A 57,671-nucleotide genomic window follows, 5' to 3' on the forward strand; every position below is an offset into this window, starting at 1 on the left:
AAAGAACGTTCTTCTTGGGCCACAGGGAAATCGGCATGTGCGGCATCCAAGCCTGAACTTTTTTGACCCAAGCCGGTGGCCGTGTCACCTGCCAATGCCACACCTCATGACGCCAACGGGCCACCAGCTTATAGATTCGGCCCGAAGAAGTCTGAGCCGTGTGTTGCCCGTTGGGAGGATTTTGTGGGCGCTTCCAGCCAAGCGAAAAGCCTGTGGTCCACAAGCGTCTGATCGCCAGCAGGGCTAGCTCCTACAAGGTGCAAGATTGAAGTCACCCTTCAGACTTCAAAGGGTCGGATCAATAAGGCCAGAAATGCCTTGTCGGCCCTCGTCTGAGGTGCCATACAGAATGGCCAGATCGGCCAGCTCAATGGCGTCCTGCACATGCTGCAAGGTCTGCCGATAACGCGTCAAAATATGCTCAGACAGGACATCGTGCCCGCCTCCCCCAAAGCTGACAGGGATCGTGGACACGCACGACCATCAACACCACCGAAAAGCCACCGCTCGCGCATCCCGGCATCAAGGCCAGTTTGGTCGGGGGCAAAAACACCGCCTCAGTCACAAACGACATGCCCTGCGCCAGACAAACCGTGCTACGCACACCAAGCCCTTGCTTGAGCCGATCGCGCATCGAGGTCAGTCATGTGCTGCAGGTCACTGGCTTCGTCCAGCTGCGCATTCACAAACAGTGCGCCAGGGCCCTTGCATATTGGGTTGGCGGGTATTGTCTCGACAACAATCGGGGTCTGACCCCAATGAATCTAGGGAAAATTTTCAGGGCACAGAAACGACAAAAGAGCCAATAGGCTCTTTTGTCATCAAAGAAAAATTGGGATCTGACCCCAATTGTTCTAATTATTCCTCGACACTTTTTTGCAACTCATTCATGTATTCAGTCACCCGTTCACTCCCCTCATCGGGAGCCCAATCGGCCAGATTTTTAGGCTGGGCGGGATCAAAAGGCCCCGCCTTCACTTCCAGCAACACCGAACCAGGAACTAATGCCACCACGGTATGCCAAGTCTGAGGTGCGAGCTCCACACCAACGGCCAGGTCCGGGCCGTACTTCTCCGAACCAAAGCGAACCACTTGCTGGACTTTCCCCTCGTCATCAAAGGTCACCAGGGCCATCAATCCACGGATTGCCACCAGCAATTCATCGCGCGGCACCGATGCGTGCCGATGTGGCCGAATGTAACTGCCCGGCTCGATGGCATTGAACAAACGCTGACAAGGCTCGTCAAACGCTTTATGGATATTTTGATGCTGTCGCAACCGTGCTGATACCTCGGCTTGTGTCACCAGCGCATTGAGCTGCGCAGCAGAAAAGATCTTCACTTCACAGCCTCTGCTGAAGACAGCGATGCCACTATCTGACGAACAGCCTGCTCTACAGAAAATTCCCGATCAAATAAAGCATTGCAACGTTCCGACAAACCAGTATCACTATCTACTTGCACTAAAAGGGTTTGCGCCAACTGCACAAGATCTTCGAGCCGATGACTCTCGCACACCTGCCCCACACGCTCAGACCGGATCAAACCGGCAAGATCATTACCCGCATTCACATTGGCCAGCACCGGCAAGCCACTTTGCATATAGGTCAGGAACTTGCCAGGAATGTTGTGCGACTTGTGACGTGGATCCAGTGCCACCAGACCCACACTGCACTGGGCATACAAATCCGGAATTTCGTCCGGATCGATTTCGTCAAAAAACAGCACATTTGACAAGCCACGCGTTTGTGCAGCTGCGCGCAAACGCTGCGCATCACTACCTCGGCCGACAAACAAAAAACCCACGTCATCACGAGACTGCAAGCGCGCTGCAAGGTCCAGCAAGATGTCCATGCCCTGCGCCACGCCCATATTTCCGGCATACACAAACACCTTGCGCCCGGCCAAAGATGTCTGGTCCACACGAATCGAGCAAGGCTGCTGTGCGGGCTTGTCCAGCCAGTTTTGCAGCACTTCAAGTCTGCGTTCTGGCTTGCGCAGCCATTCAGTAAAGTACGCCTTATTGCCTGGTGTTTGCACACCAATGACATCGGCCACGGCATACTGGTAACGGGCCACTGCATCAAAAAACCGATACGGCAACCCACGCCCCATCAGCCCCATGTCCACCGCCCATTCAGGAAAGATGTCCCGAATGATCAGATAGCCCTTGCACGCACTGGACTTCGTGAGCGCACTGGCCAAAGGACCATGAAAGATCGACGGCGCATACCAAACCACACCATCCCAGCGCTGCCCTGCCAGCGGACTGCGACGCAAATTGCGCTGCATGGCAAACGGCATCAGCAACTCACCCAGGGTACGACGCACATAGCCAATATCTTTGGTCCGTGGCGCCCGTAAACGCAAGACCTGCACACCGTCCAGCTCATCCAAGTGCCATGGTGTCGACAAGTCTGCTGCAGGCAACATGACGGTCAGCGCATGTCCTTGCCGCGCAAACTCTCGTGACAAATCACGCAATTGCACCGCACCAGAAGTACGCAGCGGCGGGAACGTATCCGCAATCAGAGCGATGCGCATCGTCTCAGTACCGCTTCCAAACCACGCGATTGACGTAATCGGTGTAGCTGTGAATGATGCGCACCACCTTGGCGCTCACATTCGGCATGCTGTAGTCAGCCACCAGGCGCAAATCGCGCTGTTCGCCCCGCGCCTGCGTGGCCACAATGGCCAGGCCCTGCCGCACACGGTCCACCTCCAGGCCGACCATCATCACGGCGGCCTCTTCCATGCCTTCTGGCCGCTCATGCGCCTCTCGCAGGTTCAGCGCCGGAAAGTTCAAGATTGATGACTCCTCGTTGATCGTGCCGCTGTCCGACAACACGGCTTTGGCGTTCATCTGCAAGTTGACGTAATCGTGAAAACCCAGCGGCTTCATCAGGCGCACATTGGGGTGAAACTGTGCGCCCATGGCGTCCACCCGCTTTTGGGTGCGCGGATGCGTGGACACCACTACCGGCAAACCATGCTCCTCAGCCACACTGTTGAGCACCTGCACCAGCTTGCCAAAGCTGCGCTCGGACTCGATGTTTTCTTCACGGTGCGCACTGACCACAAAATACTGTCCTGCCACCAAACCCAAACGCGCCACCGCGTCAGAGGCCTGAATCTGCGGCAGGTAATGGTGCAACACCTCAAACATCGGGCTGCCCGTCTTGATGACCTGGTCCGGTGGCAAGCCTTCGCGCAACAGATAGTCACGGGCAATCGTGCTGTACGTTAAATTGATGTCTGCCGTGTGGTCCACAATGCGGCGGTTGGTCTCTTCGGGCACCCGCATGTCAAAGCAGCGGTTGCCAGCTTCCATGTGAAAAATCGGCACCTTGCGCCGCTTGGCCGGAATCACCGACAAACAACTGTTCGTGTCGCCCAGCACCAGCAACGCCTCGGGCTGCACCTGGGCCAGCACGCCATCGACTCCAGTGATCAGGTTGCCAATGGTGTTGGCCGCGCCCGTGCTGCCCTCGGCGCTGTTCAAGAAAAAGTCCGGCTTGCGCACGCCCAGGTCGTCAAAAAACACCTGGTTCAGCTCGTAGTCGTAATTTTGTCCCGTGTGCACCAGTACATGGTCGCAATGCGCGTCGAGCGCGGCCAACACGCGAGACAGCCGAATGATCTCGGGGCGCGTGCCCACGACCGACATGATTTTGAGTTTTTTCATCGTCTTTAAACTTTCTCAGCCACCGTATCCGGGTGGGCGCGGTCAAAGACTTCGTTGGCCCACAGCATGACCACCAGCTCGTCTTGCCCGGTGTTGGTGATGTCGTGCACCCAGCCGGGAATGGTGTCCACCACCTGGGGCTTGTCGCCCGATGTGGTCAGCTCAAAGCGCTCGTCGGTCAGCAAATGCCTGAAGCGAAACAGCCCCGTGCCCTTGATGACCAAAAACTTTTCGGTCTTGGTGTGGTGGTAATGCCCACCCCGCGTGATGCCAGGATAGGCCGTGAAGTAGCTGAACTGCCCGCTGTCAGGGGTCTTGAGCATCTCGACAAACACACCGCGTGGGTCTGCGTGCTGCGGCACATCGTAGGCAAAACGGTCGGTGGGCAAATAACTCACATAGGTGGCATACAAGGCCCGCACAAAACCGGTGCCGACTGGCTCGCTCATCAGCGACGTGCGGCAGTTGCCGAAGGCCTGAATTTGTGCCGCCAATTCGCCCAACGACGGAAGGTGGCACGGCAGCACCCTGCCCCACTTCGCATCGCTGTAAACCACAGCGTTCGCAACGTCATTCATGCACGCGTCAACCCACTCGATCAAGCTTGACACCACGTCGTCCACGTACACCAACGCCAAACTCAAAGAAGGGTCATTCACCTGTATCGGCAAGCCCCGCGCAATGTTGTGGCAAAACGTGGCCACCACCGAGTTGTAATTGGGCTTGCACCACTTGCCAAACACCCCCGGCAAACGAAAGATGACCGCCGGATTGCCCGTGTCCCGGGTCAGCACCTGCACAGCCTGCTCTGCCGCCAACTTGCTCTGCCCATAAGGATTTCGCTGCTCAGCCTGGGTTGACGACGCTAACACCAAAGGCACACGCCGCCCGCCGCTGGCCACCTGGCTGGCAATGGCCTGGCAAATTGCCAGTGTCAAACCGGTGTTGACTTGTGCAAATGCGTTGGGATCAGCCGGGCGATTTTCTCCAGCCAAGTGCACCACCACATCGGCCTGCGCGATCAGTTGTGGCAATACCGCTGGATCGTCGCCACGGACAAACTCAGACACCGCAAAACGCGACAACTCGCGCAAGCGCACCCCCAGGTTTTTGCCAATGAAACCATTGGCACCTGTGATCAAAATTCTATTTATTGGATTCATTTTTCTCGTTGCTCACGGACAAGGGCTGATCGTTGCGATCTCGATGCTGGAGCCTTTTGTGCATCGGCCAACAGCCCCTCCAGGTCGGCCTGTAGATACGGCCTTTTGAAATCTGAAAGGAAGATCAGGCGCTTGGCTTGTGTTTGACGCACATCGGTATCTACAGGAGCCCCCACCCTCTGGGCGATGGGGGGGTGGTCTGCGAGGGTTGATCGCGGCGGGAGCGCCACGCCTGCAGATGAAATGCCGTGCAAACTTCATGGGGCCAGATCAATAAAGGTGGTTACGCAATGGCGCAGTTCTGCCCCCTGCACATCTTCACATCGCGTTATCACCCAGGCACCAATCGGTCAAATCACTCCTCTGCCTCCACCACCTCACCGCGCAGCGTGGCCTGCATGAACCGCACCTTCATCAGCAGTGCCTGCATGCCCGCCACATCCAGGCGGGTGGTGTTGTGAGAGTTGTAGTCCACCGCCTCAGAAATTCGAATCTCGCCCTGCTCCACAAACTTGCCGTAGTTCAAGTCTCGCAAATCGGGAGGCACGCGGTAATAGCCACCCAGATCATTGGCTGCAGCCATCTCTTCGCGGCTGAGCAGCGCCTCGTAGAGCTTTTCACCATGGCGGGTGCCGATCACGCGCACATCGTGGTTGGGCTTGCCCAACAGACCCGTCAGTGCCTGGGTCAGCACCTCGATCGTGGCCGCAGGCGCCTTTTGCACAAAAATCTCACCGGGCTGACCATGCTCAAACGCATAGAGCACCAGGTCCACCGCATCGTCCAGCGTCATCATGAAGCGGGTCATGCTCGGATCGGTGATGGTGATGGGGTGGTCGGCGCGGATCTGCTGCGCAAACAAGGGAATGACCGAACCGCGTGACGCCATGACATTGCCATAGCGCGTGACGTTGATGACCGTGTTGCCACTGCTGCGCGACTTGGCAACGGCCACTTTTTCCATCATGGCCTTGCTGGTGCCCATGGCGTTGATGGGGTAGACCGCCTTGTCGGTGCTGAGCACCACCACCCGCTTGACACCACAGTTGATGGCCGCTTCGAGCACATTCTCTGTGCCCATCACATTGGTTTTGACCGCCTCCAGCGGGTGGAACTCGCAAGACGGCACCTGCTTGAGCGCTGCCGCGTGGTAGATGAAGTCCGAATCACGCACCGCGCCCAGCACCGACTGAGAATCACGCACATCGCCAATGTAGAACTTCAGCTTGGGGCTGTTGTACTTCTTGCGCATGTCGTCTTGCTTTTTCTCGTCACGGCTGAGGATGCGAATTTCCTTCAGGTCGGAATTTAAAAAGCGGCGCAACACCGCGTTGCCAAAAGAACCGGTCCCGCCGGTGATCAAAAGCACTTTATTCTTGAACATCAAAAAATCCTCAGGAAATTAAATCTTCAAAACATCACGACACAGCTGTAACTTTTGCTCTGGCGTCGGGTAATTGATCAGCACCGCACGGTACTTACCCTTGAACACAAACAAGCTGCCTGCGGCTGCGCCCACAACACCCAACTTGGTGACCAATTGAGATACATGGTCCAGCGAACCCGCACCGCCCATGCATGTGACCGGCACACCCAGCGCCTGCCTGAACTGGCTGGCCAGCTCCAAGTCATAACCCTGCATGAAGCCATCGCGATCCACTGAATTGACCACCACCTCGCCCGCACCAGCCTCTTGCAGCTGCTTGGCCAAGATCAGTGGGTCCAGCTTGTGCGCCACAGAGGCATTGCGCGTGCACACCTCATAGCCCTTGGCAAACAGGCCCGACCTTTTGCGCACATCCAGCACCGCCACCACCGACTGACGGCCCACGGCATCGGCCATCTCGGTCAACAGCGCAGGGTTGGCAATGGCCGCGGCGCTGACGGCCACCTTCTCCACGCCCATGTCCACAATGCGCGCCGCTTGAGCAGCAGTGGTCACCCCACCGCCGTAGCACAGTGGCATTCGGCACTCAGCCGCCAGCTTGGCGATCAAGGCAAAGTCAGGCTCACGCCCCTGAACCGTGGCGTCGATGTCCAGCACGATCAACTCGTCGGCTTCCTTCTCGTTGAAAATCTTCACCGCGTTGATCGGGTCGCCCACGTACTTGGGGTCTTTGAAGCCCTGCGTTTTGACCAGGCCCCCCTTGTGCACCAACAGACAAGGGATGATTCTGGGTCTCAACATGGCTTAAAGCTCCGCAAAATTTTTCAGCAACTGCGCACCCCAGTGGTGGCTTTTTTCGGGGTGGCACTGCACCCCATGAATGTGGCCACGGCTGACCACCGCATCAAAATCCAGGCCGTAATGCGCCGTGGCGGCCACATCGCCCTTGTCCAATGCATCAAAGTAAAAAGAGTGCAAAAAGTAAAACTGCGCGGCGTCTTCAAAACCTGCCGAAAACAAACGCGCCCCCGTTGCCGGCTGCACCCCGTTCCAGCCCATGTGCGGCATGGGCAAACGGGCAGACAAAGGGTTGTTGGCAAAAGCCCTCACACGCCCCGGCACCCAATTAAGGCCGGACAAATTGCCCTCGTCTGAGCCAGCCGCCAACATCTGCATGCCCACACACACGCCCAGCACCGGCACACCCTGGCCCAAAACCATGGCCTCCAGCACGGGGCGCATGCCCGAGTCGTTGAGCCGCTGCATGGCGTGGTCAAAATGCCCAACGCCAGGCAAAATCAATCGCGTCGCGTCCACCAAGTCCGATGGCATCAGAGCCCGCTCGGCCTGGATACCCAAACGCTTGAACAAGGTCATGAAGGCCTGGATATTTCCAACACCGTAGTCCACGATGCGAATCATCTGAAAAACCTTTTTTCCAGGCCCAACTTGCGCATCAGGTTCGCGCCAAAACCAATCAGATCGCGCTTGTTTTTGTAATCGCGGTAAGTCTTCTTGGGGCTGTCAAAAATGGCTTGCAATTCGTCCACAGTCAACCCCAATTTGTGAGCCACATATTCAAACTCTTGCGTCAAAAAGTGCTCATCCATCTCAGGCTTGGCAATGCGCTCCAAGGCTTGGTCTCGCGTCATTTGCCCCGTCATGATCAAGCTGGAAAAATGGGCCCGACGCTTTTCAAAACCAAATCGACGGGGCAACCAATAATCTTCATAAAACCGCGTGAAGCGAGACTCATGATGCTTGTGCTTGAAACGTTGCCAGCCAAAGCGGTGCTCCAATTCATCCTCGGCATCTTTTTTCAAATAGGGCACCAAATTCAAGGGGTGGTGCACCTTCATGCCCAAGACCTTTTGGTACCAAACCTTGTAAACCAGAATATCCACCAATGGAAAATCGTTGGGTTTGCCATCTCCGCACTTGCGCCAAATGTCATCAAATAGGGTTTTGTCAATTCCGAGATAACCACCCCACTCTTCTGGCTCTCGGCAGCATTCCGTTGAAAAGTTAGATCCGGTAATAATATTTTTAATGCCATATTGGCGCGCAAACTTGTATAACCCTGAGAAGAAGGCCGCATCTTGCACCAAATCTTGATCTGGAATTCCAGAGCGCAAAAAAGCCACCTGCATCCGTTTGACAGCCTCCCAATTCACAACATCTGTGTACAGGTCTAAACCCAGCCCATCAACCAGTTTCTCGATATTGCCCACGGCTTGGTCAGTATTCCAGCCAGCATCCACATGGAACAACAGCGGTCGCAGGCCCATCTTCTCCTTGACAACATAAGCGACATAGGAACTGTCAAGCCCGCCAGACAGTCCCAAAATGCAATCAAAATCACGACCCCGGCCATCAGCCTTAATGGTCTCTGCCATCCTCATCAGATCACGCTGATCGTGTTCATCGGTATGCCAACTGTGGCTAATGGATTTTTCAAAGTTGTTGCAATAGTCACACCAACCCCGCTCATCGAAATGGATGTTCGGATCAGTGGTGTCCATGATGCAATGAGAGCAAATCTGGTCAGTCATAATTTTATTGGCGTTAGAGGAGTATCAGGAAATGTTGGTAGAAGGTATGTTGATTTGCGAAACCCTAAACAAAGTCATCAAAAAGCACGAAAATTTAGAAATAAAAAAAGCGAAACTAAACCACAGAACAGAAGGTGTCAGAATATTGCCTGCTGCCAAATAATAAAACCCAAAGAGTAGCAAACTGAGTGCGGCCAGCATGGCCAAATCAGACTGCTTTCGCAATGCATAAAACAAACTGTCAAAAAATTGTGATGACACATGAAAAGCTGAGCCCAAATAAATGAACGAAAGTGCAATCACATGATTGGCAAATAAATACTCGGAAAAATAACGATAAATTACTTTATTCAAAGCCAATAGATAAAATGGTCCAATAATCAAACTTCCAATCAAAAAAAAGTAAGCCTGCATGCGCGTTATGTTGGCAAGCCCTTCAGGGTCATTTTTCCTGCTAAATGCTGAAATCAAGCGAGGGATGATCACTGCGTTGTACACGCCTGCGAAAGCTGTAAATGCCAAAAAAGTGATCAATAAAAAAGAGTATTGCCCCAGCGCCAGAGCCCCCAAAAACCAAGCTACAAGCCACTTATCCAGCATCAAGGATAAATATCTAAGAAGTTGCAGTTTCAAAAATGAAAAACTATCATTTAGCAGAGCAAAAATAATAGCCGGATCAAATACAAACCCCTTCAAACGTGGGCCAGGGCCCCACACCCAGAGTGCCATGGCAATGGCTGCACCGGACGAAGCCAACTCAGCCAGCAAGATGCCCGAAAAGTCACCCCATTGGGCCAGTACATAACCCGTCGACAGAAGCATTACTGCCCGAAAAAACACCATGCCAGCAAATGCCAATGCGCGCTGAGCAGCCCGTAAACTGGCGTCCACCATGCCAAACACAACCGTCGAAACCAGCAAGGCGCACAACACCCCAAAATTAGCCCAGCCAAGACCCCACCAATTCATCAGGTATGAAACCGCAATCAAGGGAACCAATAACATCCCGGTCATCAGCAGCCCCACGCTCATAGAGTGATCACGCAGCTTGTAAATTTCGACCATCTGCCCTTGCCCATGGCTACTAGAACCACGCTGAATCAGATACTCATTCAAGCCCGCTGCGCCAACATAAGCGCCAACCGCAACTGAGGACATGACAGCTGAGTACATACCAAAATCACCGGGCAAAAGAACCTTGGAGAAGACAATCCACTTACCAAAGCTCAGCGCCATCCCGCCAAACATCAACGCTGCGTAGAGCAAGTGCTCGGCCTTCTTGTTGTAAAGAGCCACCACGGGGTCAAGCTTGCTCAATACCTGCAAAGTTCAAATAGCCTTTGATCTGAACCGCAATATTTATGGCGTATTCCATGTGCTCAGGCTTGTCGGCCGACCACGACCCGTCAATGATGTAACGCCCAGGCAACGCGCCCGACAGTACATGTGCTACCAAAGCACGGTTTCGTTCCATAGCCGCTTTATGGTCAAACGATTGAAGATATTGTTTGATCTCACTGACAGGGGTTTGAAGACTAATTTTTTTGAAGCTATTCCCATGTGCATAGTAAGGATCACAGGTGGTCAGCACAGGTTTACCCCGAATGGCGGCCTCAAACCCCACGCTGCCCGTCCAGACCAACACCGTATCGGAAGCGTCGACCAATTCCTGTGAAGCTGTGTGTGTGGGCGCAAAAATCACCGAATCAAACTGACTTAATTGCTTGTAAAGCTTGGGGTTGCGGTAACCCAGCACATTGGGATGCTCTTTAAAAAGCAAAGTGAAATCATTTTTCAGGTGCGCAACCAATCGAAGCAAGTAGGCTTCATAGTCCACAGCATCCAAATCTTCGCACCAATAGTCAACTGTGGCCTCAGGAATCATTTGCAGCGGAATAAATACAATGGGTTTATTCGCCTGTTGCACTCGAGAACGCCATTGGACCTGACCGATATTGAGCTTGGGGAAAATATGTGCCCATTGCTTTGCAACAATCAGGGTGGCCCAGTTGTGATAGTTAAATCGCTCGTTTCTATCCAACCGTATAAGCCAAAAATATGGAATTTTGGTCAAATTTCGCAGCCAACGTCCTATGGCATACAAAAAAATACGTGAGTCACTATTTTTAATGAAGTCAGGTTTGTAATTTTTTTGGAGTAATTTATCTAAAACCAATTGTGTTTCATTTGCACCCACTATTCGGGAACAAACATACTCACCCCGTGCAGATATTCTGAAATATCCTGAAATGAAAGTTGGCACCAATCCGACAAAAGGGATTTTGCGTTGTTTAGCTTGAAAGTACAAAACGTCCATCACATAAGAATCGATGGTTTCTGTCAGCACCAAATCAGGCTTGATACCATCCAAGACCTTACCCATGGCCTTCCACATGGCCCGCAAATGAAACAATGCTTGTTCACGCTCAATTGCCCGTAACAGTCTGCATCGAGAAATAATATCAAGCTCGAGTGTCGTCGCTTCCGTTGGATCCTTAGATCGACCTTCACCAATGATTCGACGGTATTGCGCAAACAAACCTGTTGTATCGCATGTTGGATGACCGCTTAAAATTGCAATATCTGCGAGCGGTTCGATTTGACTGCCAATAAAATAATACTGCTCTTTTGACCAAGGACCCACGTGACAAAGTATTGTGTTTAGATTCATACAAAAGATTTCGTCAACCATTCACTTTTGATTCGGTCAGCAGTAAATATACCCACTATTAACCACACGAAAACATCCGTGAAAAATATTGCCCCACTAAATCCAATAACAAAAAAATAAATAATCATCATCGACAGGTGATTATCAATGTTATTGAAGGCATGCCTCAATTCACGAAATAGCTTTAAATACACTATCAAGAGAAGAAAAAACCCACCCAGCAGCAAATACGAAAATGGAGTCACATGAGAATAATGCGTCAAGTGAGCCTCCTCTGAAAAACTATAATCTATAGTAAAAACAGCACCAAAACCAATTCCAAAAAACCAATTAAAGACACTATCTCCAAGTCGATCAATTACAGCAATAACGTCATAAAGCCTACCACTGGTTGCCAAATCAATGGCTTTAAGTACATCCTCATTTTCAGCCATGTATTGAAAAATAATTATATACCTATCAAGCCCCATTCCAAATAGATGGCCGCCAGACTCTTCCCCCGCCACATAGAGCAAAGCCGCAAGCATGACAACCAATGATATTATGATAATCCTGCTAATTTTGTTTGAGCTTTTATATAGAAAAATAAAAATAACTACTGTGATTGCAAGTAAAACAGAACGCTTGCCTGTGAAGATATTCGCCACATAAAAAACTGCAGCAGAAAAGTATAGTTTCTTGTTTAAGGCATAAAAAATAGGATATGCAAACAAAGCGCCAGCACCAAAATATTCAATATATCCAATTTGCACGAGAGGATAATAAATAGCAACCAGCCCAACAAGCACATACCCAGCTCTTATTGCATATTTATCAATCGTCGCAGAAAGTCTACCAGAATTCAATTCAGATCTCACACCATATGAATATGCAAAAATTGGCAGAATAAATGGCAAGAAATGAGCAAAAAATTCTTTTTCTAATTTATTGTTGTGCAATCCCACAATCAAGCATATTCCAGCCGAACAACTCAGGAAAAGCAAAAAAATATCTTTGAAAATCTTTTTTTCCTTGACAACCTCTATTAAAACAATGAATAGAGCTGGATAAAAGAATAATTTAGCATAACCAGCAAATGACTTGCTAACAAACCAGTAAAGCATGTCTCCGAGAATTGAAGTTGCAACTAAGCCGATATACAGTTTGGCAATTGTTTTTTCACCAAATATTTCCTTCACGAAATTCTCTTTACAAATCAAAAATACTGGTTGTGACTGGAGTATTGGCGCTCACGCACTTCTTTAGTTTCCTACCGATCACATCTTCATAATATCTTGGTGCCAACCCGTAACCGGGCCTAACGCTTCTAACCATGTCAGGTGTGATGATGTCCCCTGCTTGGCCTGACCGCACAAAATAAAGAGAACGCCGGAATTTGACATTGCCGGTCTCACTCGACTTTTGGCTGTAATCTACTTTCCCAATGGCTTGCCATGCGATGCGAGCCGAGGCACACAATGCTGATAATTCAGCAGGCTCCAAAGAGAAACTGTCATCAGGCCCACCTCCGTTGCGATTCAAAGTGAAGTGCTTTTCAACGATACAGGCCCCCAAGGCCACACTGGCAATAGCAGTGGTGTTGTCAATCGTATGATCAGACAACCCCGTGACCACCCCAAAGCGCTGAGTCATGTCGGAAATTGTTTTGAGGTTGTAGTCAGAAGCTGGAGCAGGATAAGCACTGACACAGTGCAAGATGGCCAGTTGGGTACAGCCGCCACTGCGGGCAGCATCAATGGCTTCTTGAATTTCGGTCTTGTCCGCCATGCCCGTGGAAATAATCATGGGCTTTTTGGTGCTTGCCACGTACTTAATGAGTGGAATATCCACCGCTTCAAATGAAGCGATTTTGTAAGCTGGCGTATTGAGATCTTCTAGCAGGTCTACGGCCGTGAAATCAAACGGCGAGCTGAAAATTGTTATTCCAAGTTTTCGGGCATGTTCAAAGAGTGGCACATGCCATTCCCAAGGCATATGGGCTTCTTGATACAGATCGTAAAGAGTCCGCCCATCCCATAATCCGCCATGGATTCGGAATGCCTCATCATCGCATTTCAGGGTAATCGTGTCTGGCGTATAGGTTTGTAGCTTGATCGCATCGGCGCCTGCTTTTTTTGCTTCTTCAATGATGCGCAGGGCTGTTTGCAAGCTGCCATTGTGGTTGGCTGAAAGTTCCGCGATGATGTAGGGGGGGTATTCATTCCCGATCGGGCGCTGATTGATATTAATTTTATACGTCATGGTGGGCCATCAAGGATCAGGTGTGTTTATGAAAAGTAGCGGGGGTTCAGGCATGCAACACAAATGCGGTCTTCAGGTTGGTCATTCACCCAGTAAAAGCCTTTCATGGTGGCTTCAATAAACCATCCGGCCTTGGTGTAAGCCTTTATTGAAGAGATATTGCTGGCGTACATGCCGCCTTGTAAACGACGAATATCGTAATGGTTAAAGGCAACCTGGTTAGCGAGCATGATCGCCTGGCTTGCCAAGCCCTTGCCAAGGTAGGTGCGATTGCCAATGAGGCACACAAGGTCGGAGGTCTTGTTGCGCAGGTCGAACGGTCCGATCTTGACGTTCCCGATTTTCTGTCCTGCTTCGTTGAGAATGCAATGGTAGTACCAACGTTGTGATTCGATGCCCTCTTTAAAGTCCTTGACCAAAAGCTCACGGCTAAAGGTGCGGCCACTGCCTGTGAAATAGTTGAGATGGCCGTCACTGTTCACGTACCAGCTGCAATATTCGTCGTCAATGTCATTCAATTGAACGGGCCTTAATGTGATTTCAGTATTCATGGGTTTATCTCAACAATTGGGCAATGATTTGCTGGGAGCCAAGGTTTTTGCATAGCTTGGCGGCGTGATCGGACAGATGTTTCAGGGTCTGGGGCTTGTGAAAGAGGTTTTGCATCAAGCCGGGCAGGCGCTGGGGGATGTCTGCGGGCAGGCCGATGCTGAGGGCGGCTTGTTGGTATTCCAAAGCTTGGCATGCGGGTTGTTGGTTGGCAGCCAAAACGACCATTAACGTGGGTAGACCCATGTGGCAGCGCTCCCATGAGGTGCTGCCCGCCGCGCCAATGGCAAGGTCGCTGTCTGCCATGAGTTGGGCCATTTTGCTGGCGTTAACTACGACACGGGTGGCATAGGGCATGTGCGCGGCAACGGCTCTAACCTTGTCCATGTGAGGGGCGCCCCCCCCCATCACAACAGTGATTTCGGTGCTGCCTGGCATTGGGGTGGCTTCCAGGGTGCGCAAGACCAAGCTGGTGGCATCATCATTGTCAATACCGCCCATGCTGATGAGGATGCTATGCAACTGTGCCGTTGCGCGCCTTGCCAAGCTGTAAGGCCGCAGCTGGGTGAATTCGCTGCGCAACAACAAAAAATCAGCACCAGCTAACACCTTGCACTCGGTGCCGACCCAGGGGGCATAGTCGCTGGCCTGGCGACCAAGGTTTTGATCGAGAAGCAGGTGACAGTGGTGGTGACGGTTGGCAAGATCGTCAATGACCATCAAAGTCAGGCGCGGGTGTTGGCGTTGTATGAATTGCTCCCAATCTCGATCAAGCGCATAGTGGTCGATGATGAGCCAGTCAAGGTGGAGCGTTTTAATCAGGTCTAAGGTTTGCTGGGCATCGGTTGTCCAGTCAGCACCCAACCATTGCGCGTAGGTGGCTGGAATTGAACCAGGAACCGGAGATGAAACTGCGGGCAAGTGATGAACAGCAAAACCGAGATCCTGAATTTTTTGGATGAGATGACCGGGGTGTTCACGACAGATGAAGTGGCATTGATGGCCTTCGGCCCGCAACGAATCGGCCAGAGTCAGGCAGCGCATGACGTGGCCTGTGCCGATGTGGAGCGACGCATCGACGCGAAACGCAAATTTCTTCATGAGCCGCCGCTGACAGATGGCGTCTGTCGCACAGTGGCGAAAGCCTGGGCCATGATGAGGTCGTCCTGGTCGTCGATGTCCACTGCAGATATGTGGTGCATCGCGTGAAACACATGCTCTGGAGCGTAAAAGGTTCCGTGTTGCTTGAGCGCGGATGTACTCGCAATCCAGATGGCGCCAGTGGGGCAATACAGTGGGGGCAGATCTTGGGAACGGGAATCCCGAATCTCTGGGAAGGCGTATGTGGGTTTGCCTTCAGGGCTTAATTGCACGGCCCACCATGGGTTCATCCAGCCAAACTTGAAGCAACTAATTTGAGCCGGTGCACCAGATTGCTCAAAGTGCAATAGGGCGTCTTGTATATCCCCATGATGTCGCAGCGGGCAGTTGGCCATAAGTTGGGTAACGCAGGTGTACGCATCCCCCCAGTGTTGCTCGGCTTGCTTCAGCGCGGCCAAGGTGGCTTCACTCGAAGTAGCCTGGTCATCAAATGCAGCTTGTCTCAAGAACGGTACTTGAGCGCCTGCTTGTAGGGAAACTTGCCTAATTTCTTCGTCGTCGGTTGATACCAATACCTTGGAAAACATTCCACTTTCCAGAGCGGCCTCAATGGTCCATGCAATCATGGGCTTGCCATTGAAGGGCATGATATTTTTCCTTGGTAGCCTTTTGGATCCACCTCGGGCAGGAATAATAGCGATTCTGTGCTGCTGCATTTTTTATTATTTGAGTCGCGGATTAAAAATTGACTACCAGAGACTCCAGCCCCCATCGGCGTGCAGTGTGTGACCGGTCATGCTCATGGTAGGGTAATTTATAAGCATGTCAATCGGATTAATAATTTCCTCCTCCTGAAGCATGCGCTTAATAGGGCTAAGAGCAGCGTAGCGCTGTTTGAAATCTTCGCTCACCCGCCCCTGCACACCACCATACGATACACAGTTGACCTGAATTTGGAGGCTGGCCAAGCGAATGGCCATTTCTTTTGTGAGATGCACCAAAGCAGCTTTGGCAACGCTGTAATGAATAGCAGATTCTATTTGAGGTTGGTCGTACAGATTGATGTTGGCGGCAACGGTACCATATTGAGATCCGATGTGAATGATTTGTTTCAGGTGCTCACTTTGATTTTCGACAAGTGACATACTAAGCTGGTAGGGTATGACCACGTCGACCACAAACTCTTGTGTGAAGTTGTATGCGCTAACAACGCCATTGGGTTCGGTTTTAAGATATTCAATGCTTCGTGCATTGTTAATTATGTGGCTGATTCTGATGTCTTTTAATTCGAGAATATCGCAAATTTTGCTTGCCCCCCCGGGCTGAGCCAAGTCAAATTCAATGCCCGTGAAATTCTTGTTAAATTGACTAGGGGCGATGCCAAGTTGACTTGGGAGGTCTGCTAATTTGGCTTGACTGCGGCTGAGTCCGATGACGTGGTGGCCTTGCATCATGAAATGTTTGGTGAGAACCTTGCCAAATTTTCCAGTTGCGCCCGTCAATAATATGTGCAATTGACTCATTGGAGCTCACCAGCCTCCAGCAAATAAATTGATCTTAGAACCTGGTCTGTACTGGTTTTGATGCTTTTTTCAGCAATGCCTGCAACAAAGTCGGCCAAAGCGTTTTTAAAGGCCATGAAGGTGTTTTGAAATTGCAACTGCACGCACCCGTTTGAACCGGCAATGTCGATAACGATGGGCACGGGGGTGTCGCCCATAACACTCAAGTGAACCTGTGCGCCAGATTCGTGCAATGCATGGAGACTTGTGATGTGTTTTGATCGGGTGATCTGTGGTGTGCTAAAGGTACCCTGGTCACCAAGTATATTGAGAACAGGATCAATGATATGAATAGCATATTTATTCCAGTCTTTGGGTACAGTCGCGTGTACATACCGAATGTCTCCCACTCTTTGACGATCAACTGGGCTGAGTTGCAGCTCGGGCGCATACCGTAGGGCGGAGCACGAAAACAACTGACCCGGGTATTGCTGCAACGACAACAATGTTTTGGCATGGGCAAGCGTCAACGCCAAGGGTTTGTCGATATAAATAGGCATGCCCGCTTTCAAAAAAGGGGATGCGAATTGCACATGGTTCTCAGCATCGTCTCGTGCTAACAAAACAGCTTCTACTTGGCCAATCAAGTCGGTGTAATGGTTGACGATATGGGGAATCAGGCTGGCTTGCGCTACTTTTTTCGATAAGGCAAGGTCTTGAGTCCAGATATGCGTGACTTGGGCGCCCTGAATACCGTCCTCAGGAAAATTTTGCTTTTCCAAGTACCGTGGAATACCGGGAAACCCACAGCCCTCCATGGCACTGGAGTTGTAGCCATTAAAAATGGCAGACCACGAGTAGGGATGACCATTACCTGGAGAAAGACCAATAACGCCAAGACGAAGCGTCATTTCAGATTCCAAATACTCGGGTCGATGAATTCGGTATCGTCGCAATCGAGGCCCGTTGCATTAAATGATGGTGCATCCTGACTAAACCGAATGGCATTTTCAAATTGTTGGGTGTTTTCAACGCCCACAATGACTTGGTCTATTTCTGCAATATTGCTCACAAATGCAATCGCAGCTTGGGCCGGGCTGAGGTTTTGCTCTTTAAGTCGGTGATGCCATTCGTTCAATTGAGGCATAATCGGTTCGAAATAAGCAGGAATTTTTGATAAGGGCATCAACAAAAGACCTTGCAGATAAGCTGAGCGAGCATGGATTTCTACACCCAGATCTTTCATCATTTTGAGAGTGCCATTTTTGATGAGACGCTGATCAAGCACATTGATAGGCACCTGTACCAAATCAGGCGTAAAAAAGGTGATGATGGCGTCCAATTGTTCTTTTCTATAAATAGACACGCCGACCTTATCCACTAGCCCTTGCTCTTTAAGTTGACGCAATGCCTCAGCAATCTGTGGTCCTTGTGGACCGAGAAGATCATCTGCATGGTGCACCAAATATCCATAGAGCTTGGGAATTTTCAGCTTGGTCAACGATTCACGAATCGCCATATTCAAAAATTGGGAGGCAGTCTCTCCATCGGGCATTGATGAGCAATGAGGGGTTTTTGAAACTATTTGAAAATCCCCTACGCCCTGTTGCCCTAGCTTGCTTTCAGAGTCCCCATAGAGGCTGGCCGTATCAATGGTTTTAACACCATGGGCCAGGGCGCTATAAATGATGGAGCTGATTTCGGCATCAGGGGTTTGACCTGATGTATTGGACACACCATACTCAAGCCCCCACTGTACACTGCCCAGTCCGATTTTTGAATTATTGAAATGCATGCAGTCAGTTCTTAAAAAATAGTCTGATAGCCCGTTGGGTAAGGCTTTTCGAAGTGCTTGACTATCTCTTTTTGCTGTAATTCTGTCAATCCAGGATAAATGGGAAGAGTGATGGCTTCTGAATAGTATTTTTCCGCTTCTGGATAATCATCTGGTTTGTACCCCATTTTCGCATAATAGGGCTGCCTATATATTGGAATGTAATGTAAATTAACACCAATTCCGCTGTCACGCAAGCGAACAAACATCTCTTTATGGGTGATATTTTTTTGGTCAGGCCTGACCCTTACCACATACAAATGAAACGCAGAATAATTTGTTTCGCCCTGATACGGGGTGACGATATTGATATCTTTAAAAAGATCAGCATATTTATCGGCAATTTTATGTCGTTCACTAACAAAATCGTCGAGCCTCTTGAACTGGCTCAGGCCCAAAGCGCCCTGCATATCCGTCATCCGATAGTTGTAACCTAATTCGATCTGCTCGTAATACCAAGGTCCATCAGGCTCCTTGGTCATGGTCTGTGTGTCTCGATTAATACCGTGACTTCTGAGACGTGCCATCTTGGCGCCTATTTCAGCATCGTTAGTGAGGGCCATACCACCTTCACCTGTAGTGATGATTTTCACTGGATGAAAGCTAAAAACAGTGATTTGACTGTATTCACAATTACCAATTGGCTTACCAAGGTACTTTCCACCGATTGCGTGTGAAGCATCTTCGATGATACTGAAACCGTATTCCTTTGAAAGTTTGTGAATGGCTTGCATGTCGCAACTTTGCCCGCACAAATGGACTGGTATCACTACTTTGGGCAACACGCCTTCTTTCTTCGCTTCAATTAATTTTTTCTCTAATTTTTGTGGGCACATATTGTAAGTTTTCGCGTCAATATCCACAAAATCAACTTGAGCCCCACAATACAGAGCACAATTAGCACTCGCGACAAAACTTATTGGAGAAGTCCATACACGATCTTTTGCTTGCACACCAAGCGCTAAACATGCAATATGCAAGGCGCTAGTCGCACTGTTTACCGCAAATGCATAGTTGACATTGCAATACTGGGCGATTGCAGCCTCAAACTCAGGGACCACAGGCCCTTGCGTTAAAAAATCAGATTGCAGTACTTCACTGACTGCCTTAATGTCTTCCTCGCTTATATTTTGTCGACCATATGGTATTTGCATTTTTTTCCTTAATTTTTGGCGAAATAATTGGGATGTGCAGATATTTTTATATTTTTTTGATCTGAGCCGGTGAGTAAAGGTCTATTTTTCAACCATAACGCCAGAAGGCTGCAGAAATAATCAGTACCTCAGAGGCGCCGCTTGCCCCGAAGAGCTATTTTGGGATTTTGATTTCGCATTTTTAAATCGCGGTGTCTGGGGGCCTTCAAAACCGCGTTTTGACATCACTTTTGAATCCGTCCACTTATTGGGCTCCTTGCAGACGCAACTGTCCCAGGGTGTGCCGTCGCGTCGGGCACTGCCGATTTGCGCCCTGATGTGCTCTGCGCCACATGCGTCAATACGCTCATCTGCTGCATGGCCTTGATGAAGTCCCACGCGTCGTAGCCCTTGACTGCACCCAGCGTGGGCGTTGTCCCTTCTTCATGCGACTGGCGCACAGCGTTGATCATCGCTTTTGCAGTTTCGCACTCAGCGTAGCTGTCAGCGTTCGTGCCCGTGGCATTGACCACGACAGTCCGACGAACCAGCGAAAGCGCATGTTGTAGTGAATTTGCGCCATGAGCATGCGCTCCGAGCGCACGCTGCAGAGCACCTCTAGCAGATTGGCGCGCAATTGCTTCTCGGGGGCAACGCTGGGGAGATCGCCTTGGATGTCGGCTTCATACGTGTCGGCAAACAAGCCGTCCGTGGCCACCAGTGCTTTGTTGACCCTCTCGCAAATCGCTCGCAAGGGGTATCCAGCAGGTACGAAATCATCCGGACGTTTCATCAAAAACAGGGGCTCGTTAAAGGTGTCTGCCCGCGCATTTCAAACTGTTTTTGTGATGACTGAATTCTCGAACGCACAACTGAATTGACACTTTTTGCTCGTCATCATTTCAGCAGACGGATCGATGGTGGGCGCTTGACCAGCAAAAATTCAAGGGGTGAACACCAGCTGTGCCGCACCATGCGTGCGTAAATGGCCACATAACCCAGCCCCAGCCCGACAAACACCAGCGCTGACACAGCCGTTGATGCATAACTCAGGTTGGCCAGAACGATGGCCATCAACGTCATGAACCCGATCAACACGCCAGTGATGGAGTTTCCGGTGCAGGCGGGGTATTGACTGAACCAGCGGGCCACATAACGGCGCTTGACCAGGCTGTGAAAATGCAAGCGGTCGGGGTGACCGGGATTGGCTTTTTTGACCTTGCGTCGGTAAATGCTGAACAGCACTTCGGTGACCGGGTGTACACAGATGACCAAGGCAGCAAAGGCCGAAACGGAAGGATTGCGCTCCAACAACAAGACAGCCACCCAAGCCAATCCAAAACCAATGAAATAAGAGCCGCCGTCACCCAAAAAGAGTTTGCCAAAGGGCCAGTTGACCCAGAAAAAGCCCCACACACAGGCCGCCAGCAGCAGCGACACGCTGGCCAGCGTGGTGTCCCCCACTTGCCAGGCGATCATGGCGTAGCCCATAAACGCCAGTGTGGACATGGTGCTGGCCAGTCCGTTAAAGCCGTCGATGATGTTGATGCTGTTGGCCACGCCGCCCACGGCAAAGGCAGTGAAGATGACCGACACCAAGGTGAATTGCATGAACCAATCGACACCCCAAATATCAACCCGGGTGAGCGAATAGTCGGTGATCCACCAGGCCAGCAGGCCAGACGCCATGGTGGCCAACAGGCGCAGCATGACGCTTATGCGCTTGCTGATGTCTTCGGCCACTCCAAAGAGGAAGGCAGGCATGCCGGCAATCAGGATGGGGGTCAGCATGGCTTGCACGTTGGCGGGTGCTTGGGTCCAGGCGATGCCGAGGCTCATCACAATGGGGATGCCGCCCACGCGGGGTGTGGGCGCGGTGTGAAACTTTTGAATGCCATCGCTGAAGTCCATGCTCCATACACCATGCCAACGTTTGGTCAGCACCAACAACACGCACAGGACAAAGCTGGAGGCAATGCCCCAAGCCGCTGCGGTGATGGCGGACGATTGAAATACGCCGTTGATGGCGTGGAGGATGTTCATGAAACCTTGAGGCATGCCCCCCGAACGTGGCGGGGGTGTTGGCGTGTGCTCAGAGAGCTTGGCTGGTGGCAGTGCTTGTGGTTTTGCCGATGGCTTTGTGCCACGAGGCTTTGAGGGCGTTGAGTTTTTGTGAAGATTCGTGGTCTTGCCTGGCGTTACGAAGGGCCTGACGGATGAACACAAACAGCAACAGGACAAAGCCGGTGGCCAGGGTGGCGATGATGGCGATGAGGGCTTTTTTAGGTTTGCTTTGCAGCTCGGGCGGCTGGGCGGCATCCAGCACTTGAATGGTGGCGCCTTCTCGCGATTCGTCGAGTTTGGCAATTTCGAACTGTTTGGCAAAGAGTTCAAACAGTGTTTCCTGGTATTTGAATTCGCGGTATTTGGCAACGTAGTCGCCTTTTGCACTGCCCTGCCCTTGGCCTGGGCTGCTTGCGGTGTCTCGCGATTGTTTGGCCAGTTGCGCCCGCAGGTTAGCCAGTTCCGTCAGGGCTTGCTTGAAGTCGGGCGCGGTGTCCGCCAAATAGCCACGCATGGCGCCGATTTTGACTTCTTGCACCGTGATTTGGGCTTGCAATGCGGCCACAGCGGACAAGGCGCTGGCGGGATGAGATTTAAGCACGTCACCGGAGATGCCGGTTTCTTTGAGGGCGATGTCAGCTTGGGTGAATTTGTCTTTGGTTTGCTTCAGCAGCTTTTCAAAGAATTGGCGGCGCTGCTGGGCTTCGGTCAAGGCTAGGCGCCCCATGAGTTGCGTCAACTCATGCACATGCGCGTTGGCCAAGTCGGCGGCGAATTTGGGGTCGGTGTCCTCCACATTGACGGTCATCAGGCCGTCTTTGCCGTTGGCGATTTTGACCTTGGATTCAAGCATGTTTCGGGCATTGGCACGCAACTTGGTGTTGTAGCGGTCCATCAGCTGGAAGCGGTCGATCAGGGCGTCTTTGATGCTGTTGCTTTGAAGAAAGGCAACATATTGGTCTGCGGGGTTTTTAAGACCCGAGGCTGCACCGGCCAATCCGCCCAGTGCGCCCAAGCCGGCCAGCATGCTGGCAGCCATGCCTTGTTGTTGCTGAGGGGGCAAGAAGCTGGTTTCAGCCGTAAAGGTAGGCTTGATCAGAAAGCTGGCGCCCAGAGCCAACACGCCCGCCGCCAAGGGGCCAAGGACCAGCAGGCGCAGGTTGTCGACGACGGTTTGCAGCAGGTCAAGCAGGCTGATTTCGTCTTCTTCTGTGTCTGCGGGGTTGTATGGGGTGTCTGTCATGTGCGGTCAATGTCGGGGCTAAAGCCACCGACCTACGAGGGAGATGGGGTGTTGGGGTTTAGCGGTCGATGTCGGGGCTAAAGCCCCCGACCTAAGAAGATGGCATCAATTGCGCAATGTCTTCAGGCCTGCGGCCCCCAAACCGAATTGGTAGAACAGTTGGGTCCAGTCTTTGGCGCCCTGAATGAACTGGGTGTAGGCGGTGCGGCGGTCCACGAGTTCGGGCACAAACAGCGAGTCGCCGGGGTACATGGGGGTGCGCAAAAAGGCGCCGTGGCCAAAGCCCAGCCAGCTGCGTTGGGCTTTGTTGGACAGCACGCTGCCGTCGGCGCGGATGAGCAAGACGGCTTCCAGGTCGGCTTCGCGTGTAGGGCCTGCTTTTTCAAGGTAGTCGCCCACGGTGTGGCTGGCTTTGTGGATGAAACTGGTTTCAGACAACACGGCCCCAAACACGCCCACAAAACTGGGCTTGTGCGGAATGAGGATGCTGTCGCCGTCTTCCAGGGCCAGCGGGGGCATGACGGGGTCGGTGGGCTCCATCTCCAGGCTGATGCGGCCGCTGGCTTTGAGGTTGCGAACGCGATCCAGCAGCACTTTTTGGGCGGCTGCCTGGGCTTGTTGGCTGTTTTTTTCTGAGTCGCTGGCGTTTTGGGCCAGTCTGGCCGATTGGCTGCTGATGTCAGATTCGAGCTGGCGGGTGGCTTTGTCAAGGTTGGCTTGTTGTTGCAAGCGTGTGCTTTCGCGGGTGAGCACCGTGGCATACAAGAATGAATTGCGGCTCAGGCCCCCTGCCCGCTTGACGACGTCGGGCAAGGTTTCGCCGGGGGCGATTTGGTAAACACCGGGCACCATGACTTCACCGGCCAGGCGCACAAACTGGTTGCGCTTTTCAATGGGCACAGGCAAGTCGCTCACGCCAAAGATGGTGACCACGTCGCCAGGCTGCAGCTGCAGGTTGTTGGCGGGGTCTTTGTCTTTGATGGCTTTGCCCAGGTTGAAGGGAATGAGCACGGTTTTGACTTCTTTGGCGTCCAGCCGCTCGATGGCGGCGTAGTCCCAGTTGATTTCTTCGAGCAGGTTTTTGACATCGCCCGCCACACGGTCCACGCTGATGTTTTTACCGCTTTCAAACTGGACCATGTTGTTTTTGCGGGTGTAGTAGTCGCCTTGAATCAGGGCGGCAGGCTCGGGAATCAAATCGGACACACGCATGCCGGGTTTGAAGCTGTAGCGCAGGGGCGCTGCCACGTTGCCACGCAAGGTCACAGCATTGGAGAACTGGGCAGCGATGGGCAGCAAGGTGACCATGTCGCCATTGCGCACGGTGGTTTGCAGGCCAGCGGCGTTCAGGCTGCGTTCTTGCACGCTGCGGGGGGCCCGACCGTTAGCAGGGTCAATGCGTTCAACCAGGGCTTTGTGCGGGGTGGTCAGCACATTGAGCCCACCGCTGTAGCCCAGCACCGCCTGAAGTGGTTCTTCGGGGGATTTGAGTTCGTAAACGGCTGGGGTGTCCAGGGCGCCCAGCATGGCCACGCGTGGGCCTGCGGGGGGGATGACGATCACGTCACCGGGCAAAAGCTGGGCATCGGCTGCGGTTTTTCCGCTGTGGATGAAGGCGTACAGGTCGAGGGTGGTGATGGTTTTGCCGTCACGCACCAGCTGGATTTGGCGCATGCTGCCGGTGGCAGCGGGGCCACCGCTTTCAAACAGCGTGCTGATGAGGGTGGACAGACCCGAGACGGTGTAGGCCCCAGGTTTGCGCGCTTGGCCGACCACATAGACCTGGATGCTGCGCAGGCGCCCGAGGGTGGCGTTGAGTTCGAAGTTGTTGAACACGCGGCCCACTTGGGCTTTGAGCTGCTTTTCGAGTTGGTCGGCGCGGATGCCGGCCACGGTGACGGGGCCGACTTTGGGGATGGTGATTTGGCCGTTGCGGTCAACGGTCAGGCGAATGGCGGTGTCGATGGAGCCCCAGAGTTTGAGGTCGATGTCGTCACCGGGGCCGAGCACGTAGTTGGCGGGCACGGGCACGTTGGTCAGCGAATTGAAGTTGTTGCCGTTGAAAAGGTTGTAGCCATAAAGCGGCAGGGCTTGGCCCGAGGCAGAGGCCACAAAGCGCTGAAATTGGTTGGGGGCCAAGGGGCCTCCATCACTTTTCGGACCCAAGGGAGCGACGGGACCTGTGCCCTGCCCCATGTCAGAAAAGGCGACGCCGGGTGTGCGGGCGGCATCGGCCGCGTTGGAGCTAGGCAAGCCGGGCAAAGCGGTGCCTCTGGCAGATGCGCCTTCCATGCCTATCATGCCGCCCGTGGCAGCAGGTGAAACAGCCGAGGGTGCAAGGGCCGCAACGGTGACAGCGGGTGTGTTGCTGGCATCTGCAGCCCAGTTGCTCTGTGCCAAGGCCTGGGGCGCTGTGCCTGCAACCCACAACACGCCCAGACCAAGCTGGATGAGTGATTGCAGAGCGTGTGAAATTTTCATGGCGTCGAGAAACAAGAGATGGTGTTTGCGGGTGGCCCGAAAGTGGAGCGGGCAGGCTACCGCAGTGCCCGGTGCTGTTGGTGGGGCGGGGTACGGTCTGAAAGTGCTTGTGAGCTGAAGCCGAAACTGCTGCCCAATGACTCTCAGGACAACCGCAAATTCTAGTTGTTTAGTATGACAAAAATCACCGCAAAACAATAAAAAGATCAATTATTGTTACCAAAAGAACATGCTTATTAACACAAAAAACATTGGATTCAGTGATCTCAAGTCCGATGTTTCAATCACCGAATAAATTCAGCATCAGTCTGAAATTTGGCGATTGTTTTAAAAAATAAAATATTCATAACTATTGTTAATTTGCATGAAAAATACAACTTAGTTCATTTTTTTGTTGATTTTTTCAATTCAGATGTTTAAGATTTGGCAAAACTTAAACATCTGGTGGCGTAAAAAATCATGAAAACCTCATTTAGTGCTCTCTTGAGCGGTCTGGCGGTAAGTGCTTTGCTGACGGCATGCGGGGGCGGCAGCCCTGACAGACCTGTGGCCAGCAATGTGCAAACCACTTCTGTGCCCGCATTGGGGGCGGTGTATGGCGCTTCGGTCTATGTTTACAACACGGCCGGGCTGTTGCTGAGCACGGGCACCACGGATGCAGTCACGGGCAAGGCCAGTTTGTCGGTGCCTTCTGCGGTGTCGGGGCCATTTCTTTACAAGGTGGTGTTGTCAGGCGGTAGCCGCTATTACGACGAGGGTCTGGATGCGGTGGTCACGGTGACCCCCAACGAGAGCTTGACCATGCTGTCGGTGGCCACGACGACGTCGGGTGAGGTGGGCATCACGGCGCTGAGCAATATGGCGGTGCGGCTGGCGGGCATAGAGCCCGAGATGCTGGGCACCAGCGCAGCGGGCACCTTGTCTTTGGACAAGCTGGCAGATGCGGTGGCCACGGTGATCGCGGTGTTGGGTTTGCCGGCCGACTTTGACTTGTTTGCAGCGCCCGTGGCGGCCAGCCCCAACAACAAGAACCCGGCTTCGGTGTATGGCAAGTTGTTGGCCCAATTGGCCATCAATGCCGGGCCTGGCAACAACGCCTTCACACAAGCGGCCACTTTGGCGCAAACGATCAACAGCCAGGGGGTGGTGGCCAACGCCCAGACGTTGGTGGATTTGAACCTGGCTTTGCAGGCATCGGCCGCAGCCATGGGCATGACCGTGGCGGACGCACAGGCTTTGATCAAGGACCCGGTTTTGTTGGCACAACAAGTGGCCTGGATCAGGCCCACGGTTCGGGCCAGCTTCGCCCCGCCTGTAGTGGTGACAGCCCCCGTGGTGCCCAAAGCAGGCGGCAGTGCCAGTTTCACAAGCAGCGGCACCAGCACCTTCAATTGAGCCTCTGTCACAGGTTCTGATTCATTCACATATTCAGGGAGGCTGCGTGAAACGCGCAGTGATACAAGATGCGATCCAGTTTTTTACAAGCCACGTTTTATGTCGTCATGGCGTCCCCTGCTGCGGCACTCGATTTGGGTATGGGCTCTAACGGCGTGGCGGGCTTGACGGTGTTTCCGATGGCGACAATACCGACGGGGTCGCTGGTGTACCAATACCAAAACCGGGTGATGGATGCGGACCGTAAAGAAGGTCAGAACCACTCTTTGGCGGTGGGGTTGAACAGTTTTGCTGAGTTGGGGCTACGAACTGCGGACACTTTCACCCAACGCAATGGATATGAAGGTGGTGGTGGCATTCGTGATTTATCGGCGTCAGCCAAGTTGCAGTTCAACCATTTTCTAGGACTAAAGGATTCGCCTTGGAAACTGGCGGTCGGGGCGACTGACCATGGGGGTGCGGCCACGCATTTTCGGTCCAACTATGCGGTGATCACGCATGACCAGCCGCAGTGGGCGGCATCGCTGGGCTATGCCAGGGCCGAAAAAAATCCGAACAACCCGATGCATGGGGTGTTTGGCAGTGCAGCGCTTCAGGCCACGCCCTGGTTGCGGGTGCGGGCCGAATCGAACGAGGAACGGTCTTGGGCGGGGTTGACGCTGTCCAACGAGAGTTGGCTGGCCAAAATCAATGCGCCGGTGGGCGCCTTTGTGTATTTGAATGTGGATCAACAGGTGCGTGGTGTGGCCACGGCCGCAGGTCGCAAGCCCTGGCTGGGTGTGGGTGTGAGCCTGCCGCTGGACTGGAGCCTGGGGCGGCAAAGTGCACCCAGCCGTCAGGCGCAAGCGGTGTCCCCGCCCGCCATTCAAGCCTTGACGACGGCACCGGCTGTGGATTTGGCTGTGGCATCAGCCGATACAAGGTCGGCTGAAAAAGTGCTGGCGCAAGCGCCTGTCGCCACAGTTGCGCCGCCATTGAGTGAGGCAGCGTCTTCTCCTGCACCATCGCCCGACAGTCGCCATGCGGCCATGGACCGCCTGGTCCAGGCTTTGGCAGAGCATGGCTTTGAGGGCATTGATGTGGGGCATTCGGGCAACACTTTGGTGGTCAAGGTGTCAGACTTTGTGTACGAGCACAGCTTGCTCGATGGCGCGGGTGTGGCCCTGGGCCTGCTGAGCCAGTTGGCCGGTGAATTTGACAATTACCGTTTGGTGCAAGCGCGTTGGGGCACGCCCAGTGTGGGCTTCAATGGGCAGCTGGCTTGCCTGGCGCAGTGGCTCAAGGCCCTGCCCTGCCCTGCTCATGAGGCGGTGCAACCGGTGTTCCGAGACCTGGATGCGGCTTTGGTGGGTGTGGACTGGCGGGTGCGCGACCATGCGCCCTATCGCTACAAGCTGCGGGTGAAGGTGAACCCGATTTACAACTATTACTGGGCGATTGAGTATTCATTGCTGGACTATTCGATGGGCTTGAATATCAACCCCTTCATTCACCTTTGGGATGGGGGGGCGCTGGAGTTTTCGCGCTCGGCGCACATGACCAGCAGCAAAGAGTTTCAGCCCGGCGGCAATTTGCACTACAGCCGCATTCCTGACGCCAATCGCCGTGTGTTGCTGCACCACATGCAAAAGCTCAAACATGGCGTGTCGGTTCGCCTGAGCGCGGGTGAGTTGATGCAGGGCAATTTGCGCGGCGGCCAAACTGAAGCACGCTGGGATGCCAAGAGCGGTGAGTGGGCCATGGGTGTGAATGTGTCGCATTGGCAAGCCCCCAAAAACACCACCAGCATGCCGACCGGCGGCACCAAGCTGGGCTTTGTTCGGTATTCGCCCACAGGCAGCGATTGGAGTTTGGAGGTGTCCGGGGGGGAGTATTGGTTCAAGGACAAAGGGATTTCTGCAAGTTCAAGCCATTGGTTTGGCGATACCAGGTTCAGCTATTTTGTGCGCCACTCGGTCCCACCTGAGCGCTTTTGGCCTGGCAAACATTCGGTGACCGTCGCCGGGGTGGAGTTGACCTTCCCGCTGACACCGCGCAAGGCCATGAACGCAGATTCGGGCTGGCAGATCAAGGGAACGCCGCGCTTGGGCCTGAGTTTGCTCAGTACGATCAATCGGGAAACGGAAAACTGGCTGGCCTATTCAAACGGCGCACCGATTTACCAAAAGGCCTGGGTGGAGCCCGCCATTCCCAACTATGTGAGCCATGTACTGCTCGATTCAGACCGCGCCAACGCGAGCTATTTTTCGGGCAAGCTGGAGCGCTTGCGCTACGCCTATCAACGCTGGGTCATGAAAACGACGCAATGAGCCCTCCGAGTTGGTACATCCCCGTCGGTAAAAAAATCGTGCCAAGAGAGCGGCCCTCCAATTGATAGCAAATCAATTGATTGCTATCATTCAGATTCATTTTGAGGAGGAATGGGCATGGCATCAGTCACAGTAAGAAATCTGCCCGAGGCCACTCACCGTGCCCTCAAATTGCGCGCCGCCCAGCATGGCCGCAGCACCGAGGCCGAGATTCGCCTGATTTTGGAAAATGCCGTGACCCCAAAAATCGGCCTGGGCTCTGCCTTGGTGGCGATTGGCCAACAATTGGGTGGCATCGAGCTGAATTTCCCACGCGATAAGCGTCCCGTCGAACCGGCGAGCTTCGAATGATCATTTTGGACACCAACCTGGTGTCAGAACCCCTCAAACCCTTGCCGCATCCCGGGGTCGTCCATTGGCTCAATGCCCAAGAACCTGCGACCCTGTTCATCACCAGCATCAACCTGGCCGAATTGCTGGCGGGCGTGGAAACCATGCCTCAAGGCAAACGGCGTGATGCCTTGGCCCGGGTCTTGGCAAACCAAGTGAGTGCACTTTTTGAAGACCGGGTACTGAATTTCAACGCCAGCGCAGCGCAGTGTTTTGCCACCTGTCTGGCGGGGGCGCAGGCCCAGGGGAACTCGGTGGGCTTTGCAGACTGCGCCATCGCCGCCATCGCCAAAACCCATGGCTTCATCGTGGCCACACACAACGTTCGTGACTTTCAGGGCATGGGGGTTGAGCTCGTCAATCCTTGGGCCTTGAACTGAGGCGCTGCGATCTTGCCCGCAGTCCATCGCCGATTGAACGTCTTGACAGCACTGGCTGGTCGATAGCTTCGGCTCCGACATGGGTGGCTTGGGCGCCGGCCGATGTCGGGGCTGAAGCCTTTGACCTACGAAGACGCCAGCCTGTAGTGCAGCACTTTGAGTGATTTTTCAGGATCTACATCCACAAACGCAGCGGGATTGCTCAGGCGTTCAACAAACTTCAGGCTGGGTGCCGCTTCGGCCACCTGGGTGTGCAGGAACTGGGTGCCCAGCTCGGGGGCGTTCAGGCACAGCAGCACATGGCCTTGGGGTTCGAGCAAATCGGGCAGGCGGCGGATCAGTTTGATGTAGTCCTTGGTGGCGATGAAGCTGCCTTTTTGGTAGCTGGGTGGGTCGATGATGATGATGCCGTAGGGCCCCATTTTGTTGATCTTGCCCCAGGTTTTGAAGATGTCGTGGCCCAGAAATCGGGCCTTGAGGGGCAAGTTGTTGAGGCGGTGGTTTTGCTGGCCGATGGCCAGTGCGCCCTGGCTCATGTCGACGTTGACGACCTGGGCCGCGCCGCCTTGAAGGGCGACCACCGAAAACGCGCAGGTGTAGGCAAAAAGGTTGAGCACGTTTTCGTGTTGGGCGTGGCTTTTGAGCCATTCACGGCCATGGGCCATGTCCAGAAACAGGCCGTGGTTTTGGCCGCGCAGCACATGCACGAGGTAACGGGCGCCCTGCTCTGTCACCACATGGGGCTCGGGCACGTTGCCGGCCATCAGCCGTGTTTCGGTCTGGCCGGTGGCGCGGCACTGGAAGACCCAATTGAGTGGCTCACCGGGTGCCAGGGTTTGCCAGCGTTCTTGCAGCGCGTGGTGGCATTGCGCGAGTTCTTCGTCGGTGACCGGTTTGAAGCTGGTCAAGACCCACACGGGCGCAAACCAGTCCAGCGTCCATTGTTCGCAGTCGGGATAGACACCGCCCCGTCCGTGAAACACCCGGTAGGCGTCGGGGGTGTTGTGCATGTGGGCGATGGCGGTCAAGAGGGCTTGCATGAAAAAAATGGGCAGGTCGGTGGGTATTTTGTAGGTCGGCGGCTTCATCCCCGACATGGGCTTTTGACGAAATCAGCAACGTCGGACCTGAAGGTGCCGACCTACGAGAGGGAGGTTTGGGCTCAATAGCCCGCTGCCGAGCCGCTTTTGCGGTTGGCAAACAGGCCGGTGCGGCCTTTGCCTTGGCGTTTGAAGCGTTGCCTGCGGGCGACTTTGGGGTCGACTTGGAGGGGGCGGTAAAGCTCGATGCGGTCGCCAGCGTGCACGGGGGCAGTCCAGGCCACTTTGCGGTTCCAGATGCCGGGCTGCATGAACTTCAGTTGCGCCGATTCGGTCGCCGACAAGGTCTGCGCCGGTGCCGCGATGAATTGGTCAATGACCGATTGCACCGTGCTGCCTTCGGGCACGCTCAGGGCGCTCTCGTGCACCTGCCGGGGCTGCAGGCTCCAGCACAGCGTGACCTCGACCATGGCGGGCGTCTCAGGCATAGACCGTTTCGGCGCGTTTGACAAAGGCATCGACCAGGCTGGCGGCGATTTTGTCGAAGACAGGGCCGACCAGCGCGGCCAGGGTTTTGCTGGAAAAGCCGTATTGCAGGTCCAACTCGACCTTGCAGGCGCGTTGCGTGCCGTCGCCCACGGGGATGAATTGCCACTTGCCGCTGAGGTTGGAAAAAGGCCCCTTGACCAGACTCATGCCCACAGAGCGCCCGGCTTCGTGCGTGTTGCGGGTGACGAAGCTTTGGTGGATGCCGCCCAGGCTGATGCCCACTTCGGCGAGCATGCCTTGTGCATCGCTTTCAAGCACGCGGGCTTGGTCGCACCAGGGCAAGAATTCGGGGTATCGGGCCACGTCGGTGACGAGGCGAAACATTTCATCGGGGCTGTACCAGATGAGGACGGACTTGTGGATATTCTTCATACAATGCTCAGAGTGCTGGGATTGTAGTTTTTTCATTCCGCCCCTTTGGGCTGCAGCTCATCTGCACACTCTTGCGAACGGCCAGTCCGTCCTTATTTGCTCACCATGGCCACCTCCAAAAAATCAACAGCCGCCCCCACCTTTGCCAAGATCGCCGAGAACAAGAAGGCGGCTTTTGACTATTTCTTCGAGGAACGCTACGAGGCGGGCATGGTGCTCGAAGGCTGGGAAGTCAAGGCCATTCGTGAAGGGAAAGTGCAGCTGACGGACGGCTATGTGGTGATCCGCAACGGTGAGCTGTTCATCATTGGCTGCCTGATCAACCCGCTCAAAACGGCATCGACCCACATCAATCCCGAGGCCGCGCGCACGCGCAAGCTGCTGCTGAACAAGGAAGAGATCAAGCGCCTGATCGGCAAGATTGAGCAAAAGGGCTACACCCTGGTGCCGATCAATTTGCATTGGAAATCAGGCAAGGTGAAATGCGACATCGCGCTGGCCAAGGGCAAGGCCGAGCACGACAAGCGCAACACCATCAAGGACCGCGAAGGCAAACGCGAAGTCGAACGCGTGATGAAAAGCCGCCACCGCTAAGCTGAAATGCGAATGGGAAGGTTGGCGGCTTCAGCCCCGACGCAATGCCCGTTGTCCATCGACCCTTGTCGGGGGTGAGCCCACAGACATACAGGGTTCAGCTCAATTCGCGCAGCGGGTGGGCGTGGGCGGGCCAGGGGCTGGCAAAAAACGCGGCCACTTCGGCGGCATCCACCTCTTCGACGCGTGCGGGCTTCCATTGGGGGCTGTGGTCTTTGTCGACCGCCAGGGCGCGAATGCCCTCTACCGTTTCGCTGTCAAGCACCGAACGCAGGGCAAAGCAGTGGCGCACCAGATCGCGTTCCATGCGCAGGTCATCGGCCAGGCTCATGGTGCGGGCGCGGCGAATTTGTTCCAGCACGACATGCAGCATCAGGGGCGAACGCTGACGCAAGGTTTTGGCGGTGTTTTGGGACCACTCATCACTTGCCGATTCCAGCTGCTGCACGATGTCGTTCACATGCGGCAAGGCAAAGACGGCGTCCATTTCTGCGCGGTGTGGCAAGCCGGTTTTTTGCAAATGGTCAAAGCGCGTGCGCACCCAACGTTCGACGGCTTCGCCGTTTTCAAAAGGGGTTTCGATCAGCGTTTGCCACAGGTGGGCCAATTTTCCGGAGGACACCCAGCCATCGGCCAGACCGGCATGCACTGCGTCTTCGCCTTGCAGCATATGGCCTGTCAGGCCCAGGTATTCGCCCAGGCGGCCTGCGCAGCGGCTGAGGAAATAGCCGCCGCCGACATCGGGGAACAAGCCGATGTGGGTCTCGGGCATGGCCATTTTGCTGCGCTCGGTCACCACACGCACACTGGCGCCCTGGCTGATGCCCATGCCGCCCCCCATGACGATGCCGTCCATCAAGGCAATGTAGGGCTTGGGGTAGGTGTGGATCAGGTGGTTCAGGCGGTACTCTTCGGTGAAGAAGTCTTCCAGTTGTGGATTGCCCGAGGTGGCCGCCTGGTGAAAGAAGCGGATGTCGCCACCGGCACAAAAAGCACCAAAAGGCCCTTCCTTGTTGGTGCCGCGAACGACCACTGCCAGAACTTGCTCATGCTGCCGCCAGTCGAGCAATGCCTGGGTGATTTGGCGGACCATGTCCAGCGACAAGGCGTTGAGCGCCTTGGGACGGTTCAGGGTGATGCAGCCGATACGGCCTTCAATGGTGGCGATGACATCAGACATTGTTTTTCCAAGCTAAATATTCGTTCATGAGCAAGGCGCTCAGCACCAGGGCACCGCCGAGCAAGACGCTGGGCTGCGGAGCTTCGTGTGCCCCCCACCAGGCGAGCGCAATTCCAAAAACGATTTCAAGCAGGGCCAGCAGTGACACTTCGGGCGCTTTGAGCACACGGGCGCAGATCACCGACAAGGCACAGGGAATGGCCAACTGAAACAGGCCAAGCAGGGCCAGCAGACCCACATCATGCGCTGAAGCCTGAAATGGCCAGGCCAGCGGCAAGGTGAACAGGGAAGAAAGTACCGCCCCCAGCAAGACCGAGGGCACCAGATCCAGATCAAGACCTTCGGCGTGGCTTTTTTGAACCAAGGTCCATTGCACAGCGCCTGCGATCGGCACGCACAGGGCCACTGCAGTACCGAGCAGGAAATTGGGTGCGCCAAGGCTCAGCTGGCTGCCATACATCCAGCCAATGCCGATGCCCGCAAGCAAGATGGCGCCCCAGGTGCGCCGGGGCAGCTGGTGCCCCAAAAAGATTCGGGTGATCAAGGCGGTGAGCAAGGGGCCCAGCGCCATGGTGATGAGGACATTGGCCACCGCCGTGAGCGTCAATGCCACCATGAAGGCGGTGAACATGACGCTCCAGCACACGCCAGAGAGCCAGAAATAGGAGCTGCGCCAGGGCATGCGCGACCACACGCCCCTGCCCTGCCACAGCGGCAAGATGATCACCAGCGACAGCGCCGTGAAGAAGCTGCGCCAGAAGGTGACCTCAAAGCTGCGGGCCTGCTCAAGATGGCGGGTGACGACGCCCGCCATGGACCACATGGCGGTGATCAGGACCATCATTGCCACTGCTTGGCCATGCCGAAGTTTCATGATTCAGGCCCTGATTTGGATCACTGTGGACAGATCACTTGTTGCGCTTGCGGTCGCTTTCCTTCAGGAAGCGCTTGCGCAGACGCACGCTCTTGGGCGTGATTTCGACCAGCTCGTCGTCCTCGATGAATTCCACACCGTATTCCAGCGTCAGGTCGATCGGGGGCGTGATCTTGATCGCGTCTTCCTTGCCGGACACGCGGAAGTTGGTCAGCTGCTTGGTGCGGGTGGCGTTCACCACCAGGTCGTTGTCACGGCTGTGGATGCCCACAATCATGCCTTCGTACACCGGGTCGTTCGCCTTGACGAACATGCGGCCACGGTCGTCGAGCTTGCCCAGGGCGTAGGTGAAGATTTCACCGTCGTCCATGGAGATCAGCACGCCGTTCTTGCGGCCACCAATTTCACCCTTGTGCGGCTCGTAGCCGTCAAAGATGTTGGAGATCAGGCCGGAACCACGGGTCAGGTTCAGGAATTCGTTGGTGAAACCGATCAGGCCACGGGCTGGAATGCGGTATTCCAGACGGACGCGACCGCGGCCATCGGGTTCCATGTTGACCAGCTCGCCCTTGCGCTCGCCCAAGGCTTGCATGACGCCGCCTTGGTGGTTTTCTTCGATGTCGGCAGTCACCAGCTCGATAGGCTCATGGCGTTCACCGTCGATGTCACGGAACAGCACGCGGGGCTTGGAGACAGCCAGTTCGTAGCCTTCGCGGCGCATGTTTTCCAGCAAGATGGTCAGGTGCAGTTCACCGCGACCGGCCACTTCAAAAATGCCGTCTTCGTCGGTTTCTTTGACACGCAGGGCCACGTTGTGTTGCAGTTCTTTTTGCAGGCGGTCCCAGATTTGGCGGCTGGTGACGTACTTGCCTTCACGACCGGCCAAGGGCGAGGTGTTCACGCAGAAGTTCATGGTCAGCGTGGGTTCGTCCACCTTGAGCATGGGCAGGGGTGCGGGATTGGTGGGATCGGTCACCGTGACGCCGATGTTCAGGTCCGCAATGCCGTTGATCAAGACGATGTCGCCAGGACCGGCTTCGGTCACTTGCACGCGGTCCAGACCCTGGAAGGTCAGCACCTGGTTGACGCGGCCTTTGATGGTCGAGCCGTCAGGGCCTTCCATGACGACGACGTCCATGTTGGGCTTGATGGTGCCCTGGCTGATGCGGCCCACGCCGATGCGGCCCACGAAGGTCGAGAAGTCGAGTGCCGAGATTTGCAATTGCAGGGGGGCTGTTGGGTCGCCCGCGTTGGGCTTGACGTGCTTGAGCACGGTGTTGAACAGGGCCGACATGTCGGGGCCCCACTGCTCACCGGGTGCGCCCTCTTCCAAAGAGGTCCAGCCGTTGATGCCGGAGGCATAGACCACGGGGAAGTCGAGTTGTTCGTCTGTCGCGCCGAGTTTGTCGAACAAGTCAAAAGCAGCGTTGACCACTTTGTCGGGATTGGCGCCGGGCTTGTCGACCTTGTTGACCACCACAATGGGCTTGAGACCCAGGGCCAGGGCCTTTTTGGTCACAAAGCGGGTCTGGGGCATGGGGCCTTCTTGGGCGTCGATCAGCAAGACCACGCCGTCGACCATGGACAAAGCGCGTTCGACTTCACCGCCGAAGTCCGCGTGTCCGGGGGTGTCCACGATGTTGATGTGGGTGCCTTCCCAGCTCACGGCGCAGTTTTTGGCCAGGATGGTGATGCCGCGTTCACGTTCGATGGCGTTGTTGTCCATGACGGTGTCCACGACTTTTTCGTGGTCAGCGAAGGTTCCGGATTGGCGCAGCAGTTGGTCGACCATGGTGGTTTTACCGTGGTCAACGTGCGCGATGATGGCGATGTTGCGAATTTGCTTGCTCATGCTTTCTTCCTTTAAACCTGCGCGGCCAGCAACGGCTCGGGAACAGGCGATCTTTCCAAAATCTGTTGAATTTCGATCGGGCTCAACAATCGACCCGGAATCAATTCGCCGTCATGCACATGCGCTGTTCCCAGCAAGGCACGAGGATGTTCTCCATACACCACGACTTGATCACAATCAACCCAGGGGCCGCGTCGGCGCACCCCACTCAAAAATCTTCCGGCGTTCTCGCTGTCCAGGCTCACCTCGGTGTAGCCCTGCAGCAGCACATCGACCGGTTGCAATGCAGCCAGGCGCTCGTCTTCCGCCATGACCTCCAGCTCGGGCAGCGTCACGCACTGTGACGCTTCAAACGGCCCAGTGACCACTCGGCGCAGCGCGATCAAATGACCGCCGCAGCCCAGGGCCTCGGCGATGTCTTCGCCCAGCGTGCGGATGTAGGTGCCTTTGCTGCACGCCACGCGCAAACGCAAAAACGGGGCATCGCCCTGCAGCTGCATGTCGAGCAGCTCCAGGTCATGGATGACCACGTTGCGCGACTCGCGCTCGATGGTTTCGCCCTCACGCGCGTATTCGTAGAGGGCCTTGCCGTCTTTTTTCAAGGCGCTGTACATCGGTGGCACTTGGCTGATCGGTCCCATGAACCGGTCCAGCACTTCCACCACCATGCCCGGCGTGCACGTCACGTCGCGGGTTTCAATCACTTCACCTTCGGCATCGGCCGTGCGGGTTTTCACACCCAGACGGACGGTGGTTTCATACACCTTGTCAGCATCCAAATGCTGCTGACTGAATTTGGTCGCCGCACCGAAACACAAGGGCAACACGCCCGTGGCCAAGGGATCGAGCGTGCCCGTGTGGCCCGCTTTTTCCGCGCGCAGCAACCACTTGGCCTTTTGCAAAGCCTGGTTGCTGGATAAACCCAGGGGTTTGTCAAGCAGCAACACCCCGTGCACAGGGCGCCGCTGCACCCTGGTGCGGGGCGCGGTGGTCATTCGTCGTCGTCTTTGGCGCGTGAGGCCACGGCCTTGGAGATCAAGGCGTTCATGTCCGATGCACGCTCGGTGGTGCGGTCAAACATGAAGTGCAGCGTGGGCACGGTGTGGATGTGCAGTCGCTTGAACAAACCGTTGCGCAAGAAACCGGCTGCGGCGTTCAGGCCTTCGGTGGCTTCATCGGGGTTGCCGGTCAAGACACTGAAGAACACTTTGGCGTGGGCGTAATCGGGCGTCACCTCGACCGCGTTGAGCGTGACCATGCCCACGCGCGGGTCTTTCAACTCGCGTGCGATCAATTCGGCCAGATCGCGCTGGATCTGGTCGGCCACGCGGAAACCGCGGTTGGGTACGGATGAAACCTTCTTGCGGGCCATTTACAGCGTTCTCGCGATTTCCTTGACGTCGAAGAATTCGAGCTGATCGCCCTCTTTGATGTCGTTGTAGTTTTTGAGCTTGATACCGCACTCGAAGCCTTCTTTGACTTCGCGCACGTCGTCCTTGAGGCGCTTGAGCGAGTCGAGTTCACCGGTGTAGATGACCACGTTGTCGCGCAGCAGGCGGAATTTGGCGTTGCGGGTGACTTGACCCGAAGTGACCATACAACCTGCAACCGTGCCGATCTTGGAGGCGACGAACACGGTCCGGATTTCGGCCATACCCATGATTTCTTCGCGCTGCTCGGGCGCCAGCATGCCGGACATCGCGGCTTTGAGTTCATCCACAGCGTCATAAATGATGTTGTAGTAATGCACGTCAACGCCATTGCCTTCGGCCAGCTTGCGGGCACCGGCATCGGCACGCACGTTGAAGCCAATCACGATGGCTTTGGAGGCAATCGCCAGGTTGATGTCCGACTCGCTGATGCCACCCACGCCGGCATAAACCAGCTGAACTTTGACTTCGTCAGTCGACAGCTTGAGCAAGGAGGCGCCCAGGGCCTCTTGCGAGCCTTGCACGTCGGCCTTGATGATGATGGGCAGCATCTTGACTTCGCCCGCCGACATGTCGGTGAACATGTTTTCGAGCTTGGCAGCTTGTTGCTTGGCGAGCTTGGTGTTGCGGAACTTGCCTGCACGGTAAGTGGCGATCTCGCGGGCACGGCGCTCGTCGCCCATGACCATGAATTCGTCGCCGGCTTGGGGCACTTCGGTCAGACCTTGAATTTCGACCGGAATCGAAGGGCCAGCTGATTTGATGGGATGGCCGTTTTCATCCAGCATGGCGCGCACGCGGCCAAAGGTCTGGCCTGCCAGCACCACATCGCCAGTGTTCAAAGTACCGGACTGCACCAGGATGGTGGCCACGGGGCCTCGACCTTTGTCCAGACGCGCTTCGATGACCAGACCCTTGGCAGCGGCTGCCACGGGGGCTTTGAGTTCGAGCACTTCGGCCTGCAAGAGCACTTGCTCCAACAAGTCGTCAATGCCCATGCCGGTTTTGGCGGACACGGACACGAAGGGTGAATCGCCACCGAATTCTTCGGGCACGACTTCTTCTGCAATCAGTTCAGCGCGCACGCGTTCGATGTTTGAATCGGGCTTGTCCATCTTGTTGATGGCTACCACGATGGGCACACCCGCGGCCTTGGCGTGCTTGATGGCTTCCTTGGTCTGGGGCATGACGCCGTCGTCACCGGCCACCACGAGGATGACGATGTCGGTGGCTTGTGCACCACGGGCACGCATGGCCGTGAAGGCTTCGTGACCGGGGGTGTCCAGGAATGAGATCATGCCGCGAGGCGTTTCGACGTGGTAGGCGCCAATGTGCTGCGTGATGCCACCGGCTTCACCCGAGGCCACTTTGGCACGGCGGATGTAGTCCAGCAGCGAGGTCTTGCCGTGGTCAACGTGACCCATGACCGTGACCACGGGGGCACGCGGCAAGGATTCAGCGTGTTGATCGGAGACTTCTTCGTCGGTGAAGGCTTCTGGGTCGTCCAGCGCCGCGATCACGGCTTTGTGGCCCATTTCTTCCACCACGATCATGGCGGTGTCCTGGTCCAGCGGCTGGTTCATGGTGGCCATTTGGCCCAGCTTCATCAAATGCTTGATGACCTCGGAGGCCTTGATGGCCATCTTGTGCGCCAGTTCGGCCACGGTGATGGTTTCGGGCACGTGGACTTCGAGCACGCGCACTTCTGCCGGTGCCGACTGGCCATGTGAGTCGTCACGATCACGCTCGTTGCCACGGCGGCCACGGGGACCACCGCGCCAGTTGTTACGGCCCACGCCACCGCTGGTGTCACCACGGGTGGGAATCGCCTTTTTCTTGGCCGGATCACCTGCCCAGCTGGACGACAGCTTGGCAGATTTGACTTCCTTGTTGGCGCCTGGAGATGCGGGAACGGCAGTTTTGGCAGCTGCAGCGGCGGCTGCTCTGGCCCCCGGGGCTGGGGTGCCAGCGGGCTTGTGCAAGGTGCCTTTGACCGCAGCTTTGGCTTCGGTCTTGGGCTCTTCTTTTTTCGCAACCAACACCTTTTTGGGGGCGTTCATCATGTTGCGGATGGCTTCGGCTTCGGCCAATGCCTTGCGGCGACGCTCATCGAGGTCACGCGCACGGGCTGTTTCTTCGGCGGCGCGGGCTTTGGATTCATCGGCGGCTTTTTGGGCCGCCGCTTCACGCGCTTGTTGGTCAGCCTTGGCTTTTTCTGCGGCTTGTTCAGCCGCTTTGGTGGCGGCAGTTTCAGCGGCAGACACCACGGGCACGGCTGGCTTGGCTTGCTGCTGCGAAGCGGCGTTGATGCTGGCGGCTTCGGCACGGGCCAGTTGTTCGCGCTCTTCGCGGGTCAAAGCAGGCTTGGCTGCTTGCGCAGCGGCAGCAGCTTGTGCGGCGGCTTTGGCCTCGGCTTGAGCTTGCTGCTCTTGCGCCAATGCTTGCGCACGTTGAGCAGCTTCTTGCTCTTCACGTACTCGGCGCTTTTCAGACAACTCTTCTTCCTGGCGACGGATCAGCTCGGCTTGACGACGGGCTTCTTCTTCGCGGCGAGCCAGCTCGGCATGGTCGATGACCGGCTCTTGAGGCGCTTGCGCCTGAGGCTCGGCCACAGGCTCGTCATCGCGCTTGATGAGGGTGCGTTTCTTGCGCACTTCCACCTGGATCGTGCGGGCCTTGCCGGAAGCGTCGGCTTGCTTGATCTCGCTGGTGGATTTTTTCACCAAGGTGATTTTTTTGCGATCACCGGCTTGCGTGCCATGACTGGCTTGCAAGTAGCTGAGCAATTTTTGCTTGTCAGAATCGTTGAGCGCATCGCCCGCGGAACTTTTGGCAACGCCTGCAGAGCGCAATTGCTCCAGCAAGACATCGGCAGATTTTTTGAGTTCGTTTGCGAACTCGGCAACAGTGGTACTGGACATATTGTGTTCAAGCCTCCATCAGCTTCAGGCCTGGCCTGCGAACCAATGTTCGCGGGCTTTCATGATCAGGGCGGTGGCCTCTTCGGAAGTTTGACCCGAGATATCGGTCAGTTCGTCAGTGGCGAGGTCAGCGAGGTCATCACGGGTGTGGATGCCCGCTTCGACCAGCTTGGAAATGAGCTCAGGCGTGAGGCCCGGCAGGTCGCGCAAATCTTGCGACACTTCTTCGACGCTTTCTTCGCGGGCGATTTCCATGGTCAGCAAGGCGTCTTTGGCACGCGCGCGCAGTTCGTTGATCGTGTCTTCGTCGAAGCTTTCAATGTCCTGCATTTCCTGGATGGGCACATAGGCCACTTCTTCCAGGCTGGTGAAGCCTTCTTCGATCAGGATGTCGGCGATCTCCTGGTCCACGTCGAGCTTTTCCATGAACAGCTGACGGATACCGGTGGTCTCTTCGGCCTGCTTTTGGGCAGACTCGGCCGCGTCCATGATGTTGATTTTCCAGCCCGTGAGGTCGGAGGCCAGGCGCACGTTTTGACCACCGCGACCAATGGCAATGGCCAGGTTTTCTTCGTCCACCACCACATCCATGGCGTGCTTTTCTTCATCCACCACGATGGATTGCACATTGGCCGGGGCCAGGGCGCCGATCACGAACTGAGCGGGGTCTTCGCTCCACAACACGATGTCCACGCGCTCGCCAGCGAGTTCGTTGGTCACGGCGTTCACACGGGTTCCGCGCACACCAACGCAGGTGCCAATCGGATCCACGCGTTTGTCGTGCGAGAGCACGGCGATCTTGGCGCGTGAGCCAGGGTCACGGGCGCAGGTCTTGATTTCGAGCAGGCCTTGTTCGATTTCGGGCACTTCCTGGCGGAACAGCTCGATCATGAATTCGGGGGCCGAACGCGACAAGATGATGGGGGCGCCGCGCAGGGTCAGGTCCACTTCCATGATCATGGCGCGCACACGGTCACCGCTGCGCAGGTTTTCCTTGGGAATCATTTCGCTGCGACGCAGGCGGCCTTCGACGCGGCCGGCTTCACAGATGAGGTCACCCTTGTCCATGCGTTTGACGGTGCCGACAAAGATTTTCTCGCCACGCGACATGAAGTCGTTGAGCAGCATTTCACGCTCGGCGTCGCGGATTTTTTGCAGGATGACCTGCTTGGCGGCCATGGCACCAATGCGACCAATGGGCAAGGATTCGATGGGCTCTTCAATGTATTCGTCGACTTCGATGTCGGGAATTTGCTCTTTGGCTTCAAACAGCAGGATTTCCTGGTCGGGCTGCTGCAGACCGGCTTCATCGGGTACGACATGCCAACGGCGAAAGCTCTCGTAGTTGCCGCTGTCGCGGTCCACGGCCACGCGGATGTCCACTTCACCGGCATACAGTTTTTTGGTGGCTTGCGCCAAGGCTGCTTCCACAGCCCCAAACACCACGTCGCGCTCAACGTTCTTTTCACGTGAGATGGCTTCGACCAACATCAACATTTCGCGATTCATGACTCGACTCTCCTGTTCCACTGGGTCTGGGATTCAGACCCGAAAAAATACTCAAACATTGGTGGCCTTGTTCAGGCTTGACCTTTGGGCTTGCGCCCTTTGAAATCGACCACGGGTGCCAGTCGGGCAGCCTGTAACTCTTGCAGCGTGAAGCCCAGTGCATGCAGTGGAGCGGGCACTCGTTTCTTGCTGATTTTTTGTCCGGGCTTGACGGCAGGCTCATCGCTCCAGACGATCTGCCAGCCGGCGCCTGTGGCATCGCGCTCAAGCGTGCCACGGAATTTTTTGCGGTTGGCACTGACCAGGCCAGCCGCGTTTTCGCCCATGGGGGCTTTGAGGGTGATGTCGATCAATTCACCGACAAAACGCTCGAAATCTTTTTCGTGCCGCAGGGGGCGGTCAATGCCTGGCGAGGAGATTTCCAGGCGGTTGTAGGTCACGCCGTCCACTTCGAGGGCAAACTGCAGCTGTCGGTTGACCTTTTCGCAGTCTTCCACGTTGATGAACACGTCTGACCCAGGGTGCCAGGGCCAGTCGATGGTGATGCGCAGCAAGCCACCCGCAGAGCGCTCTATCTCAACCAGGTCATAGCCTAGGCCGGTCACGGTTTCTTCAACGATTTGCTGCAATGCCACAGAACTTCGAAATGCCAAACTTAAAAAGGAAAGACCCAAAAAAAACGGGCGGTGAAAACCCGCCCGTTTGGTCGTGAAGCTCGTATTCTAGCTGAAAAACGTGCTAAGTGTGTGATTTTTAAGGAAAACAACGCACACAAAAATGACATCTTCGCTCACAAATCCGGGAAAGCCTCCAGCAAATGGCGGGTGTAAGCATGTTGGGGTTGGCCAAGCACTTGCAAGGCGGGTCCGGACTCGACCACCTTGCCGCCTTGCAAAACCAGCACTTGGTGCGCCATGGCGCGCAGCACGTCCACGTCGTGGGTAATCATTAAGTAAGCTATGCCTCTTCGCACTTGCAACGTCTTCAGTAATGTCAGGATTTGCTTTTGCACCGTGACGTCCAGCGCGCTGGTGGGCTCGTCGAGCACCAAGAGCGCAGGCTCGACCACCAGGGCCCTGGCCAGTGCGATGCGTTGGCGTTGCCCGCCGGAAAAAGCGTGTGGATAGCGGTTGAGCAATTCGGGAAAATCGTCACTGGACAAGCCCACTTCGGCCAAGGTGGCCAGGGCGCGCTGCTCGATTTGCGCTGACGTCAGATGGGGCTGATGCAGTTTCAAGCCTTCAGAGACGATCTCGCCCACGGTCATGCGCGGCGAGAGGCTGCCATAAGGGTCTTGAAACATCACCTGCACACGTTGGCGCAAGGCCTTGTCTTGGCGGGGGCGGCCTTGCCAGCGGTCACCGGCAAAGGTGACATCGCCTTCAAATGGCATCAGCCCCAGCACCGCCTGAGCCAAGCTGGATTTGCCCGAGCCGGATTCGCCCATGACGCCCAAGGTGGTGCCCGCCGGGATGCTGAAATCAGCGCCATGCAGTGCGGTGAAGTGGTTTTTGTGAAACCAGCCGCGCCAGCCGGGCACTGCCATGGGATAGCGCACGCACAGGCCGCTGGCCTGAACCACCGATGCGGGCTTGGCTTGAGCGTCGGCTTCATGCAAGTCATCGCGACGGGGGCGGCTGTCCAGCAGCTTCTGGGTGTAGGCATGCTGCGGGCAGGAAAACACAGCCCGCAACTCGCCTTGCTCGACCAGGTGGCCTTTTTCCATGACGGCCACGCGGTGTGCGAAATGCCGCACCAAGGCCAGATCATGGGTGATGAGCAGCACGGCCATGCCCGTTTTTTCTTGCAGCGCCGTCAAGAGATTGAGCATTTGCAGACGCAAGCTGGCGTCCAGCGCGGTGGTGGGTTCGTCGGCCAGCAAGAGTTTGGGCTCGCAGCCCAAGGCCATGGCCATCATGGCCCGCTGGCGTTGCCCGCCCGACAGCTGGTGCGGATAGGCCTGGAAGCGGCGCTCGGGGTCGTCGATGCCGGTTTCGCTCAGCAAAGCCACGGCCCGCAAGTCTGCATCGCGCCTGAGCTGGCCTTTTTTGAGCTGCAGGACTTCGGAGATTTGCTGGCCCACGGTCATCAGCGGGTTGAGGGCCGTCATCGGCTCTTGAAAGATCATGGCGATGTCATCGCCCCGGATGCGCTGCATCTCGGCCAGCGGCTGTTGCAGTAAATCCTGCCCTTGCCACAACACCTGACCGCTCAGCCGGGCCGACTCCAACAAGCGCAGCACAGACAGGGCCGTGACCGATTTGCCGGAGCCCGACTCGCCCACCAAGGCCAGACGCTCACCGGGCTGAATGCTCAGGTCGATGCCATGCACCACTTCGGTGTCACCAAAGGCGACGCGCAGTTGCTTGAGTTGCAGCAAGGGCGTGGTGTTGTTCATGCGTCCACCTTTCGGGGGTCGAGCGCGTCGCGCAAGGCATCGCCCATGAAGGTCAAGAGCAGCAAGGTCACCACCAGCACGCCAAAGGTGGACAGGGAAATCCACCAGGCGTCGATGTTGTTTTTGCCCTGCGCGAGCAATTCGCCCAGCGAAGGCGTGCCGGGGGGCACGCCCAGGCCCAGAAAGTCCAGCGAGGTCAGCGCCAATATGGCGCCGCTCATGCGGAACGGCAAAAAGGTCACCACGGGCGTCATGCTGTTGGGCAGCACATGCCGCCAGATGATGGGCCAGTGCCCCAGGCCCAGCGCCCGGGCGGATTTGACGTAGTCGAGTTGGCGGTTGCGCAAAAATTCGGCCCGTACATAGTCCGACAAGCCCATCCAGCCGAACAGGCTGAGCAAAACCAGCAACAAACCGACGCTGGGCTCGAACACGGCCGAAAAAATGATGAGCAAATACAGCTCGGGCATGGCGCTCCAGATTTCGATGAAGCGCTGGAACACCAAATCGGTCTTGCCCACGAAAAAGCCTTGTACGGCCCCCGTCAGGACGCCCAGCACGACACCAAACAGCGTCAAGGCCAAGGCAAACAGCACCGAGACCCGAAAGCCGTAGAGCAAGCGCGCCAGCACGTCGCGGCCGCGATCGTCGGTGCCCAGCAGGTTGCGTGCCGAAGGCGGTGCGGGGTTGGGCAAGGGGGCAAAGTAATCAAGCGTGCTGTGGTGATAGGGGTTAGGCGCTCTCAAGGCCCAGTGGCCATCCCGCGCCAATTGCTGCTGGATGAAGGGGTCCAGGTAATCCGTGGGGGTTTCAAAATCGCCCCCGAACACCGTCTCGGGCAGTTGCTGCACAACCGGAAAGTACCAATGCCCCTCGTAGCGGACCACCCAGGGTTTGTCGTTGGACAACAATTCGGCGCCTAGGCTGAGCACAAACAGCGTGGAAAAGATGATCAGGCTGCCAAAGCCCAGGCGGTTGCGCTTGAAACGCAGCCAGGCCCTGCGCGAAGGGGACAACTGCGGCGAAGAAAGCGTTGAAGTGGATGCGGTCATTGGTCAAACTTGACGCGGGGATCGACCCACAGGTAGCACAGGTCACTGATGAGTTTGGTGACCAGGCCGATCAGGGTAAACAGATACAAGGTGCCCAAAACAACCGGGTAGTCCCTGCGGATCACCGATTCGTAGCTGAGCAAGCCCAGGCCGTCGAGCGAGAACAAGGTTTCTATCAGCAAGGAGCCTGTAAAAAAGGCCCCGATGAAGGCAGCCGGAAAGCCGGTCACCAAGGGAATCAGGGCGTTGCGCATGACGTGGCGGTACAGCACGCGGCGCTCGCTGAGGCCTTTGGCGCGGGCGGTCAGCACGTATTGCTTGCGAATTTCTTCAAGAAAGGCATTTTTGGTCAGCATGGTGATGACCGCAAACGCGCCCAGCACACTGGCCAGCACAGGCAAGGCGATGTGCCAAAGATAGTCCACCACCTTGCTGCCCCAGCTGAGTTGCTCCCAATTGGAAGAGGTCAGGCCGCGCAAGGGAAACCACTGCAACTGCCCGCCAAACACCACCAACAAAGCCACGCCCAGCACAAAGCCCGGAATCGCATAACCCACCAACACCAGCAAACTGGTGAGGGTGTCAAAGCGCGAGCCGGCGCGAACAGCCTTGGCAATGCCCAAAGGCACGGATATCAAGTAACTGAGAAAAAACGTCCACAAGCCCAAACTGATGGACACGGGCAGTTTTTCCTGAATCAGGCTCCAGACATCCTTGGGGTAGAAAAAGCTCTTGCCCAGATCGAATTGGGCAAACTGTTTGAGCATCATCCAGAACCGCTCTACCGGTGGTTTGTCAAAGCCGTAGAGGGTTTTGATTTCGGCAATGCGGGCGGCGTCCACGCCTTGTCGGCCCCGGTAACCGCTGCCCGCTGCCGCAGCGCCCTCCCCGCCTGTGTCTCGTCCCTGCAGCTGGGCCACCATTTGCTCCACCGGGCCACCGGGCACAAACTGAATCACCACAAAGGTCATCAGCAAAACCCCGAACAGGGTCGGAATCATCAGCAGCAAACGTTTGAAGATGTAGGCCAACATGGTTCAGGGGGCTTTCGGGGCGGCTGGATGTGAAGCTTGGGGACGTGCCGCAGCAGGCGACCACCACACCGAAGTCACCAGTTTTTCAGGTTGGTAAAAACGCGGCAGATCGGCCGGGCGCTCAAACGCCGCCGCACGCCAAGACACCCGGTGCACCGCACCATACCAATGCGGCACCACATAGTGGCCGTGACGCAGCACCCGGTCGAGTGCCCGCAGGCGAGTGACCAGTTCGGGCCGGGTGGTGGCGCTCACCGCTTTGTCGAGCAGCGCGTCCACAGCCGGGTCTTTGAGGCCCAGAATATTGCCGGAACCTTCCACGTCGGCCGACTTGGAGCCAAAGCGCTCGAGCAACTCCGTGCCCGGCGCCTCGCTGCCCACGGCACGGTTGCTCACGATGTCAAAGTCAAAGACGTCCATGCGCTTTTGCAGCAAGGCAAAGTCAATCACTTTGTAACGAACCTGAATGCCCAGTTTTTCCAGGTTCTTGGCAAAGGGCGTGACCACACGGCCCATGGAGCCCGAACTGTCCAGAAACTCGATGCTGAAGGCCTGGCCCTTGGCATTGCGCAAAGCGCCATCGCGGTAGGTCCATCCCGCGTCTTTCAGCAAATCCCGCGCTTGGCGCAAATGGTCTCGCAGCGTGTGGCCCGATGCGGGGTCGAGCGCGGTTTGCGGCGGCTGGGGCACGGCTTGGTCAAACACGGCGGCAGGCAGTTGGGCGCGCAAGGGCTCCAACAGTGCCAACTCGTCCGGGCCTGGCAAGCCCTTGGCCTCGAAATCGCTGGCCACAAAAAAACCACGCACCCGGCTGTAGGCGTTGTAGAACAGCTGCCGGTTCAGCCATTCAAAATCCATGGCCAAGGCAATCGCTTGGCGCACACGCACATCTTTGAACTGTTCGCGCCTCAGATTGAACTGAAAGCCCTGAAAGTCACCGGCATTGCCATGGGGCAGCTCGGCTTTGATCAATGTCCCGCGCTCAAACGCCCTGCCCGTGAAAGCCCTGGCCCATTCACGCGCCACAAAGGACTGCATGTAATCGAACTCGCCCGCTTTGAAGGCTTCGAGCTGGGCGGTGCTGTCCTTGTAAATTTTGTAGGTGATGCGGTCAAAGTTGAACTGGCCTTTGCGCACATTCAGGTCTTGGGCCCAATACGCGGGGTCGCGCACATAGGTGATGTCTTTGCCAAACTGCACCGGGCCGATGCGGTACGGGCCGGAAGCGATGGGGATGTCCATGACCATTTGATCGAAAGCTTTGTGCGTGTTGCCCTGCAAACCCCATTTGCGACTGAATACGGGCATGGCGCCCACGATCAAGGGCAGTTCGCCGTTGGGCCGCACAAAATCAAAACGGATGCTGCGCTCGGCCAACACCGTGGCGCTTTTGACCTCACCAAAGTAAGTGCGGTACTGGGGCGCGGCCTGCTTGCTGGTCAGGCGTTCAAAGGTGTGGCGAACATCGGCGGCCAACACCGGGTCACCGTTGTGAAAACGCGCTTGTGGGTGAATTTGAAAAACCACCGACATGCGGTCGGCGGCCACCTGAATGTCGGAGGCCAACAAGCCATAGGCCGTGGTCGGCTCGTCCATATTGCCCACCAGCAAGGTGTCGAACAACATGTTCAGCAGGGCTGGCGGGGCACTGCCTTTGAGCGTGAAGGGGTTGTACTTGTCGAAGTTGGTCTGCCGCGTGGGCGGCACCAAAACGATCTCGCCGCCTTTGGGCGCAACAGGGTTGACATAGGCGAAATGGGCAAAACCTGCGGGGTAGCGGATGTCGCCAAACTGCGCATAGGCATGTGCAGCCCAGGCGGTGCCCGACATCCAGAGCCCCAAGGCCAGCAAGCAGTTTTTCAAAAATCGGGCCATGGGTCTTCGCATGCGACAATTCTGCCCACTTTTTCTTGGAGTTGAAGACATGAGCACAAAAACAGGATTTCTGGTGGGCAAAAAATTGCTGATCACCGGCGTTTTATCCAACCGTTCCATTGCCTATGGCATCGCCAAAGCCTGCCATGCGCAAGGCGCCGAGCTGGCTTTCAGTTATGTGGGCGAACGTTTCAAGGACCGCATCACCGAATTCGCCGCAGACTTTGACTCCAAATTGATTTTTGATTGCGATGTAGGCAGCGACGAACAAATTGAAAAGCTGTTCACTGACTTGTCGGCCACCTGGCCCAAGCTGGACGGTTTTGTGCACGCCATTGGCTACGCGCCACGCGAAGCGATTGCCGGTGATTTTCTAGACGGCCTGTCACGCGAAGGCTTCAAGATCGCGCACGACATCAGCGCCTACAGCTTCCCCGCCATGGCCAAGGCTGCCCTGCCCTATTTGAACGACAAATCAGCCTTGCTGACACTGACGTATCTGGGCGCCATCCGCACCGTGCCCAACTACAACACCATGGGCCTGGCCAAGGCCAGCCTGGAAGCCTCGGTGCGTTACCTGGCCGAATCCTTGGGCAGCCAAAACCGTGGACTGCGCGCCAACGGCATTTCGGCAGGCCCCATCAAGACGCTGGCGGCCAGCGGCATCAAGGGCTTTGGCAAGATTTTGTCGGTGGTGGCCGAGGCCTCGCCCATTCGTCGCAATGTGACCATTGAGGACGTGGGCAATGTGGCCGCGTTCTTGATGAGCGATCTGGCTGCGGGCGTGACCGCCGAAATCACCTATGTGGACGGTGGTTTCAGCCAAGTGGTCGGCGGCATTGCGGAGCCACCAGCGGCTGCGGCTTGAAGTTACGCTGTGCAGACATGAAAAAAGCGGCCAAGGCCGCTTTTTTTTATTCTGTCACCTGCCACACACGGTTCAAGCCTTCACGCAATCGGCGTAGTAGCGCTTCTTGCCGTCATCATCCTTGATCTCCACCAAGCCGTGGATATCGGTTTCAAAGCCGGGGCACTTCTCATTGAACTCACGCGCAAACTTGAGGTAATCCACGATCTTCTTGTTGAAAACTTCGCCTGGAATCAACAAAGGAATGCCCGGTGGATAAGGCGTGACCAACCCCACGGTGATGCGGCCTTCCAGATGGTCGATTTCCACCCGCTCGGTTTTGCGCTGTGCAATGTGGGCGTAGGCGTCTGATGGGCGCATGGCTGGGGCCAGATCGGACAAATACATGTCGGTGGTCAGGCGAGCGATGTCGTACCTGGCGTACATCTCGTGCACATGCTGGCACAGGTCGCGCAGGCCCATGCGCTCGTAGCGCGGGTGCTTCTGGCAGAACTCCGGCATGATTTTCCACATCGGCTGGTTCTTGGCGTACTCGTCCTTGAACTGTTGCAATGCAGTCAGCAGCGTGTTCCAGCGGCCCTTGGTGATGCCGATGGTGAACATGATGAAGAAGCTGTAGAGGCCGGTTTTTTCCACCACCACGCCGTGCTCCGTGAGGAACTTGCTGACGATCGAAGCCGGGATGCCGGTCTTGTCGAACTTGCCGTCCAGGTTCAGGCCCGGTGTCACGATGGTCGATTTGATGGGGTCGAGCATGTTGAAGCCGTCGGCCAGCTGCTGACCGAAACCGTGCCACTTGCTGGCTTTTTTGCGCGGGTCGTTGCGCAAGATCCAATCGTCAGCGCGGCCAATGCCTTCGTCGGCAAACTTTTCCGGCCCCCAGACCTTGAACCACCAGTCCTTGCCGTAATCCTCGTCCACCTTGCGCATGGCGCGGCGGAAATCCAGGGCTTCGGCAATGCTCTCTTCCACCAGCGCAGTGCCACCGGGTGGCTCCATCATGGCAGCCGCCACATCGCAGCTGGCGATGATGCTGTACTGCGGCGAGGTCGAGGTGTGCATTAAATAGGCTTCGTTGAACAGCGGCCTGTCGAGTTTGACGCTTTGCGCGTCTTGCACCAGCACATGGCTGGCCTGGCTGATACCGGCGAGCAGCTTGTGGATGGACTGCGTGGCGTAAACCATGGACTCTTTGGGGCGAGCGCGCTTTTTGCCCATCGCGTGGTACGGGCCATAAAACGGGTGGAAAGCTGCGTGCGGCAACCAGGCCTCGTCAAAGTGCAAGTTGTCCACGTAACCGTCGAGCATGGTCTTGATGGTTTCGGTGTTGTAGAGCACTCCGTCGTAGGTGGACTGGGTCAGGGTCATCACGCGGGGCTTGACCTTTTTCGGGTCCACGCCTTTGAGTAAGGGGTTGGCCTTGATCTTGGCCATGATGGCCGCAGGCTCAAACTCGCTTTTGGGGATGGGGCCGATGATGCCGAAGTGGTTGCGCGTGGGCTTCATGAACACGGGCACCGCACCGGTCATGATGATCGCGTGCAAGATGGACTTGTGGCAGTTGCGGTCCACCACCACCACGTCGCCCGGGGCCACGGTGTGGTGCCAGACAATTTTGTTGGAGGTGCTGGTGCCGTTGGTCACAAAGAAGCAATGATCGGCATTGAAAATGCGCGCCGCGTTGCGCTCGCTCTCGCCAATGGCGCCGTTGTGGTCCAGCAGCTGGCCCAGCTCTTCCACCGCGTTGCACACGTCAGCGCGCAGCATGTTCTCACCGTAAAACTGGTGGTACATCTGGCCCACTGGGCTCTTCAAGAAGGCCACGCCCCCTGAGTGACCCGGGCAGTGCCACGAATAAGAGCCGTCTTCAGCGTAATCGAGCAGCGCCTTGAAAAACGGCGGCTGCACACCTTCCAGGTAGCTTTTGGCCTCACGAATGATATGGCGCGCCACAAACTCGGGCGTGTCTTCAAACATGTGGATGAAGCCGTGCAACTCGCGCAGGATGTCGTTGGGCAAATGGCGCGAGGTCTTGGTCTCGCCATAGATGTAAATCGGCACGTCGGCGTTTTTGCGGCGCACTTCGTCAATGAAGGCGCGCAAGTTGATGACGGCTGGGTCCAGGTCTGGGCCCGGAGAAAACTCTTCGTCGTCGATCGACAAGATGAACGCACTGGCGCGGCTTTGCTGCTGCGCAAACTGCGACAGATCGCCGTAACTGGTCACACCCAAGACCTCGAACCCCTCGGCAATGATGGCATCGGCCAAAGCGCGGATACCCAGGCCCGATGTGTTTTCGGAGCGGTAATCTTCGTCAATGATGACGATGGGGAAACGGAATTTCATGGGCAGAAGTGGGTCAAGGCCAAAAGAAAGACAAACAGGCGCGAAGTTTAAGGACAAAACTGCCCCTCGGTGCAGCTGTTACTGAGAATTCACGAAAAAACCACCGTGCAGCCATTGACTGACAAAGTTCAACGCCTGTGAATGGGAAGAGGGAAAAATGCGTGTTTACACTGCTACAATACAGGGCTTCGGAGCGGTGGATGAGTGGTTTAAGTCGCACGCCTGGAAAGCGTGTGTGGGTTAATAGCCCACCGCGGGTTCGAATCCCGCCTGCTCCGCCAAAAACCAAAAAAAGCCTGCACATGTGCAGGCTTTTTTTTAGTCTGTGCATTTCAAGCGCAGCACCATGCCACCCTTGAAATGAGGCCCTCCCGAGGGAGGGCCAACAGATCAGCGAACCACAGCGATCTGTGCACGCTCGCCACCTTTGTAGGTGTACAAGGTCAAGGCGCCGTTCTTGATGTCGCCCTTTTCATCAAAAGCGATATCGCCTGTCACGCCTTTGTAGCTGATGGCCTTGAGGGCTGGCAGGTACTTGGCAGGATCAGCAGAACCGGCTGTCACCATGGCCGTGGCCATGACTTTCACAGCGTCATACACGTAGGGTGCATAGACCTGGACGTCGGCATTGAATTTGGCTTTGAAGTCGGTACGGAATTTTTCCATGCCGGCTTTTTGCTCGCCTTCGACGCCGCCTGCTTCAGCGCAGAACACGGTTTCGTCTTTCATGGCGTCGCCAGCCAGTTTGGCCAGCTCGGAGGTGCAGATGCCGTCACCGCCCATGAACTTGGCCTGAATGCCCAGGGATTTCATTTGACGCAGCATCGGGCCAGCCACAGCGTCCATACCGCCAAAGAACACGACATCAGGCTTTTTGGCCTTCAGGGTGGTCAGGATGGAGTTGAAATCGGAGGCTTTGTCGGTGGTGAACTCATGACCGACGATGGTGCCGCCAGCAGCGGTGGCGCCCTTTTTGAATTCTTCAGCCACGCCCTGGCCGTAAGCTGTACGGTCATCAATCACAGCAATGTTTTTGCCCTTGAGGGATTCCACAGCGTATTTGCCGAGGGTGCCGCCCAAGTGCACGTCATCAGCCACCACGCGGAACGCGCCAGCGTAACCTTGACGGGTGTACTTGGGGTTGGTAGCAGATGGCGAAATTTGGGGAATGCCTGCGGTGTTGTAGATCTGCGAAGCAGGAATGGTGGTGCCGGAGTTCAGGTGACCGATCACGCCGATGACTTTGGCGTCGACCAGTTTTTGGGCAGCTGCAGTGCCTTGCTTGGGGTCTGCTGCGTCGTCTTCAGCCAGCAGTTCGAACTTGACAGCCTTGTCGCCGAATTTGAGGCCGGCAGCATTGAGTTCTTCAATGGCCATGCGGGCACCGTTTTCATTGTCTTTACCCAGGTGGGCAATGGCGCCGCTGACAGGACCGACGTGACCGATTTTGACCACCACGCCGCTATCAGTAGCGGCCTCTTTTTTGCCGCAAGCGGCCAAAACGACTGCAGCAACGGCCACAGCGACGAAAGTCAAAGAACGATTACCAGAAATTTTCATAGAAACTCCGAAGAAAAAATTGCTTCAATCAAGCAGCCTGTGAAGATACTGCAAAAACGATGACTGTGCCTCAGGGAAAACCAAAAGTCCGTGAGATTTTTGACAGTCACTGACTCCGTGGATTTTCATATTTTTCAGAACGTTTTTCCCACAAGCCTTGAATGCTTTTGCGCACCAGTTCTGTGGTCAAACGGTCCAATTCAGGGCGCAAGCCGTCCAGCAATTCATTGGACATGGCAAACAAGGCGGCTCGTTCGGCTTCGCGCACATCGAGCGCTACGCGAACGGCTTCGGGAATGCTGGAGGTCTCCAGTGCTTGCGTCAGCGTGGGGATGTCTGCCGCGTTCGGCATGACACTGGGCTCATGGGCGGATGTCAATGGCATGGTCATGATGCAGAAACCTTGGACAAATCATGTTGCAACAAATCATAGCCCTGCGCGGTGTAGTGCTTCCAGCGTTGGCGCGCGCACATTCGGCTGTGGTCGTCCATCGCGACAATTTCAATCAGGCGTTCAAAACGCTCAAAGCCCTCGGGCACTTCATCGCCCAAATTGAGCAGCACATCCAATACCCCCAAATCGGTGGTGTTGTGGCTCAGCAAAATGGCCGAGGCGTCCTGTATGTCCGCAGGATTGGCCGTGGTGCTGTGCGGCAAAAAATCCGTGGCAGAAAATGTCCACAGCGCGGCATCGAGTTGGCGCAAAGTCGCTGGTGCCCCGACAACGCCCACGCGCAGACTTCGCCCATGAGCTTTGCGCAACAGCCGACAGGCGTATTGCAATCGCTCAGGGGCGTTGAAATGGAATTCGATGCGGGTCATCCATGCCACCGTCAAGTGCGCTCGGTTTTGGCTTTGCCCCTGGTTTTGGCAGCCACTTTCACACGTGCCGAGGTCGGGGTGTTGGTTGCCGTCTGTGCCAAAAGGTAATTCAGCAGCAGGCCCACCGGTCGCCCCGTGGCCCCTTTGGCCGCCCCACTGCGCCACGCAGTGCCTGCGATGTCCAGATGTGCCCAAGGAAATTGCGTGGCGAAACGCTGCAAGAATTTGGCAGCCGTGATCGAGCCTCCCGCCCTGCCCGCGACGTTGGCCACATCGGCAAAACGGGTTTTCAGCCCCTCGGCGTAGTCCTCGTCCAAGGGCATGCGCCAACACACATCGCCCGAGTCTTCGCCTGCTTTGTGCAAAGCCAAAGCCAAGTCATCATCGCTGGAAAAAAGCCCCGAGCGGACAGCGCCCAAGGCAATCACACAGGCCCCGGTCAGGGTGGCGATGTCGATCACCGCCTTGGGCTTGAAGCGCTCGGCATAGGTCAGGGCATCGCACAGGACCAGACGACCTTCGGCATCGGTGTTGAGGATTTCAATGGTCTGCCCACTCATGCTGGTGACCACATCACCGGGTTTGACGGCCTGACCGCTGGGCATGTTCTCGGTCGCAGGGATCAGCCCCACCACGTTGATGGCTAGGCGCAATTGGGCCAAGGCCTTGAACACCCCCAAAACACTGGCAGCGCCGCTCATGTCGTATTTCATTTCATCCATTTCAGCCGCTGGCTTGATGGAAATGCCGCCCGTGTCAAAGGTGATGCCCTTGCCCACCAGCACAACTGGCGCTTGCGTTGCCGGTGCACCGCTGTAGCGCATGACGATGAATTTGAGGGGTTCATCAGCGCCTTGCGCCACCGCCAAAAAGGAACCCATGCCCAGTTTGGTGACTTCACGAACGCCCAAGACCTCGCATTTGAAGCCTGGCCCCTTGGCAATGGCTTGTGCCGCCTGAGCCAGCAGGGTGGGCGTGGCGTGGTTGGCAGGCCTGTTGGCCCACTCTTTGGCCACTTCAATGCCCTGCACCAAAGCCTGTGCACGCACCACGGCCCCACGGTGAGCGGCATCCACTGTTTCCATGGTGAAGACGACGTTTTTCAGGGTTCTGGGTTTGGGCTTGCTCAGCGTGCTGGCGTAGCTGTAGGAGGCATCGGCCAAGGCGCTGGCAGCCGCTTCCAGTGCTTGCGCGCTCACATCCACCAGCGCATGTACGCCCAGACTTGTGAGCTTGAGGGCCTTCAAGGCGCCCCAGGCTGCAGCCATGGCGGTGCGCATGTGCCGGGGGGTGCCGTCTTGCGTGCACACCACCACCACTTGACGCGCCTTGACGCCATCCAGGGCGTACAAGGACAAGAGAGCGCCCGCCTTGAGCTCCAAATCGCCATGCACGATGGCCGATCGCACCCGGGCGGCAATCGGGTTGGAGACATCCACGGATTGCGGCACCTGATCGGGCCACAGGACAATCAGTGCATCGTGATCGTCGCGGATGATGCGTGAGAGCGCGCGTTTTTGGATTTCGAAGTTCATAATTGAGGGTTTCCTTCCTGTCGATGTTATTCCATTCTTCCCTTCGCAAAGCCTTGGCTCACACTTTCCAAGCTGTGCAGCACCAGCTGCTGGCTGGCCATCTGTACTGCGACAACCTCAAAGCTTTTGCCTTGACCTTTGCCACCACACTGCCCGAGGCCCGCATATGAAAACCGTTCGGCGTTTGCTGCATGGGGAAATATTGCGGGCTGTGGCTTTTGTCGCGGCCAGTTTTCTGGCCTTGTTTGGTTTTTTTGACATGGTGTCTGAGCTGCAAGAGCTCAACCGCTACGAAGCCCAAGGCTATCGGCTGCACCATGCCTTGCTGTTCATTGCCCTGAAAATTCCGGTTCATCTGTATGAGCTTTTGCCCATTTCGGTATTGATCGGCACCATATTGGTCATGGCCCGCTTGGCGCAGAGTTCGGAATTCACCATCTTGCGAACGGGCGGCCTGGACCCTTTGCGCGCCTTGGGTTCCTTGATGAGCCTCGGCCTTATCTTTGTCACTCTCACCTTTTTGATTGGCGACTACGCAGCGCCTTGGGCAGATCGGCAGGCCATCCAGCTCAAAGGGCAATTTCAGGGGCGACTGACCATCGGTCAAACCGGTGCCTGGCTCAAAGAAACCCAGGGGCAGCGACACTTTGCCGTCAATGTTCGATTGTTTGATGGCCTTGAACACATGGAAAACATCCGCATCCACGAGTTCAACACACAAGGCAAATTGCTGAGCATCAGCACGGCATCCAAAGCGCTGATCCAGCCCAAGGCCTGGTTGCTCACGGATGTGGAGCGCAAAACGATTGCAACCAGCGCAGATGCCAAGCAGCTCAAATTCACGTCCGAACATGTCAAAGAACAAGTTTGGCCGACAAAAATCAGCGCCGACATGGTGGCCGCGGCCTTGCTCAGCCCCGAGCGCATGCGCACCTGGGAGCTGTTCAAGTACATGCGCCACCTGTCACAAAACAAACAAAACGCCCAGGCTTATGAAATCGAGTTTTGGCGCAAGGTGTTCTATCCGCTCAGCTGCCTGGTGATGCTGGTTCTGGCCATGCCCTTTGCCTATTTGCACTTTCGCTCGGGGCAGATTGCCGGACATGTCTTTTTGGGCGTGCTGGCCGGCATCAGCTTTACGCTGCTGAACAATCTGTTTGGCTTTGTAGGCAACCTGCACAACTGGCAGCCTTGGCTGACCTCGGCGGCTCCGGCCTTGATTTACAGCGCTGTTTCTTTGGGCGCATTTTGGTGGATGGTGTTAAGACGATGAGCAACAACCTGGCCCCAACGGGCGTGATTCTTTTTGCCCACGGTTCACGCGACCCTTTGTGGCGTTTGCCCATCGACGCGGTGGCCGACAACATGAAAGCCCGATGGCCCGGCTTGGCTGTGGCTTGCGCCTTTCTGGAGTTGATGCCACCAGACCTGAACACGACCGTCGAGCAACTGATGACGCAGGGTTTGTCGCACATCCGCATCGTGCCTATGTTTCTGGGCGTGGGGCGCCATGCCCGTGAAGACCTGCCCGCTTTGGTACAGGACTTGCACCAAGCCTATCCGCAGATGCACTTCGAGCTGATGCCCGCCATTGGCGAACACCCGGCCATGACGGCCCTCATGGCAGACATCGCCGCGGGTCAAACCAGCAACGCTTAGACAAAAGCAGCCATAGACAGCTAAAGCATAATGATGCAATTCAATATAGCTTTGAGCATATGAACCTGCACCAATTTCGTTTTGTCCAAGAAGCCGCTCGCCGCAACCTCAACCTGACCGAA

Annotated in this window: 52 protein-coding genes, 1 tRNA gene and 1 pseudogene (1 of these 54 cut by a window edge); 10 read left to right on the forward strand and 44 right to left on the reverse strand. The window is 55.9% G+C overall.

Going from position 1 to position 57,671, the window contains the following annotated elements:
• Positions 1 to 285: 285 nt before the first annotated feature.
• From AMM33_RS21760 to AMM33_RS04385, 24 genes and pseudogenes are all read right to left on the reverse strand, one after another.
• Complete coding sequence (locus AMM33_RS21760; RefSeq protein WP_194945231.1) at positions 286 to 474, reverse strand: hypothetical protein; 189 nt, start codon at positions 472 to 474, stop codon at positions 286 to 288.
• A gap of 384 nt (positions 475 to 858) precedes the next feature.
• Positions 859 to 1,341 (reverse strand): WbuC family cupin fold metalloprotein, encoded by a 483-nt coding sequence (locus tag AMM33_RS04275; protein WP_090139135.1) that lies wholly within the window; start codon positions 1,339 to 1,341, stop codon positions 859 to 861.
• Positions 1,338 to 2,543 (reverse strand): glycosyltransferase family 4 protein, encoded by a 1,206-nt coding sequence (locus AMM33_RS04280; RefSeq protein WP_090139136.1) that lies wholly within the window; start codon positions 2,541 to 2,543, stop codon positions 1,338 to 1,340. The genes AMM33_RS04275 and AMM33_RS04280 overlap by 4 nt, the downstream gene beginning before the upstream one ends.
• A 4-nt stretch (positions 2,544 to 2,547) precedes the next feature.
• The gene (gene wecB, locus AMM33_RS04285; protein ID WP_090139137.1) at positions 2,548 to 3,684 is read right to left on the reverse strand and encodes a non-hydrolyzing UDP-N-acetylglucosamine 2-epimerase; all 1,137 of its coding nucleotides are present in this window, start codon (positions 3,682 to 3,684) and stop codon (positions 2,548 to 2,550) included.
• 5 nt (positions 3,685 to 3,689) lie between these two features.
• A complete protein-coding gene (locus AMM33_RS04290; RefSeq protein WP_194945232.1) occupies positions 3,690 to 4,847 on the reverse strand; it encodes a UDP-2-acetamido-2,6-beta-L-arabino-hexul-4-ose reductase in 1,158 nt (385 codons plus the stop codon).
• A 355-nt stretch (positions 4,848 to 5,202) separates the two neighbouring features.
• Positions 5,203 to 6,231, reverse strand: a complete 1,029-nt coding sequence (locus tag AMM33_RS04295) for a polysaccharide biosynthesis protein (protein ID WP_090139138.1) — start codon at positions 6,229 to 6,231, stop codon at positions 5,203 to 5,205.
• 18 nt (positions 6,232 to 6,249) lie between these two features.
• Positions 6,250 to 7,035, reverse strand: coding sequence for an AglZ/HisF2 family acetamidino modification protein (locus tag AMM33_RS04300; protein ID WP_090139139.1), 786 nt, complete (start codon positions 7,033 to 7,035; stop codon positions 6,250 to 6,252).
• A gap of 3 nt (positions 7,036 to 7,038) precedes the next feature.
• Complete coding sequence (gene hisH / locus AMM33_RS04305; protein ID WP_090139140.1) at positions 7,039 to 7,656, reverse strand: imidazole glycerol phosphate synthase subunit HisH; 618 nt, start codon at positions 7,654 to 7,656, stop codon at positions 7,039 to 7,041.
• Positions 7,653 to 8,786, reverse strand: a complete 1,134-nt coding sequence (locus tag AMM33_RS04310; protein ID WP_090139141.1) for an N-acetyl sugar amidotransferase — start codon at positions 8,784 to 8,786, stop codon at positions 7,653 to 7,655. The genes hisH and AMM33_RS04310 overlap by 4 nt, the downstream gene beginning before the upstream one ends.
• Positions 8,787 to 8,810: 24 nt before the next feature.
• Complete coding sequence (locus tag AMM33_RS04315; RefSeq protein WP_194945233.1) at positions 8,811 to 10,085, reverse strand: lipopolysaccharide biosynthesis protein; 1,275 nt, start codon at positions 10,083 to 10,085, stop codon at positions 8,811 to 8,813.
• 4 nt (positions 10,086 to 10,089) lie between these two features.
• Complete coding sequence (locus AMM33_RS04320; protein ID WP_090139143.1) at positions 10,090 to 11,478, reverse strand: capsular polysaccharide export protein, LipB/KpsS family; 1,389 nt, start codon at positions 11,476 to 11,478, stop codon at positions 10,090 to 10,092.
• Positions 11,454 to 12,635: a hypothetical protein gene (locus AMM33_RS04325; protein WP_090139144.1), complete on the reverse strand. Its 1,182-nt coding sequence runs from the start codon at positions 12,633 to 12,635 to the stop codon at positions 11,454 to 11,456. The genes AMM33_RS04320 and AMM33_RS04325 overlap by 25 nt, the downstream gene beginning before the upstream one ends.
• Before the next feature lie 10 nt (positions 12,636 to 12,645).
• Positions 12,646 to 13,698, reverse strand: coding sequence for a pseudaminic acid synthase (gene pseI, locus AMM33_RS04330; protein WP_090139145.1), 1,053 nt, complete (start codon positions 13,696 to 13,698; stop codon positions 12,646 to 12,648).
• 26 nt (positions 13,699 to 13,724) lie between these two features.
• Complete coding sequence (locus tag AMM33_RS04335; RefSeq protein WP_090139146.1) at positions 13,725 to 14,249, reverse strand: GNAT family N-acetyltransferase; 525 nt, start codon at positions 14,247 to 14,249, stop codon at positions 13,725 to 13,727.
• Between the two features lie 4 nt (positions 14,250 to 14,253).
• On the reverse strand, positions 14,254 to 15,348 hold the full coding sequence (gene pseG / locus AMM33_RS04340) for a UDP-2,4-diacetamido-2,4,6-trideoxy-beta-L-altropyranose hydrolase (protein WP_090139147.1): 1,095 nt from the start codon (positions 15,346 to 15,348) through the stop codon (positions 14,254 to 14,256).
• A complete protein-coding gene (locus tag AMM33_RS04345; protein ID WP_090139148.1) occupies positions 15,345 to 16,064 on the reverse strand; it encodes an acylneuraminate cytidylyltransferase family protein in 720 nt (239 codons plus the stop codon). The genes pseG and AMM33_RS04345 overlap by 4 nt, the downstream gene beginning before the upstream one ends.
• Positions 16,065 to 16,097: 33 nt before the next feature.
• Positions 16,098 to 16,871, reverse strand: a complete 774-nt coding sequence (locus AMM33_RS04350; RefSeq protein ID WP_090139149.1) for an SDR family NAD(P)-dependent oxidoreductase — start codon at positions 16,869 to 16,871, stop codon at positions 16,098 to 16,100.
• Positions 16,868 to 17,761 carry a Gfo/Idh/MocA family oxidoreductase gene (locus AMM33_RS04355; protein WP_090139150.1) on the reverse strand — a complete coding sequence of 298 codons (894 nt, stop codon included), beginning with the start codon at positions 17,759 to 17,761 and terminating at the stop codon, positions 16,868 to 16,870. The genes AMM33_RS04350 and AMM33_RS04355 overlap by 4 nt, the downstream gene beginning before the upstream one ends.
• Positions 17,758 to 18,645: an aldo/keto reductase gene (locus AMM33_RS04360; protein ID WP_090139151.1), complete on the reverse strand. Its 888-nt coding sequence runs from the start codon at positions 18,643 to 18,645 to the stop codon at positions 17,758 to 17,760. The genes AMM33_RS04355 and AMM33_RS04360 overlap by 4 nt, the downstream gene beginning before the upstream one ends.
• Before the next feature lie 11 nt (positions 18,646 to 18,656).
• A complete protein-coding gene (pseC, locus tag AMM33_RS04365) occupies positions 18,657 to 19,838 on the reverse strand; it encodes a UDP-4-amino-4,6-dideoxy-N-acetyl-beta-L-altrosamine transaminase (protein WP_090139152.1) in 1,182 nt (393 codons plus the stop codon).
• Positions 19,839 to 20,119: 281 nt separating this feature from the next.
• Positions 20,120 to 20,610: pseudogene (locus AMM33_RS04370) on the reverse strand (transposase); the annotation flags it as partial.
• Positions 20,611 to 20,714: 104 nt separating this feature from the next.
• Positions 20,715 to 21,860, reverse strand: coding sequence for an MraY family glycosyltransferase (locus tag AMM33_RS04375; protein WP_194945235.1), 1,146 nt, complete (start codon positions 21,858 to 21,860; stop codon positions 20,715 to 20,717).
• Positions 21,861 to 21,909: 49 nt separating this feature from the next.
• On the reverse strand, positions 21,910 to 23,124 hold the full coding sequence (locus AMM33_RS04380; RefSeq protein ID WP_090139155.1) for a Wzz/FepE/Etk N-terminal domain-containing protein: 1,215 nt from the start codon (positions 23,122 to 23,124) through the stop codon (positions 21,910 to 21,912).
• A 105-nt stretch (positions 23,125 to 23,229) separates the two neighbouring features.
• The gene (locus tag AMM33_RS04385; RefSeq protein WP_090139156.1) at positions 23,230 to 25,605 is read right to left on the reverse strand and encodes a polysaccharide biosynthesis/export family protein; all 2,376 of its coding nucleotides are present in this window, start codon (positions 25,603 to 25,605) and stop codon (positions 23,230 to 23,232) included.
• A gap of 459 nt (positions 25,606 to 26,064) precedes the next feature.
• On the opposite strand from AMM33_RS04385, the gene AMM33_RS04390 reads away from it, so the two are divergent.
• The 4 genes from AMM33_RS04390 to AMM33_RS04405 all read left to right on the forward strand — a co-directional run bounded on the left by AMM33_RS04390 (position 26,065) and on the right by AMM33_RS04405 (position 30,079).
• On the forward strand, positions 26,065 to 27,000 hold the full coding sequence (locus tag AMM33_RS04390; RefSeq protein WP_194945236.1) for a hypothetical protein: 936 nt from the start codon (positions 26,065 to 26,067) through the stop codon (positions 26,998 to 27,000).
• A 68-nt stretch (positions 27,001 to 27,068) separates the two neighbouring features.
• On the forward strand, positions 27,069 to 29,309 hold the full coding sequence (locus tag AMM33_RS04395; RefSeq protein ID WP_090139158.1) for a YjbH domain-containing protein: 2,241 nt from the start codon (positions 27,069 to 27,071) through the stop codon (positions 29,307 to 29,309).
• 117 nt (positions 29,310 to 29,426) lie between these two features.
• Complete coding sequence (locus tag AMM33_RS04400) at positions 29,427 to 29,660, forward strand: FitA-like ribbon-helix-helix domain-containing protein (protein WP_090139212.1); 234 nt, start codon at positions 29,427 to 29,429, stop codon at positions 29,658 to 29,660.
• On the forward strand, positions 29,657 to 30,079 hold the full coding sequence (locus AMM33_RS04405; RefSeq protein ID WP_090139159.1) for a type II toxin-antitoxin system VapC family toxin: 423 nt from the start codon (positions 29,657 to 29,659) through the stop codon (positions 30,077 to 30,079). Before AMM33_RS04400 ends, AMM33_RS04405 begins: the two co-directional genes overlap by 4 nt.
• A 125-nt stretch (positions 30,080 to 30,204) precedes the next feature.
• On the opposite strand, the gene AMM33_RS04410 is transcribed toward AMM33_RS04405, so the two are convergent.
• The 3 genes from AMM33_RS04410 to AMM33_RS04420 form a co-directional block, all read right to left on the reverse strand.
• Positions 30,205 to 31,119, reverse strand: coding sequence for a class I SAM-dependent methyltransferase (locus AMM33_RS04410; RefSeq protein ID WP_090139213.1), 915 nt, complete (start codon positions 31,117 to 31,119; stop codon positions 30,205 to 30,207).
• A gap of 122 nt (positions 31,120 to 31,241) precedes the next feature.
• On the reverse strand, positions 31,242 to 31,607 hold the full coding sequence (locus AMM33_RS04415) for an RnfH family protein (RefSeq protein ID WP_228767955.1): 366 nt from the start codon (positions 31,605 to 31,607) through the stop codon (positions 31,242 to 31,244).
• Positions 31,600 to 32,040: a type II toxin-antitoxin system RatA family toxin gene (locus tag AMM33_RS04420; RefSeq protein ID WP_090139160.1), complete on the reverse strand. Its 441-nt coding sequence runs from the start codon at positions 32,038 to 32,040 to the stop codon at positions 31,600 to 31,602. Before AMM33_RS04420 ends, AMM33_RS04415 begins: the two co-directional genes overlap by 8 nt.
• Positions 32,041 to 32,145: 105 nt before the next feature.
• Between AMM33_RS04420 and smpB the strand changes: the two genes are divergently transcribed.
• Positions 32,146 to 32,634 carry an SsrA-binding protein SmpB gene (gene smpB, locus AMM33_RS04425; RefSeq protein WP_053176318.1) on the forward strand — a complete coding sequence of 163 codons (489 nt, stop codon included), beginning with the start codon at positions 32,146 to 32,148 and terminating at the stop codon, positions 32,632 to 32,634.
• Between the two features lie 97 nt (positions 32,635 to 32,731).
• Here smpB and AMM33_RS04430 read toward each other — a convergent pair whose 3' ends face one another.
• The 12 genes from AMM33_RS04430 to AMM33_RS04485 all read right to left on the reverse strand — a co-directional run bounded on the left by AMM33_RS04430 (position 32,732) and on the right by AMM33_RS04485 (position 48,759).
• Positions 32,732 to 33,814, reverse strand: a complete 1,083-nt coding sequence (locus AMM33_RS04430; RefSeq protein WP_090139161.1) for an enoyl-CoA hydratase/isomerase family protein — start codon at positions 33,812 to 33,814, stop codon at positions 32,732 to 32,734.
• Positions 33,807 to 34,688, reverse strand: a complete 882-nt coding sequence (locus AMM33_RS04435; protein ID WP_090139162.1) for a DMT family transporter — start codon at positions 34,686 to 34,688, stop codon at positions 33,807 to 33,809. Before AMM33_RS04435 ends, AMM33_RS04430 begins: the two co-directional genes overlap by 8 nt.
• Before the next feature lie 34 nt (positions 34,689 to 34,722).
• Complete coding sequence (gene typA, locus AMM33_RS04440; RefSeq protein ID WP_090139163.1) at positions 34,723 to 36,540, reverse strand: translational GTPase TypA; 1,818 nt, start codon at positions 36,538 to 36,540, stop codon at positions 34,723 to 34,725.
• An 11-nt stretch (positions 36,541 to 36,551) separates the two neighbouring features.
• On the reverse strand, positions 36,552 to 37,535 hold the full coding sequence (truB, locus tag AMM33_RS04445) for a tRNA pseudouridine(55) synthase TruB (protein ID WP_090139164.1): 984 nt from the start codon (positions 37,533 to 37,535) through the stop codon (positions 36,552 to 36,554).
• A complete protein-coding gene (gene rbfA / locus AMM33_RS04450; RefSeq protein WP_090139165.1) occupies positions 37,532 to 37,912 on the reverse strand; it encodes a 30S ribosome-binding factor RbfA in 381 nt (126 codons plus the stop codon). The genes truB and rbfA overlap by 4 nt, the downstream gene beginning before the upstream one ends.
• Positions 37,913 to 40,891 (reverse strand): translation initiation factor IF-2, encoded by a 2,979-nt coding sequence (infB, locus tag AMM33_RS04455; protein WP_090139166.1) that lies wholly within the window; start codon positions 40,889 to 40,891, stop codon positions 37,913 to 37,915.
• Between the two features lie 24 nt (positions 40,892 to 40,915).
• Positions 40,916 to 42,400, reverse strand: coding sequence for a transcription termination factor NusA (gene nusA / locus AMM33_RS04460; RefSeq protein ID WP_090139167.1), 1,485 nt, complete (start codon positions 42,398 to 42,400; stop codon positions 40,916 to 40,918).
• A gap of 71 nt (positions 42,401 to 42,471) precedes the next feature.
• Positions 42,472 to 43,035: a ribosome maturation factor RimP gene (gene rimP / locus AMM33_RS04465; protein ID WP_090139168.1), complete on the reverse strand. Its 564-nt coding sequence runs from the start codon at positions 43,033 to 43,035 to the stop codon at positions 42,472 to 42,474.
• 155 nt (positions 43,036 to 43,190) lie between these two features.
• A complete protein-coding gene (locus tag AMM33_RS04470; protein ID WP_090139169.1) occupies positions 43,191 to 44,798 on the reverse strand; it encodes an ABC transporter ATP-binding protein in 1,608 nt (535 codons plus the stop codon).
• Positions 44,795 to 45,850 carry an ABC transporter permease gene (locus tag AMM33_RS04475; protein ID WP_090139170.1) on the reverse strand — a complete coding sequence of 352 codons (1,056 nt, stop codon included), beginning with the start codon at positions 45,848 to 45,850 and terminating at the stop codon, positions 44,795 to 44,797. The genes AMM33_RS04470 and AMM33_RS04475 overlap by 4 nt, the downstream gene beginning before the upstream one ends.
• Positions 45,847 to 46,884 (reverse strand): microcin C ABC transporter permease YejB, encoded by a 1,038-nt coding sequence (locus AMM33_RS04480; RefSeq protein WP_053176340.1) that lies wholly within the window; start codon positions 46,882 to 46,884, stop codon positions 45,847 to 45,849. The genes AMM33_RS04475 and AMM33_RS04480 overlap by 4 nt, the downstream gene beginning before the upstream one ends.
• Positions 46,885 to 46,887: 3 nt before the next feature.
• Entirely contained in the window at positions 46,888 to 48,759 is a 1,872-nt protein-coding gene (locus AMM33_RS04485; RefSeq protein ID WP_228767956.1) for an extracellular solute-binding protein, read from the reverse strand.
• A gap of 49 nt (positions 48,760 to 48,808) precedes the next feature.
• On the opposite strand from AMM33_RS04485, the gene fabI reads away from it, so the two are divergent.
• Positions 48,809 to 49,627, forward strand: coding sequence for an enoyl-ACP reductase FabI (gene fabI, locus AMM33_RS04490; RefSeq protein ID WP_090139172.1), 819 nt, complete (start codon positions 48,809 to 48,811; stop codon positions 49,625 to 49,627).
• 72 nt (positions 49,628 to 49,699) lie between these two features.
• Here the strand turns inward: fabI and AMM33_RS04495 are convergent, their stop codons facing one another.
• Complete coding sequence (locus AMM33_RS04495; protein ID WP_090139173.1) at positions 49,700 to 51,973, reverse strand: arginine/lysine/ornithine decarboxylase; 2,274 nt, start codon at positions 51,971 to 51,973, stop codon at positions 49,700 to 49,702.
• A gap of 190 nt (positions 51,974 to 52,163) precedes the next feature.
• Here AMM33_RS04495 and AMM33_RS04500 point away from each other — a divergent pair.
• Positions 52,164 to 52,254, forward strand: a tRNA-Ser gene (locus AMM33_RS04500).
• A gap of 109 nt (positions 52,255 to 52,363) precedes the next feature.
• On the opposite strand, the gene AMM33_RS04505 is transcribed toward AMM33_RS04500, so the two are convergent.
• The 4 genes from AMM33_RS04505 to AMM33_RS04520 all read right to left on the reverse strand — a co-directional run bounded on the left by AMM33_RS04505 (position 52,364) and on the right by AMM33_RS04520 (position 55,890).
• Positions 52,364 to 53,533 (reverse strand): branched-chain amino acid ABC transporter substrate-binding protein, encoded by a 1,170-nt coding sequence (locus AMM33_RS04505; protein ID WP_090139174.1) that lies wholly within the window; start codon positions 53,531 to 53,533, stop codon positions 52,364 to 52,366.
• Positions 53,534 to 53,639: 106 nt separating this feature from the next.
• Entirely contained in the window at positions 53,640 to 53,924 is a 285-nt protein-coding gene (locus tag AMM33_RS04510; RefSeq protein WP_090139175.1) for a hypothetical protein, read from the reverse strand.
• Positions 53,921 to 54,355 (reverse strand): DNA polymerase III subunit chi, encoded by a 435-nt coding sequence (locus AMM33_RS04515; protein WP_090139176.1) that lies wholly within the window; start codon positions 54,353 to 54,355, stop codon positions 53,921 to 53,923. Before AMM33_RS04515 ends, AMM33_RS04510 begins: the two co-directional genes overlap by 4 nt.
• Positions 54,356 to 54,366: 11 nt before the next feature.
• Complete coding sequence (locus AMM33_RS04520) at positions 54,367 to 55,890, reverse strand: leucyl aminopeptidase (RefSeq protein WP_090139177.1); 1,524 nt, start codon at positions 55,888 to 55,890, stop codon at positions 54,367 to 54,369.
• A 166-nt stretch (positions 55,891 to 56,056) separates the two neighbouring features.
• Here AMM33_RS04520 and lptG point away from each other — a divergent pair, with 166 nt between their 5' ends.
• The 3 genes in view from lptG to AMM33_RS04535 are tightly spaced (at most 59 nt apart) and all read left to right on the forward strand, a layout consistent with a single transcriptional unit that may run on beyond the window.
• Positions 56,057 to 57,163 (forward strand): LPS export ABC transporter permease LptG, encoded by a 1,107-nt coding sequence (lptG, locus tag AMM33_RS04525; RefSeq protein ID WP_090139178.1) that lies wholly within the window; start codon positions 56,057 to 56,059, stop codon positions 57,161 to 57,163.
• Positions 57,160 to 57,549 (forward strand): sirohydrochlorin chelatase, encoded by a 390-nt coding sequence (locus tag AMM33_RS04530; RefSeq protein ID WP_090139179.1) that lies wholly within the window; start codon positions 57,160 to 57,162, stop codon positions 57,547 to 57,549. The genes lptG and AMM33_RS04530 overlap by 4 nt, the downstream gene beginning before the upstream one ends.
• Before the next feature lie 59 nt (positions 57,550 to 57,608).
• On the forward strand, positions 57,609 to 57,671 hold the start of the coding sequence (locus tag AMM33_RS04535) for a CysB family HTH-type transcriptional regulator (protein WP_090139180.1). 879 nt of this gene lie beyond the right edge of the window; 63 of the gene's 942 nt are visible here — the first part of the coding sequence; it begins with the start codon at positions 57,609 to 57,611; its stop codon lies beyond the right edge, outside the window.

Origin of the sequence: Limnohabitans sp. DM1 (assembly GCF_001269385.1) — a bacterium.
GTDB lineage: Bacteria > Pseudomonadota > Gammaproteobacteria > Burkholderiales > Burkholderiaceae_C > Limnohabitans_A.

Coding starts and splice junctions, on each gene's coding strand:
- AMM33_RS04280 (WP_090139136.1), bottom strand. CDS start 2,543: ATGCGCATCGCTCTGATTGCGGATACGTTCCCGCCGCTGCGTACTTCT.
- wecB (WP_090139137.1), bottom strand. CDS start 3,684: ATGAAAAAACTCAAAATCATGTCGGTCGTGGGCACGCGCCCCGAGATC.
- AMM33_RS04290 (WP_194945232.1), bottom strand. CDS start 4,847: ATGAATCCAATAAATAGAATTTTGATCACAGGTGCCAATGGTTTCATT.
- AMM33_RS04295 (WP_090139138.1), bottom strand. CDS start 6,231: ATGTTCAAGAATAAAGTGCTTTTGATCACCGGCGGGACCGGTTCTTTT.
- AMM33_RS04300 (WP_090139139.1), bottom strand. CDS start 7,035: ATGTTGAGACCCAGAATCATCCCTTGTCTGTTGGTGCACAAGGGGGGC.
- hisH (WP_090139140.1), bottom strand. CDS start 7,656: ATGATTCGCATCGTGGACTACGGTGTTGGAAATATCCAGGCCTTCATG.
- AMM33_RS04310 (WP_090139141.1), bottom strand. CDS start 8,786: ATGACTGACCAGATTTGCTCTCATTGCATCATGGACACCACTGATCCG.
- AMM33_RS04320 (WP_090139143.1), bottom strand. CDS start 11,478: ATGGTTGACGAAATCTTTTGTATGAATCTAAACACAATACTTTGTCAC.
- pseI (WP_090139145.1), bottom strand. CDS start 13,698: ATGACGTATAAAATTAATATCAATCAGCGCCCGATCGGGAATGAATAC.
- AMM33_RS04335 (WP_090139146.1), bottom strand. CDS start 14,249: ATGAATACTGAAATCACATTAAGGCCCGTTCAATTGAATGACATTGAC.
- pseG (WP_090139147.1), bottom strand. CDS start 15,348: ATGAAGAAATTTGCGTTTCGCGTCGATGCGTCGCTCCACATCGGCACA.
- AMM33_RS04345 (WP_090139148.1), bottom strand. CDS start 16,064: ATGCAGCAGCACAGAATCGCTATTATTCCTGCCCGAGGTGGATCCAAA.
- AMM33_RS04350 (WP_090139149.1), bottom strand. CDS start 16,871: ATGAGTCAATTGCACATATTATTGACGGGCGCAACTGGAAAATTTGGC.
- AMM33_RS04355 (WP_090139150.1), bottom strand. CDS start 17,761: ATGACGCTTCGTCTTGGCGTTATTGGTCTTTCTCCAGGTAATGGTCAT.
- AMM33_RS04360 (WP_090139151.1), bottom strand. CDS start 18,645: ATGCATTTCAATAATTCAAAAATCGGACTGGGCAGTGTACAGTGGGGG.
- pseC (WP_090139152.1), bottom strand. CDS start 19,838: ATGCAAATACCATATGGTCGACAAAATATAAGCGAGGAAGACATTAAG.
- AMM33_RS04375 (WP_194945235.1), bottom strand. CDS start 21,860: ATGAACATCCTCCACGCCATCAACGGCGTATTTCAATCGTCCGCCATC.
- AMM33_RS04380 (WP_090139155.1), bottom strand. CDS start 23,124: ATGACAGACACCCCATACAACCCCGCAGACACAGAAGAAGACGAAATC.
- AMM33_RS04385 (WP_090139156.1), bottom strand. CDS start 25,605: ATGAAAATTTCACACGCTCTGCAATCACTCATCCAGCTTGGTCTGGGC.
- AMM33_RS04390 (WP_194945236.1), top strand. CDS start 26,065: ATGAAAACCTCATTTAGTGCTCTCTTGAGCGGTCTGGCGGTAAGTGCT.
- AMM33_RS04395 (WP_090139158.1), top strand. CDS start 27,069: ATGCGATCCAGTTTTTTACAAGCCACGTTTTATGTCGTCATGGCGTCC.
- AMM33_RS04400 (WP_090139212.1), top strand. CDS start 29,427: ATGGCATCAGTCACAGTAAGAAATCTGCCCGAGGCCACTCACCGTGCC.
- AMM33_RS04405 (WP_090139159.1), top strand. CDS start 29,657: ATGATCATTTTGGACACCAACCTGGTGTCAGAACCCCTCAAACCCTTG.
- AMM33_RS04410 (WP_090139213.1), bottom strand. CDS start 31,119: ATGCAAGCCCTCTTGACCGCCATCGCCCACATGCACAACACCCCCGAC.
- AMM33_RS04415 (WP_228767955.1), bottom strand. CDS start 31,607: ATGCCTGAGACGCCCGCCATGGTCGAGGTCACGCTGTGCTGGAGCCTG.
- AMM33_RS04420 (WP_090139160.1), bottom strand. CDS start 32,040: ATGAAGAATATCCACAAGTCCGTCCTCATCTGGTACAGCCCCGATGAA.
- smpB (WP_053176318.1), top strand. CDS start 32,146: ATGGCCACCTCCAAAAAATCAACAGCCGCCCCCACCTTTGCCAAGATC.
- AMM33_RS04430 (WP_090139161.1), bottom strand. CDS start 33,814: ATGTCTGATGTCATCGCCACCATTGAAGGCCGTATCGGCTGCATCACC.
- AMM33_RS04435 (WP_090139162.1), bottom strand. CDS start 34,688: ATGAAACTTCGGCATGGCCAAGCAGTGGCAATGATGGTCCTGATCACC.
- typA (WP_090139163.1), bottom strand. CDS start 36,540: ATGAGCAAGCAAATTCGCAACATCGCCATCATCGCGCACGTTGACCAC.
- truB (WP_090139164.1), bottom strand. CDS start 37,535: ATGACCACCGCGCCCCGCACCAGGGTGCAGCGGCGCCCTGTGCACGGG.
- rbfA (WP_090139165.1), bottom strand. CDS start 37,912: ATGGCCCGCAAGAAGGTTTCATCCGTACCCAACCGCGGTTTCCGCGTG.
- infB (WP_090139166.1), bottom strand. CDS start 40,891: ATGTCCAGTACCACTGTTGCCGAGTTCGCAAACGAACTCAAAAAATCT.
- nusA (WP_090139167.1), bottom strand. CDS start 42,400: ATGAATCGCGAAATGTTGATGTTGGTCGAAGCCATCTCACGTGAAAAG.
- AMM33_RS04470 (WP_090139169.1), bottom strand. CDS start 44,798: ATGAACAACACCACGCCCTTGCTGCAACTCAAGCAACTGCGCGTCGCC.
- AMM33_RS04475 (WP_090139170.1), bottom strand. CDS start 45,850: ATGACCGCATCCACTTCAACGCTTTCTTCGCCGCAGTTGTCCCCTTCG.
- AMM33_RS04480 (WP_053176340.1), bottom strand. CDS start 46,884: ATGTTGGCCTACATCTTCAAACGTTTGCTGCTGATGATTCCGACCCTG.
- AMM33_RS04485 (WP_228767956.1), bottom strand. CDS start 48,759: ATGGCCCGATTTTTGAAAAACTGCTTGCTGGCCTTGGGGCTCTGGATG.
- fabI (WP_090139172.1), top strand. CDS start 48,809: ATGAGCACAAAAACAGGATTTCTGGTGGGCAAAAAATTGCTGATCACC.
- AMM33_RS04495 (WP_090139173.1), bottom strand. CDS start 51,973: ATGAAATTCCGTTTCCCCATCGTCATCATTGACGAAGATTACCGCTCC.
- AMM33_RS04505 (WP_090139174.1), bottom strand. CDS start 53,533: ATGAAAATTTCTGGTAATCGTTCTTTGACTTTCGTCGCTGTGGCCGTT.
- AMM33_RS04510 (WP_090139175.1), bottom strand. CDS start 53,924: ATGACCATGCCATTGACATCCGCCCATGAGCCCAGTGTCATGCCGAAC.
- AMM33_RS04515 (WP_090139176.1), bottom strand. CDS start 54,355: ATGACCCGCATCGAATTCCATTTCAACGCCCCTGAGCGATTGCAATAC.
- AMM33_RS04520 (WP_090139177.1), bottom strand. CDS start 55,890: ATGAACTTCGAAATCCAAAAACGCGCGCTCTCACGCATCATCCGCGAC.
- lptG (WP_090139178.1), top strand. CDS start 56,057: ATGAAAACCGTTCGGCGTTTGCTGCATGGGGAAATATTGCGGGCTGTG.
- AMM33_RS04530 (WP_090139179.1), top strand. CDS start 57,160: ATGAGCAACAACCTGGCCCCAACGGGCGTGATTCTTTTTGCCCACGGT.